This window comes from Actinosynnema sp. NPDC037264 (genome assembly GCF_055603705.1).
The window spans coordinates 1-49,718 of the sequence record NZ_JBVJVK010000058.1 but is presented as its reverse complement, the minus strand read 5'-3'; the positions used below and the strand labels follow the sequence as shown (position 1 = coordinate 49,718).

The window sequence follows — 49,718 nt, the reverse complement described above, 5'->3', positions numbered from 1 at the left end:
ACTACAACACCCGACGCGCCCACAGCGCCCTGGGCGGCCAGCCACCCATCACCCGACTGGCCCCCTAAGCATCAACAACGTCACGAATCAGTACAGCTAGAGCACGGACACCGTGACGAGCACCAGCACGGCCAGGACGAGCAGTCTCAACACGCGTGCGCTCGGCGTGAGCAGGGGCCACGTGGTGGCGAGCAGCGCCGCCACGCCGAGGGCCAGCAGGCCCAGCAGCAGCGCGCCCACCGTGCCCCGCAGCCACACGCCCGCCAGGAACAGCGCCAAGACCAGCAGGAACGCCGCCGGCGCGGGCACCCGCGAGAGCGGTCCGGCACCGGGGATCAGGGTCCGCTTCGAGTCACCAGCCACCGTGGCATCCTTGCACCGTGCTGCTCGTGTGCCGCTTCACCGTGGCGGAAACCGGGGTCGAGGCGTTCACCGGGCGCGTCGACCGGGCGTTGGCCCTGCTCACCGCCCAGCCCGGCTGCCGACGTGCCCAGCTGTCGCGGTCGACCGACGAGGCGGACCGCTTCGTGCTGACGGTCGAGTTCGACTCCGTGGTCGCCTACCGGCGGGCGTTGTCGCCGTTCGAGGTGCGCGAGCACGTCATCCCCCTGCTGTCGGAGGCGAGCACCGACGAGCCGGCCGCCTACGAACCGCTGCTGGTGGCCGCCGACGGCGCGGTCCGCCGCGAGGTGAGCCTGCTGGCGCACGACGCCGGCACCGTCCGCCTCGGCGAAGCCGCAGGTCCGACGACTCCACGCTGAGCGGGCCGGTCCCGCGACCCCGCCTCCGGACGCCGCCGTCACCGGAACGTGCGCGCACGGGTGCGGCCCGGTCGCCCGAGGGCTGCCCGACGGCAAGGACTACCCTGGCAAGCCCGTTTCCGTCCCTTTCTGCATCTCCCGATGGAGTGTCCGTGGCAGCCGATCGCATCGAGACCGTCGTCAGCCTGTGCAAGCGTCGCGGGTTCGTCTACCCGTGCGGCGAGATCTACGGCGGCACCAGGTCGGCCTGGGACTACGGTCCGCTCGGCGTCGAGCTGAAGGACAACATCAAGCGCCAGTGGTGGAACTTCATGGTGCGCGGCCGCGAGGACGTGGTCGGCCTCGACTCGTCGGTGATCCTGCCGCGCGAGGTGTGGGCGGCGTCCGGTCACGTGGAGGCGTTCGTCGACCCGCTGGTCGAGTGCAACTCGTGCCACAAGCGGTTCCGGCAGGACACGCTGGTCGAGGAGTACGCCGAGCGCACCGGCAAGCAGGTCGCGGAGGGCGACGTCTCCGACGTGCCGTGCCCGAACTGCGGCACCCGCGGCCAGTACACCGAGCCGAAGATGTTCAACGGCCTGCTCAAGACCCACCTCGGCCCGGTGGAGACCGAGGAGGGCCTGCACTACCTGCGCCCGGAGACCGCGCAGGGCATCTTCACGAACTTCCTCAACGTGCAGACCACGTCGCGCCGCAAGCCGCCGTTCGGCATCGGCCAGATCGGCAAGAGCTTCCGCAACGAGATCACGCCGGGCAACTTCATCTTCCGCACGCGCGAGTTCGAGCAGATGGAGATGGAGTTCTTCGTCGAGCCGGGCACGGACGAGGAATGGCACCAGTACTGGATCGACGAGCGCACGCGTTGGTACAACGAGCTGGGCATCTCCAAGGAGAACCTGCGGCACTACGAGCACCCCAAGGAGAAGCTGTCGCACTACTCGAAGCGCACCGTCGACATCGAGTACCGGTTCCGGTTCGGCGGCCAGGAGTGGGGTGAGCTGGAAGGCATCGCCAACCGCACCGACTTCGACCTGACCACGCACTCGGAGCACTCGGGCGTCGACCTGTCGTACTTCGACCAGGCCACCAACTCGCGCTACCGGCCGTTCGTGATCGAGCCCGCCGCGGGTGTCGGCCGGCCGATGATGGCGTTCCTGCTGGAGGCCTACACCGAGGACGAGGCGCCGAATGCCAAGGGCGGGGTGGACAAGCGGGTCGTGCTGCGCCTGGACCGCAGGCTGGCGCCGGTGAAGGCCGCCGTGCTGCCGCTGTCGCGCAACGCCGACCTGTCGCCGAAGGCCAAGGACCTGGCCAACGCGCTGCGCAAGCACTGGAACATCGAGTTCGACGACGCGGGCGCCATCGGCCGCCGCTACCGCAGGCAGGACGAGATCGGCACGCCGTTCTGCGTGACGGTCGACTTCGACACCCTCACCGACCACGCCGTGACGGTGCGGGAGCGCGACACCATGTCGCAGGAGCGGGTGTCGATGGACCAGCTGGAGGGCTACCTCGCCGCCCGCCTGATCGGCGCCTAGCGGCTCCGCTCACGCGCCCGCGCGGTGCTCGGAGGGGCTCACGCCGCGTTCCCTCTTGAACGCCGTGCTCAGCGCGAACGCCGTGCTGTAGCCGACCTGGCGGGCCACCGCGGCGACGGTGGCGGACGGTTCGCGCAGCAGGTCGGCGGCCAGGGTGAGGCGCCAGTCCGTCAGGTAGGCCATCGGCGGTTCGCCGACCAGTTCGGTGAACCGCCTGGCCAGCGCGGCCCGGGACACGCCGACGGCGTCGGCCAGCGTCGCCACCGTCCACGGACGCGCCGGGTCGCCGTGCAGCAGGCGCAGCGCGCGCCCCACCACGGGGTCGGCGTGCGCCGAGTACCAGGTCGGCGTTTCCGCCTCCGGACGGCAGAACCACGACCGCAGCACGGAGATCAGCAGCAGGTCGAGCAGGCGGTCCAGCACCGCCTCCTGGCCCGGCTCGTCCCGGGTGATCTCGTCGGCCAGCAGCGGCACCAGCGGCAGTTCCGCGCGCGGCACCACGAGGAACGGCGGCAGCACCGACAGCAGCCGTCGGCTCACCTCGCCGTCCAACTGGTACGTGCCGCTGAGCATCACCACCGACCCGTCGGGGTTCGCGCCCCACGTGCGCACGCCCAGGCCCCACTGCTCGCACAGCGCGGCGCCGTCCGGCGTGGTGGTGATCTCGCCGGGGTGGACCACCGCCTGCACGGGCGTGCCCGGGTCGTCGGCCAACGCGTACGGGTCGGGCCCGCGCAGCACGGCGACGTCACCGGCGCCCAGCGGCACGGGATCGCCGTCGTGCGGCAGCAACCACCCGCCGCCGCGCACCATCGCCACCACGGTCAACGGCGCGCGGTCCTCGATGCGCAGCGACCACGGCGGGTCCAGGACGGTGCGCATGAGGAACGCGCCACGGGCGCGCGGCCCGTCCAGCAGCCCGGCGAGAACGTCCACGGCCGCCAGCCTAAGACGCTCGCGTATGCGATCGAGGCGTCGAGCGATGGAAAGTCGAGGACCCGTCCACTTGACTGGGTCCATGTTCCCCACGGTGACGATCATCGCGGCCCTCGGCTGCGGGATGATGGCTGGAGTCTTCTTCGCGTTCTCCGCGATGGTCATGCCCGGGCTGCGGCGGGCCGAGCCGGCGGTCGGCGTCGCCGCCATGCGGGCGATCAACCTCGCCGTGGTGAACCCCGCGTTCATCGGCGTCTTCGTCGGCACGGCGGTGGTCGGTGTGGTCGCGGCGTTCGAGGGCGACCCCTGGGCGTGGGCGGGCGCGGCGCTCTACGTCCTCGGCGGGATCGTGCTCACGGGCGCGTTCCACATCCCGCGCAACAACGAGCTCGAACGGCTCGGCACGACCGAGTACTGGACCCGCTACCTCCGCGAGTGGGTGCCCATGAACCACGTCCGGGCGCTGCTCTCGGTCGCGGCTGCCGCCTCGTTCACCCTCGCAGCCCTCTCTTAGGCGTGGTTCACCGGCCTGGGCGGCCGCAGCACTTCTTGTACTTGGCGGCCGAACCGCACCAGCAGGGCGCGTTGCGGGCGAGTGGCCAGGCGACCGCGCCGCCCTCCTCGACGATCTCCGCCAGGCACGCCAGGCGGATCTGCTCGTCGGCGGGATCGCCACCCGTCCTGGCCGCGAAGTCCAAGAGCCGGTGGACGGTCAGCGGCACCATGGTGATCCGGGCGACGCCCGACTCGGACAGCTCGCGGTTGGCTGCCTCGCGGTCGGCGAGGACGGTCTCCTCGTCAGCGTGCTGCACCAGCCGCGGCCACGTCTCGTGCGCGCGGGAGATCTCGCCGCGAGGCCAGAACAGCACCCGCGCCTCCTTCGGCGACGCCCGCGGCGTCAGGGCGCGGGCGAACTCCTCCGCGTGGTCCTCCATGGACCGGACCGACTCGTCGAGCTCGTCCGGGGGCATCGCCAGGGCCTGGCGCACACGTCGCCGGCCGGCCAGGACGGTGTTGGCGTAGGAGGCGAACCCGAACTCGCCCGACCGCTGCGCCAGCTCCTCCTCGGTCAACCGGGACAGGGCCATGCCGTACCAGGTCAGCGCCTCGTCGAGGGAGCCGCGTTCCTCCAGCAGCTCGGCCGCCAGGTGGTACGGCGCCGGTGACGGCGGCCGTTCGCGCCGGAGGGTGTCGAGCTGGGCCTCGGCCTGCTCGACCCGGTCGAGGGGGAACAGCACGTCGGCCAGCGCCACGCGGGCCTCGTCGGCGTCCTCACCGCCCTCGGCGACGGCCTGCTCCAGCAGTGCGACGGCACGTTCGCCCTCGCCGGCCTGGCGCCACGTCTCGGCTGCCTCGATCAGGATCTGCGTCCGCTCGTCCGGGTACTGCTCCAGATCGGCTTGCAGTTGTGCGGCGATGTCCGCCGGCGTGCCAGTCTCCACCCCGCACAGGGTATTTCGATCACTCACAGTGATTGAAATACCCGGTAGATGATCTGCGTCACGAACCATCGAGTGAATATCGGGCGGAGTGGGCGTAGGCGGTTCCGGATTAACCGTCACGTCACCCGGATTTGTGACACTTGATCACAGGCGCGGCTCATCGGGGGGTGTCATGGCGCGTGTCGTCGTCGTCGCGATGGCCTTGGCGCTCGTCGCCGTGCTCGCACCCTCCCCGTTCGGCCACGTCGGCGTCGTGCGCGCCGTCCCGGTCGGGCACAGCGCGGCCGGCTCGGAGGAAGAACCCGCCCGCGAGTGCCGCCAGGGCCCCGAGCCGCGATCTTGGTCCACCCGATCGTGGCCGGCCAGACCGGCCGCGCGCTCTCACCGCGACGTTCCCGGCACGACCCGCCGCGCTACCGTGAGCACATCGCCGCCCGTAGGACGAGGCCGCGAAGAACACCTCCGTTCCTGGACCACGCCGTCGGCTTTACAGGTGTTCCGGAACTGATCGGCGCCCCACCGCCAGTAGATCGCATCGTCCGACCAACGACGAGTGGGGTAAACCGAATGGAATTCCGTCAACGGCTCCGGCCCGCCCGTGCGCATTCACCTCGCGTTTCCCGGAAAATGGGACGCGGGCCCGCCGGCGAGCCCGAACCCTTCACCCGCACGACATCACGCACCGTGAACGATCTGGGGGTCGGCGCGTGAGCACCCGGACCGAACGACCGGCGCCGCCGACCTTCTGGCCCGACGTCGGCGCCTCGCTGGTGGTCTTCCTGGTGGCGCTCCCGCTGTGCGTGGGCATCGCCGTCGCCTCCGGCGTGCCGGCGGAACTGGGCATCATCACCGGCGTGGTGGGCGGCCTCGTGGTCGGCCTGCTGCCCGGCAGCACCATGCAGGTCAGCGGCCCGGCGGCGGGCCTGACCGTGCTGGTCGCGGACACCGTCGCGGAGCACGGCCTGGCGGCGCTCGGCCTCATCGTGCTCGGCGCGGGCCTGCTCCAGATCTCCCTGGGCCTGCTGCGGCTGGGCCGCTGGTTCCGCGCCATCTCGCCGGCCGTGGTCCAGGGCATGCTCGCGGGCATCGGCCTGGTGCTCGTGCTCGGCCAGCTCTACCCGTTCGGCGGGCAGGACCAGCCCGCCACGACCGGCGAGAAGTTCGCGGGCCTGGCCGACCTCGCGCGGACCGCGGTGACGACGGCGGTCGGCTTGAGCGGCTTGGCCGTCGGCGTGCTGACGCTGGTCGTGGCGTGGCTGTGGAAGCGCACGCCGTGGCGCGCCGTGCCGGGGATGCTGGTGGCCGTCGTGGTCGCCTCGGCGGTGGGCGCGCTGCTCCCGCTGCCGCGCATCTCGGTCGGCCCGCTGACCGACGTGGTGTCCCTGGTCGACTTCTCCCCGCTGGACGCGGGCGTGCTGGGCGCGATGCTGACGTTCGCCCTGGTGGCGTCGGCGGAGAGCCTGTTCAGCGCGGCGGCCGTGGACCGCATGCACAGCGGGCCGCGCACGCGGTACAACCGGGAGCTGGTGGCGCAGGGCGTCGGCAACGCGGTGTGCGGTGTGCTCGGCGCGTTGCCGATGACCGCCGTGATCGTGCGCAGCGCGACCAATGTGGACGCAGGCGCCCGCACCCGGCTGTCCCGCGTGCTGCACGGCGTGTGGCTGCTGGTGTTCGTCGTGCTGCTGCCGGGCGTGCTGTCCTACGTGCCGCTGGCGGTCCTGGCCGCGCTGCTGGTGCAGGCGGGGTGGAAGCTCCTGGCGCTCGGACAGGTCCTGGCCCTCGCCCGCGCGCACCGGGCGGAAGCCGCCGTCCTGGTGCTCACCGCGGGCCTGATCGTGGTGACGGACCTGCTCACCGGCACCCTGGCGGGCCTGCTCGCGGCGGTGGTCAAGACGGCCTGGGACATGTCCCGCCTGACCGTCACGGTGACCGCGCACGGCGAGGACCACCACCACGTGGCGGTGCGCGGCAACGCGACGTTCCTCAAGTTGCCGGGCCTGCTGGAGACCCTGGAGGCCGTGCCGGACAGCAAGCACGTCCGCGTCGACCTGACCGGCGTCCGCCACCTCGACCAGGCGTGCGGACAGGCGATCGACCACTGGGCCGCGAGACGCGGCAGCGTGGAGCTGATCCACCCGGTGTCCGACTGAGCCGGGCCCCCGGCGCGGCGATCCCGCGCCGGGGGCCTCAGGACCCGGTCCGCCGGGCGTGGTTGGCGTGCTTGCGCGCCGCGAACGCGTGCGCCTCGGCGAGCAGCGGCCGGACGGCGTCGAGCGTCGCCTCGTCCGGCGACACCACGCAGACCCAGTGCTGCGACGCGTAGACCGGGTGCGGCATCACGCGATCCCGTTCCGCGTAGTCGAACCCGGTCTCCAGCACGCCCTCCTCGTCGCGCTCGGTCGGCACGGCGCCGAACATCGCGGTGTAAGTCGCTTTGGTGAGCCCGATGTTGAGCCGGTAGGCCCCCGGCTCGCTCAACCGGGACACCCGCTCGTAGTTGTCGCCGGTCACGATCGTCGCGAACGGCAGCCGGCGCTCCGGCGGGAGATCGCCGTCGGGGTCGTAGAGGAAGAACGTGTCGCCGTACGCCTCCATCACGCGGGTACCGGCATAGGACTTGAGGTGCTCCGTCATCTCCTCGGCATTCACACCTTCAAGCGTATCTTTGAACTCCTATTTGAAGCTTGCGCGGAGAATCTCCTGGAAGCTGGGGAAAAACCTTCAACTCTTGGTTACGCCGAGGCATGGACTTCCGGCCTGGCTGTACGAGACCCGAACGGCGTCTCGGGCGCGAGTCGCGGCAACGAACAGCAGACAGCGCTCTCTGAGCACGTCGTGCCCATGAGCGACGGTGTCCTCGGTTTCCGGTGTGATGGCGACGCGGAGAGGTACGACCTCCTGTTCGACACCGACCAACGCCACGCAGCGGAACCCTCGCCGGAGGCGGACCCGTTCACGCCGGAGTGGTTGGTCTACTCGTGGGAGGACACGCCGGTCCGCACGATCCGGGAAGTGGTGACCATCCCGCCGCCCGGCGACCCGGGGCTGCTCGCGTGGAATCACACCGATAAATGCCGTTGTTCGCCGCCGCCTCGAATGATCAATGCGAGCCGATCTGGAATAACTCAAAGATGTTGTCAGGTGTCGCTGTGCGCTGCTAGCTTCGCGGTCGTGCAGGGGAGGCACATTGCTGGACGGGGGTCCTGCGTGATTTGAGCGCGGTAACGCGCTGGGGGGATTTACTGTTCGCTGCCTCTCAAGCCGTTGTTCTCACGACAACGAAGGCGAGCGATGAAAAATCATTCAACGCGTTCACGCGGGTGGATTCGTGTCCTGCTGGCGGGACTGATCGCATCGGTCACGGTGGCGGGTGGTGCACTGCCGGCTTCGGCTGCCCCCGATTCCATTCCGCCCGATCTGCTGTCGAAGGGCACGGTGGTGTCCTCGGAGCTGAAGTTCTACCCGGCGAACGAAGTCGGGGCGACCGGTGACACGGGGGCGCGCACCGGTCCGCGGCCCACCCTGGAGCAACTGCGCCAGGAGGACCGCGACGCCAAGGCGACCTACCGGTCGGACTACGGCCCGCCGCAGCTCACCGCGCAGGGCTGGTCACCACCGCCGTTCGAGTACGACTACATCACCGGCCCGGACGAGTGCCACGAGCACGCGGACGTCGCCGGCTCGGACGACGGGTGGATCAAGAACCACTACGCCTTCTGCCGCATCATGAAGGGCGAGAAGGGCGACCGGATCTGCGTGCTCAACCAGTGCGTCACCGTGAAGTCGACCTTCCGCGTCACGATCCTGGGCTTCGGGTCGGAGCGCGACCGGGCGGTCCGGTTCGTCACGTTCGTCGACGACATCGTCTCGAACACCCCGGCGCTCAAGGAAGCGACGTTCCTCAAGCTCGACCTGGAGTGCGTCGCGCTGCTGAACGGCGACGAGTGCACCGAGGACCCACGACAGCCGACGGACCTGGAGAAGTCGCTCGCGGAGTGGGAGCGCGTGCCGGCCTACGCCACGCGCTTCACGTCCACGGCGCCTGCGCTGACGCCGGAGAACCCCAACCGGCTCGGCTACATGGACTTCTGGTCCCGCGCGACGGCGAGGGTGGTCGGGCTGCCCGGCTCGCAGCCCCAGACGAAGGACAGCCCGCCGCAGAAGGTCCGGTACGACACCGTCAACTACCTGAACCTCAACGGCAACAACGCCGCGATCTTCAGCAGGGTCAAGGCCGTCATGCACATCCCGGTGAGCCGGCCGGAATTCGCGGCGATGACCGAGTCGGCGGCGCACTACCGGCTCGCCCAGCAGTCACCGCAGCTCACCATCCCGCGCATAGACGGCAAGACGATCCCCGGTGCGGTGAATGGCGAATCGCTCACCCGCTGGTACTTCAACAACACGAACCAGAACCGCGCGGAGGCGGTGAAGGCGTGCGTCGCCGAATGGGGCTCCGGTTACGCCGAGGGCGGGAAGTACCAGTGTGACGAGTACCCGTTCAACACCACCCACCAGGGAGCGGCCCGCGGGGATGGGAGATTCTCGGTGAGCCGCATCTCCGGCCCGGACAACGAGGCCGCCGGCACCTGGCTGGGAGCGTGGTACTCCTACGACCGCATCCTGGACAGCGACGCGTTCCACGTCGACCCGACGCCGTGACGGTGGGCGGGACGGGCGGTCGACCCGTCCGTCCCGCCGCTCACCGGGGCCAGAACTGCATGACCCAGTGCTCGACGACCTCTTCCGTGTAAGGCAGGGAACCCACTTCGGCGGCGGCTTCGCGGCCGCGGCAGTGCACCCGCATCGCGTGGACACCGGGACCGCTCAGCCGCAGGGTCCCCTCCGGCGCCCAGGTCGTCACGGTGACCAGTCGCAGCACCCCGGAGGTGAGGGGGATCTCGTCCTCCCACACCACGTCCCACCGCCCCTCGGGCGAGTCCGCCGGCCCGTCCCACGACTCCAGCCGCACGGCCGCCAGGTGCATGGCACCGCCACTGCGGAAGACGGCGCCGTTCTTGCCGGTCAGCATCGTCTCCGGTGAGCCCAGCGCGGACCAGCCCGGCTCGCCGGGCTCCACCCGGTCGTCGTCGATGAGGCCGAACTTGCCCCACTCGACGGTGACGTGCTCGTCCAACGCGGCCAGCAGCCTCGCCATCCCCGCCCCCTCTGGGAGTTCGCGGTCCGTGGTGTACCAGCATGCCCGTCCCCGTCACCACCGCGAGCGGGTGCCGGACGGCCGCGTCCGCGTACGGGGCGGGCACGACGATCTATCGTCCTGCCGGTGACCTCGCACAGCGACCCCGAGCGGACCCGGTCACGCATCGCCGAGCTGGACCGGTACATGAGTGTCCACGTGCTGGGTGACGGCGGGTTCACGTGTGACAAGGAGACCGTCTGTCGGGCGTCGGCGTTGCGACGCCAGGGCACGTCGTTCTGGCGCGGCCGGCTGTCGCACGTCGGCCACCACTACGACATCGTGGAGGACGGCCGACCGTGGCGCGTCCTCGTGCTGGGCATGGAGACCGGCAGGGAACGCGAGCACGTCACGCTGGCGGAGCGGCGGGCCGAGCAGCAGCCGGTGATCGACGGCGACCCGCGCAGCCGGAAGCCGCACATGAAGGGCACCGCGAGCGCGTTGCGACTGGCGTTCGGCCGCGAACCGGGGCCGGACCGGCGTGGCGAGCTGCTCGACCTGGCGAACACCCCGAGCCCCGTGCACGTCATGGACGCCTACGCGCTGGTCAACGTCCGGCTGTGCTCGGCGGTCGCCACCGGGACCACCACCTCGCGGGGGACGCCGGTGATGACCGCGAACTGCCTGCCGCACCTGGCGGCCACGGTGCGGGTGCTGGAGCCGGCGCTGTGCGTCCTGCAGAGCCGGCCCGCCCGCGCCGGGATCGACTCCATCGTGACGCGGGCGCGCACCCTCGCGCCGAACCTCGAACACGTCCACCTGGCCGGCGTACCCGTCTACCTGGCGTCGTTCGGCCACCCGCACCAGATGGGGCCGCACTCGTCGCTGAACTGGGGCAGGTCGTTCTCGACGCCCTACCTCGACGGCGTCGTGGCCCCGGCCATCCGAACGGCCCGCGAGCTGTATCAGAGGGCCTGACCCGAGTCGTCGGCCCGCGTGTCGCTCAGGGGCCTCCGCAGGCGGAACATGGAGAGGTCGAAGCCGTTGGCGCTGCCGGTGATCGGCTCGCCGTCCTCGGTGGCGTACCGGAGTGACTTGAGGTGGTCCTCGGACAGGAACGCGGCCCGAGGCCAGGTGCTTCGCCCGCTTGGAGCCATGAGCGCGCTGATCGTCCACGTGGACGACGACGTCTGCGGTCAGGTGCGCCCCGTCCTCCGGCGTCGTCCCACCTCCGCGCGGTCCGTTTCACAACCGCCTGACGTCGAGCGATTCCTCCTGTGCGGTTCCTGAAGATTCGTCACGTCGCACCACGTACGCACCGCCGGTGCGCCGTTCGGACACCGCCTCCACGAGCTCGGCGCCGTGGTAGACGAGCCCGGCGCCGTCGTCGGTGCAGTGCGTCTCCGGCAGCACGCCCGCCGCCACCGCCGCGTGGATCGTCGGCCGCCGCGCCGCCTCGCTGTCGTAGTGGACCCCGTTGCCGTACGGCAGGAAACCCAGGCCGTTCGTGATCACGCGCAGCTCCGGGCCGAACGAGTCCGTCGGGCCGCCGAGGAACCAGCAGATCGACCCGGCGGACACGCCACCGAGCACGACGCCGTCCTGCCACGCGCCGCGCAGCGCCGACCCGAGGTCGTGCACCGCCCACACCGCCAGCAGGTTCGCCACCGAACCACCGCCGACCCACACGACGTCGTGCGAACCGAGGAAGCCCGCGACGTCGGTCGTCGGCGGCATGGTGAACAGGTTCAGGTGCGACACCTCCCACCCCGCCAGCTGCCCGGCTTCGGAGATGTCCGCGTTGAACCACCGCTGGTCGCCCAACGCGGTGCCGATGTGGCACACCCGCGGTGTCCGGCCGTGCACGCCGGACAGCTCGACGGCGTGGTGCGCGAGTCGGTGGAACTCCAGGTTGGTGCGTCGCCCGGCGCGGAAACCACCTGAGGTGGCCACGATCGTCGGCTGGTCTGCTGCCATGTCGGCGATCCTGGCAGCCCTCACGCCCGCGCGGGTGTGGGATCATCCCCGGCGTGACGTTCCTGCCGAGACTCCGCAGGCTGGCCACGCGCGTCGTCCTCGGCGGCCTCGTGATCGGGCTCCTCGTCGTCGGCGGCACGGCGTTCCGCGTGTGGCAGGTGGCCCGCGAGGACGACCGGGCCCACGCCGACATGGCCGTGGTCCTCGGTGCGGCCCAGTTCAACGGCGTGCCCTCCGACGTCCTGGAGGCACGGCTGGAGCACGCGCGCCGGCTGTACGAGCAGGGCGTGGTCAACTACATCGCCACCACCGGCGGCAGGCAGCCCGGCGACAACTTCACCGAGGGCGAGGCCGGCCGGATGTGGTTGGAGGCGCACGACGTGCCCACCGACCGGATCCTCGAAGTCGGCGAGGGCACCGACACCCTGGGCAGCATCCGGGCGCTCGCCGCCGCCGCCCGCGAGAAGTCGCTCACCACGGCCGTGATCGTCAGCGACCCGTGGCACTCGCTGCGGGCGCGCACGATGGCCGAGGACGAGGGCCTGTCCGCGTGGACCTCGCCGACCCGCAGCGGGCCGAACGTGCAGACCCGCCAGACCCAGCTGTTCTACATCCGCCGCGAGACCGGCGCGCTGCTCTACTACCACCTGATGAAGGCGCCGGCTGGCGCGTTCGACGGCATCCTGCTGTAGGTCGCCGCTTACCCTGAGCGGATGAGCCAGGGCTACACCGGACACGACTCCGCGCGGCTGCTCCCCGAGCCGCCCAAGGGAGCGGTGCTGCCCGGAGCGCGCACCGAGAGCCGCTCGCCGTTCTCCCGGGACCGGGCCCGCGTGCTGCACTCGGCGGCGCTGCGCCGGCTCGCGGGCAAGACCCAGGTCGTCGGCCCCGGCGAGGGCGCGGAGGTGACCGGCGTGCCCCGCACCCGGCTCACCCACTCGCTGGAGGTCGCCCAGATCGGCCGCGGCATCGGCGAGGAGCTCGGCTGCGACCCGGACGTGGTCGACACCGCCGGCCTCGCGCACGACATCGGGCACCCGCCGTTCGGCCACAACGGTGAACGCGCGCTCGACGAGCTGGCCGGTCCGTGCGGCGGCTTCGAGGGCAACGCCCAGACCCTGCGCATCCTGACCCGGCTCGAACCCAAGACCGCCAAGGGCCTCAACCTGACCCGGGCGTGCCTCGACGCGGCCACCAAGTACCCGTGGACCCGCCGTCCCGGGATGGTGAAGTTCGGCGCCTACGACGACGACCTCGACGTGTTCACGTGGGTCCGCGAAGGCGCGCCCGATCGACGGCGGTGCCTGGAAGCGCAGGTCATGGACTGGGCCGACGACGTCGCCTACTCCGTGCACGACGTGGAGGACGGCGTGCTGGCGCACCGGATCAGCCTGGCCGCCCTCGGCGACCCGGCCGAGCGCGCCGCCATCGCGGGCCTCGCCGCCAAGCACTTCTCCGACGAGCCGACCTCCGCGCTCGAAGCCGCCGCCACCGAGCTGCTCGCCCTGCCGGTGATCGCCGAACTGGCCGAGTACGACGGCTCGCTGCGCGCGCAGGTCGCGTTGAAGCGGCTCACCAGCGAGCTGGTCGGCCGGTTCGCCTCCGCCGCGGTCGGCGCGACCCGCGAGGTGCACGGCGACGGCCCGCTGAGCCGCTACCGTGCCGACCTGGTCGTGCCGCCCCTGGTCGCGGCCGAGGTGGCGCTGCTCAAGGCGGTCGCGGTCCGGTACGTGATGAGCGACCCGTCCCGGCTGGCCATGCAGGCCCGGCAACGCGAGCTGGTCGCCGAACTGGTCCACCTCCTGCTGATGCGCGCCCCGGACACGCTCGACCCCGCGTTCCACCCCTCCTGGGCCGCCGCCGGCACCGACGCCGAACGGCTGCGCGTCGTGGTCGACCAGGTCGCCTCGCTCACCGACGCCCAGGCCGTGGCGTGGCGGCGGGCGCTCGCCGGTCCCGCCCCCGAACCCCTGTGACCGGTGGCACACTCGACCCCATGGCCGATGAGTCCACCAGACCGCCAGGCCGTCCTTGGCCGTGGCGCAGACCGACCCGCGACCCGGTGCACGTCGGCGCCGAGCTCCCGTACGACGGGTGGGACGACGAGCCCGGCGACGACGGCTCCGCCGGGGTGCGCGAACCACGCCACCCCCGGCCGCTCGGACCCACGAGCGGCGCGGGCGAACGTCCGATCCCGGACGACCCCATAGCGGTTAAGGAGACCCAGTGCCTGATCGAGCGCACCTGACGTTCGCCCTCACCCTCCACGACGCCGTCGCGCCCGACCGCACGCGCAACGCCTGCTGGTCGCCGTACTCGGTGGCCAGCGCGCTCGGCATGACGGCGCAGGCGGCGCGCGGCGAGACGGAGGCCGAACTGGTCGCGCTGCTCGGCGCGGACCACGCCAAGGTGCTCAAGGGCGCGGTGGTGGGCGACGACGCCGAGTTCGCCGTCGCCAACACGCTGTGGGCGTGGGACGAACTGCCGCTCAACGAAAGTTTCCTCACCGACCTGGCCGGGTGGCCGGGCGCGAAGGCCCGCTCCGCGCCGTTCGCCGGCGACCCGGAGGGCGCCCGCAAGCTCATCAACGCCGACGTGGCGGAGACGACCCGCGGGCTGGTCCCCGAGCTGCTCGCCGCCGGCGCGATCACGTCCGACACGGTCGCGACGCTGGTCAACGCGCTGTACCTGAAGTGCGCGTGGAGCGAGGAGTTCCCCGAGCACGACACGGCCGACCTGCCCTTCCGCGGCGCCGGGAACGTGCCCACCATGCGCCGCGAGGGCTCCATGCGGTACGCGCGACGGGACGGGTGGGAGGCCGTGGCGCTGGCCGCGCGCGGCGGCGTGGAGGCGGTCGTGCTGCTGCCCGAGGGCGACCTCGGCGGCACCGAAGGCGTGCCCGAGGTGCTGGAGGCGTTGGACCACGACCGGATCGAGCTGTTCCTGCCGAAGCTGGCGTTGTCGGTGAACGTCTCGCTCGCCGAGTCGTTGCAGCAGGTCGGCGTGCGCACCATGTTCGGCCGCGGTGCCGACCTCACGGGCCTGAGCCCCGACCCGCGGCTCTACGTGGACGACGTGGTGCACGAAGCCGTGCTGCGGCTCGACGAGCAGGGCTTCGAGGGCGCGGCGGCGACCGCCGTGATGATGCGCCTGACCTCGTTCATCCCGGCCGAACCGGCCCGCACGGTCCGCGTCGACCGGCCCTACCTGCTGCTCGTCCGGCACGCCGACACGGGCGCGATCTTCTTCCTCGCCCAGGTGGCCAAGCCCTGACCGTCACGTTCCGAGGCCCTTCCTCGTCCACCGGGTGAAGACCCGAAACGAGGAGGGGAACATGGCACCCAGGATCCCGGTCGTCACGACCAAGCAGGCCAACCCGCTGGTGCGCTTCGCCTACCGGTTCGCCAAGAAGCGGTTCGGGGCGGTGCCGGAGCCGTTCACGGTGACGGCGCACCACCGGCGGCTCTTCGTCGCGGGCGCGCGGCACGAGATGGCGGTGGAGAAGGCCGCCAAGACGCTGCCCGTGTCGTTGCGGGAGCTGGTCGTCTACCTCACCGCGGTGAAGCTCGGCTGCTCGTGGTGCGTCGACTTCGGCACCATGCTGATCAAGCACGAGGGCCTGGACGTCGACCGGCTCAAGGAGATCCACGACTACCGCACCTCGGACAAGTACACGGAGCTGGAGAAGCTGGCCCTCGCCTACGCCGACGCGATGACCGAGACCCCGACCGCCGTCACCGACGAGCAGGTCGCCGAACTCGACCGGCGGCTGGGCCACCAGGGGCTGGTCGAGCTGACCTACCTGATCGCGCTGGAGAACCAGCGCGGCCGGTTCAACTCGGCGTTCGGCATCACCGACCAGGGGTTCACCTCGGGTGATGCCTGCCGGGTGCCGATGCCGTAACCGGTCTCAGGAGGCCTCGGGGAACGGCACGTGGCCGAGCTTGTCCGGGTTCGACATGTCGTACACGCCGGCCACCTTGCCGTCCCGCACCACGACCGCCTCGACGCGCGGCGTGAGCTCGCCCTGGGCGCCGAACACCAGCCCGACGTCGCCGTTGACCAGCGCGGGCCGCCCCTCGACGTCGCCGTACCGGCGCAGCAGGCCGAGGATGAAGCGCGCCACCTTGTCCGCGCCGTCGATGACGCGGGCCGCGGTCTTGGCCTTGCCGCCGCCGTCCCCGACGAGCACCACGTCCGGGTGCAGCAGACCGATCACCGCGTCGACGTCGCCGGTGGCCAGGGCCCGGAGGAACCGCTCCAGCACCTCGCGCTGCTCCTCCAGCGCCACCCGCGGCGGAGGGTCGGCGTCGGCCGCCGCCTTGCGACCGCGCGAGGCGTGCTGACGGGCGGTCGCGACCGTGCAGCCCAACGCGTCGGCGATCTCCGCGAACGGCACGCTGAACGCGTCGTGCAGCACGAACGCCACCCGCTGCTCGGGCGTGAGGCGGTCGAGCACCACCAGCGCCGCCAGCCGCACGCCGTCGTCGCGCACCACCGCGTCCAACGGGTCGTCCTCGCCGGAGGTGACCAACGGCTCGGGCAGCCACTGCCCGACGTAGCGCTCCCGCCGCACCGCCGCCGACCGCAGCCGGTCCAGGCAGATCCGGCCCACCACGGTCGTCAGCCAGCCGCGCAGGTCCCTGATGTCCGCCCGGGCCTCCCGGCTCAGCCCGGTCAGCCGCAGCCACGCCTCCTGCACCGCGTCCTCGGCGTCCGCGACGCTGCCCGTGAGCCGGTAGGCCACGCCGACCAGGTGGGCGCGGTGCCCGGTGAAGGTCGAGGCCAGGGTCTGCTCGGACGCCAAGGTCTCCTCACCGGTGGTCACGGGCACCAGTCTGCCAGCACTAGACTCGCTCGACGTGGCAGGACGCATCCGGGAGAGCGACGTCGCACTGGTGCGTGACCGGAGCCGGATCGACGAGGTCGTGGGAGACCACGTCTCCCTGCGCGGTGCCGGCGCCGGCGCGTTGAAGGGCCTGTGCCCGTTCCACGACGAGAAGTCGCCGTCGTTCAACGTCCGCCCCTCGCACGGCACGTTCCACTGCTTCGGCTGCGGCGAGGGCGGCGACGTCATCGCGTTCGTGATGAAGATCGAGCACCTCGGGTTCGTCGAGGCCGTCGAGCGGCTGGCCGACCGGGCGGGCATCCAGCTCACCTACGAGGGCGGCGGCGCGACCGTCCAGCGCGACCGCGGCACCCGCAGCAGGCTCATCGAGGCGCACCGGGTCGCCGCCGAGTTCTACGCCGAGCAGTTGGCCACGCCGGACGCGTTGGCCGCACGGGAGTTCCTCGCCCAACGCGGTTTCGACGAGGCCGCGGCCCGGCAGTTCGGCTGCGGGTTCGCGCCGGGCGGCTGGGACAAGCTCACCAAGCACCTCCTCGGGCGCGGGTTCGAGCTCACCGAGCTGCTCAAGGCCCAGTTGACCAAGGAGGGCAGGCAGGGACCGATCGACCGGTTCCACCGCCGGCTGCTGTGGCCGATCCGGGACATGGGCGGCGACGTCGTCGGCTTCGGCGCCCGCCGGATCTTCGACGACGACCCGATCCAGGCCAAGTACCTCAACACCAGCGAGAGCCCGATCTACAAGAAGTCGCAGGTGCTGTTCGGGCTGGACCTGGCCAAGCGGGAGATCGCCAAGCGCAGGCAGGCCGTGGTCGTCGAGGGCTACACCGACGTGATGGCCATGCACCTGGCGGGCGTGCCGACGGCGGTCGCGTCCTGCGGCACGGCGTTCGGCGCGGACCACATGAACGTGCTGCGCCGGCTGCTCATCGACGACTCGATGAACGGCGAGGTCATCTTCACCTTCGACGGCGACGCGGCCGGGCAGAAGGCGGCGCTGAAGGCGTTCGAGGGCGAGCAGGCGTTCTCCGCGCAGACCTACATCGCGATCGCGCCCGACGGCATGGACCCGTGCGAGCTGCGGCAGGAGAAGGGCGACGTGGCCGTGCGCGACCTGGTGGCCCGCCGCACGCCGCTGTTCGAGTTCGCCATCAAGACGCGGCTGAAGGACTACGACCTCGACTCGGTGGACGGCCGGGTGGAGGCGCTGAAGGTCATGGTGCCGTTCGTGGCCCAGATCAAGGACCGGGCCAAGCGGGACGGCTACGCGACCCGGCTGGCGTGGTGGGTCGGCTGGGAGGACGAGTCGGCCGTCGTGCGCCGGGTGCGTGAGACGGCGACCGGCCGGGCGCCCGCGCCGTCACGTCGTGCCGCCGCGCCGGTCGACCCGAACCAGGGCGCGCTGGCCGTGGACGTCGACGGTCCGCCGCGCCCCGACCCGCGCGACCCGGCGCTGTGGGCGCAGCGGGAGGCGCTGAAGGCGGCGTTGCAGCTGCCCGAGATGGCCGGGCCGTACTACGACTCGCTGCCCGACGAGGCGTTCACGCACCCCGCGTACCTGGCGTTGCACCAGGCGATCCGGGAGGCGGGCGGCGCGTCGTCCGGGCTGTCGGGTCCGGCGTTCCTGGACGCGGTGTCGCAGGCGTGCCGGCACCAGGCCGTGCGGTCGGTGCTGACCGAGCTGTCCGTGGAGCAGCTCCGGGTCAAGGCGGACGACGAGTACCGGTACGTGCAGGGCGTGCTGGCGCGGTTGCAGCAGATCCTGGTGGCGGGGCAGATCACCGAGATCAAGTCCCGGCTGCGGCGCGTGTCGCCGGTGGAGGAGCCCGACGAGTACCGGGCCCTGTTCGGCGACCTCATCGCGCTGGAGGACTACCACAAGGCGTTGGGCCAACAAGCGGCGGGCGGGCTGTGATGGGGCTGTTCCGGAGGGTTTTCGGCTCGGGCGCGCCCGAGGGGTTCACCGGGGTGCTGGAGGCCGACGAGAACGTGCTCGCCGCGGCCGCCGTGGGCTCCGAGTGGCTCGTGGCGACGTCGTACGGGCTGTGGGTCCCCGGCCCCCGGAGGGTCGGGTGGCACCTGATCAGCAAGGCCACGTGGAGCGGGAACGCGTTGGCGGTGGTCGAGGCGGTCGAGGACGGCACCGCGGGCGCGGCCGTGGTGCTGCGCGACCTGCCGCCGCGGCGGTTCCCGCTGGAGTCGCCGGGCAAGGTGCCCGAGGTCGTGCACGAGCGGGTGACCGGGTCGATCAGGTCGCGGGAGCACAACGACACGGTCGGCGCGTGGTTCGTGCAGCGCAAGGTGACCGGGCAGGACGGCGTGGTGCTCCAGGTGCGGCCCGATCCTGGCGTGGACGTCGAGCGGGTCCGCGAGGTCGCGGCGTCGGTGGCGGCGAAGATCGCCAAGCTGCGCGGGTGAGCGTGGTCGGCGTACGGTAGCAGTACAGTCGTACTGTTACTGGGGGTGCACGCATGTGGGATCCGGGCAAGTACCTCGCGTTCGCCGACCACCGGTCGCGGCCGTTCCACGAGCTGGTGGCGCGGGTCGGGGCCACCTCGCCGCGCCGGGTGGTCGACCTCGGCTGCGGTCCGGGGAACCTGACCGCCTCGCTGGCCGAGCGGTGGCCGTCGGCCGTGGTGGAGGCGCTGGACTCGTCACCGGAGATGGTCTCGGCCGCGCGAGCCCGCGGGGTCGACGCGCGGGTCGGCGACGTGGCGTCGTGGGAGCCCGAGCCGGACACCGACGTGGTGGTGACCAACGCGGTGCTGCAGTGGGTGCCCGGGCACGAGGACCTGCTGCGGCAGTGGGTGCGGGCGCTGCCGTCCGGCGCGTGGCTGGCGATGCAGGTGCCGGGCAACTTCTCCGGGCCGTCGCACGAGCTGGTGCGGTCGCTGGTCGACGCGTCGTGGCCCGCGTTGCGCGGCCTGCTGCGGCCGTCGCCGGTGCTCGACCCCGTGGGGTACGCCGAGGTGCTCGACGGCTGCGCGGTGGACGCGTGGGAGACGACGTACCTGCAGCGGCTGGAAGGGGAGGACGCCGTGCTGGAGTGGATCACCGGGACGGCGCTGCGGCCGATCCGGGCGGCGCTGGACGACGGCGAGTGGGCCGCGTTCCGCGGTCGGTTGGCGCCGCTGCTGCGCGAGGCGTACCCGAGGCGGGCGGACGGCACGACGTGGTTCCCGTTCCGCCGGGTCTTCGCCGTGGCCCGGGTGCCGTAGCCGCACCGAGGCCGCCCCCGGTGCGAGGGCGGCCTCGGCGTTGCTCAGTTGGCGCGCGGGATGACGGGGTCGCGGCGGTGGCCGTTGGCGTTGGGCTGGTGCCGGCCGAACCCGGTCTTCTCGCCCACCTTGGCGCGCACGATGCCCGCAGCGCCCTGGACGGCCGGGTGGTCGGCCAAGGAGCGGTAGGCGCGCACGATCTGGTCGTAGCGCTGGCGTCCGGCGCGCGCCCCTAGGACGTAGCCGACGGCGGCGCCGAGCAGGATGCCCTTCATGAGGTGGTCCTCTCCTGGAGATCGTGCCTGGTCACACCCCTTCCTACCGCACGAGGAGGGGGGTGTGCGCGAGCACTGTTCCGGATGCGCTAGAGTTGTCGCTGTCGGGCCGCGAGGCCCGGCCCACAACAGAACATTCCCCCTTAGCTCAATGGCAGAGCATTCGACTGTTAATCGAAGGGTTACTGGTTCGAATCCAGTAGGGGGAGCGCGATGGCAGCCCCAGGTCCACCGGCCTGGGGTTTTGTCGTGTCATGGGGTCCGAGTACCCCCGAGTCACCCGATTGTCACCCCGCTCGGGTGGTTTCTTGAGGCAGGCTGATCCGCATGGCCGACCGCTTCGCCAACCGTCGCCGGATCACCTCGCTGGACCCGGAGCGGGACCACGTCGAGATCATGCGCATCTCGTCCGGGTACGAGTTCCCGTGGGACTACGTGCGGTCGCTGGAGTTCGCCCTGTTCCGGACCTACTGCGTGCCGTCGATCTCGGCGCTGCTGGCCAAGACCGGCGAGTTCGAGCGCCGGCCGCAGCAGCGGTACGACGACACGGCGCTGCTGATGGCCGAGCTGGTGGAGCACGGGTACGACTCGCCGCGCGGGCGTGAGGCGTTGCGGGTGGTGAACCGGCTGCACGGGCGGTACGACATCTCGAACGACGACATGCGGTACGTGCTGTCGACGTTCGTCTTCGACCCGATCGAGTGGATCACCCGGTACGGCTGGCGGCCCCTGACCGACCACGAGCGGCTGGCCGCGTTCCACTTCTACCGCGCCGTGGGCGCCCGGATGGGCGTCAAGGACGTGCCGCCGACCTACTCCGCCTACGCGGCGTTCAAGCGCGCGTACGAGGAGGAGCACTTCACCTACAGCGACACGAACCGCGTGATCGGCCAGTACACGCTGGACCTGTTCTGCTCCTGGTACCCGGTGCCACCTGCGCTGACGTCCCGCGCGGTGCTGGCGATGCTCGACGAGCCGATGCTGACCGCCTTCGGCTTCCCCGCGCAGCCGGGCTGGCTCGTCAAAGCCGCCAAGACGGCCCTGCGGGTGCGCGCGACCACCGTCCTCCTCCTCCCGCCACGGAGGACGCCACGCCTGACCAACAACCCGAAGAACCGGACTTACCCGGGCTACCCGACGGGCTACCGGCCGACCGACCTCGGAGCCCCGTAGTCCGCCAGTGCACAGCTTGGTCACGCCGCCCGGGTTGTCGAGACGCGGGGGAACCTCCCTCTGTACCCTCCGGAACCGCACGTCAGCGGGGCGGTAGCTCAGCCGGTCAGAGCAGCGGACTCATAATCCGTCAGGTCGTGGGTTCGAACCCCACCCGCCCCACTGTTGGTGCTGGTCAGGCAGGGTGGCGTTGATGCAGAGCGTGATCAACGCCACCCTTTTACCCCACTTTATGAGCGGAACCCCTTAACCGCGTCCAGCGCGTCGGCCGCCTTGCGGCTGGTCACCTTGCGTGCCATGTAGACATCCTGGGTCGTGCTGACCTTGGAGTGTCCGAGCTGGTCAGCGATCTGCCGAGCCGTCAATCCGGCCTCGTCGAGGATGGTCGCGACCGACCGCCGGAAGGTCCGGAAGGTCACCCATCGGTAGCCGGCTCGTTCCCGGAACTCACGCCAGCGGGCGAGCGTGTTGTGCTTGTCGCGGAGCCCGCCCAGCGAGTTCGGGAACACCGGACCGGCCAGTTCGCCCTCGGCGACGCCGAAGCGTTCGGCGAGCGTCGAGCGGCGCTCCCGGAGCACGTCGACCAGCCACCCGGACAGCGGCAGCGCACGTTCCGAGACGTCCGTCTTGCCGTGGTTGATCCGCTGGCCCTGGCCCTTGACGCGAATCAGGCTGCCGCCCCAGTCGACCGTTCCGGCTTCCAGGTCGAGCTGGTGCCAGTGCACCGCCAGGCCCTCTCCGGTCCGTTCCCCGGTGCCCGCGTACCAGCGCGCCAGGTCCGGCAGGTCATGACGGACGGCCGCTTCGTCGGTGTCAAGCTTGGCCAGCAGATCGGCCAGCTCATCGAGGGACAACGCCCGAGCCCGCACCTTCCGGCCCTCCAGGCGTGCCACGTCCCGCACCGGGTTGGTCGGAAGCGCACCGTGCCGGACGGCCAGGCCGCAGACGCCGGACAGGATGGTGCGGACCGTCTTGGCGGTGGACGAGCTGTGCAGGTCCTGCGCCGCAGCCACCACCCGACCCAGCCGAGGCACCGTCAGCTCGCGCACCCGCAGATCGCCGATCGCGGGCAGCACCAGGCCGTAGAGCCTGTTCTCGTACGTCTCCTTCGACGTCGGCGACCGCTTGCCCGCGTCAATGGCCCGCTGGAACTCCTTCAGCCACAACTCGGCGGCGTCGCGGAACCGCATGTCCGGCGTGACGCCCTCGGAGTCGACCGGTGTCGTGCGCTCCGCGAGCGCCTTCTTCAACGTCCGGATCGCCGCCGCTTGTGTCTTGCCCCGGCGTTCTACCGGCCGGGTGACTCCGTCGAAGTCGCGGAAGTTCGTTCTCGCCCGCCAGCCTGCCGAGTCCTGGTAGGTGCGGATCTTGCCGTAGGTGCCGAGTGGCAGCGGTTGACGTGCCATCACGCGATCCCGTCCGGCAGCGAGTCGACCCAGGCCTTGACCTGGTCGGGGACGAAGCGGACGTACTTGCCGATGCGCTTGCCGGGCGGGCCGTAGTTGCGGCTGCGCCACTGGTACAGCGTGTTGACCGGGACGCCCAGGAAGTCGGCGACCTCCTTCATCCCCCAGAGCTTGCTCATGCTGCTACCTCCTGTTCGTACCGTTGTTTGCGCTGCTCACGTGTTCGTTCCGCGATGGCCAGGGCCAGTTCGCGTTCGGCATCGCTGTCGTAGCCGGTGCCGGTGTAGGTCCAGTCGTTGACCAGCAGCACCGAGACCGGGTCGTGGCCGAGCTGGTCGAGCATCTCGGCGGTGCGGAACGCGCGGCGTTCCTCGCGGATGGCCTTGAAGGTCGTCGAGTAGGCGCGGGACTTGCTCAGGAAGTGGCCCCGGAAGGCGAGCATGTGCGCCCAGCGCCGCAGGTTGAGCTTGGCCAGGTGCTCCAGGTCCCCGAGGTCCCACGCGGTCTGGATGATCCGGCGGTGGTGCGCGTGGCCCCGCAGGTGGTCGATGTCGAGTTGGGAGCGGATCGGGCGGTCGGCGGCCTCGCTCTTGCCGGTGCCCTTGGTGGCGTACTTGGCGACGTAGCCCGCCAAACGGGTCTCGCTGATCTCGCCGTCTTCTTCGACCTCGTGGGCGCTGGTCGGCCGGATGCGGCGGACGTCGACCTGCGAGCCCCATCGCAGCCTGGTGACGGTGCCGTCCGGCAGCGCCTGGTCCAGGGCGACGGCGCGAGCGGCGCCGGTGATGGCCGCTTCCAGCAGCTCCGCAGAGGCCCACGACGGAGTCGGGTCGGCGGGTCCGTCCGGGCCGTCCAGGCGCACGACGGCGTGGAAGTGGACCAGGCCGCGCCGCTGGTACTCGGCGACCTTGGCGTACGAGAGCCGGGCGTGGTCCTTGAAGTCCCGGACCGGCAGGCCGGTCGCCTTCATCAGCTCGCGCTTCAGTGCGGTGACGAACCGGTGCCACAGCTCCCCGGCGTTGGCCTGCCACAGCACCGAGCCGACGTAGTCGTAGGTGTCAGGGTCGAGCGGCGTGCCGATCGCCGGGTCGTCCGGGTGGTGCCAGGAGCCGCACGCGCACGGCAGGACCTTTCCGCGGTTGGTGGTGCGCCGGTTGTGCACCGGCCCGAACGACGGCGCGGTCAGCGTGGCGAACACGCGCGGCTTCTCCGTCACCGACGTCGGCACACCCTTGGAGCCGCCGGCCAGGCCCGCGTGCATCAGGTGGTATGCGTCGGCCGCGTACCGGTCCGAGCACGAGGGGCACACGGACTCGCGGCGGTTGCCGCAGGGGATGAACACGTCGCCGCCGTGCCAGTCCAGCAGCGCCCCGGTGGCCTGGTCCTGGACCTGCCAGCCGCCCGTCATGCGGATCGGTTGGGCGCACCCGCCGATGCCGGTGACCTTGTCGCGCCAGTCGCGATAGTCAGCCCGTCGGAGCCGGTGGGCGATGCGGTCTTCGAGCGTGGAGACCACGCGGCACCTCCGTTCGGTCAGGTGAGGTCGCCCCACAGCGCGAGCTGTGCGGGCGCGGTGGTCGGGCGGTCGTGAAGGACGTGCAGCCTGCGCAGGAGCCGCTGTCGGTAGCCGGTGGCGTAGGTCAGGCAGTTGGCGCAGTTGCGGTGTCCGGTGCAGCCCGGCAGAGCGGGGGCCCGGCGGGCTTGGAAGCTCCAGGCCAGGGAGTCGGCGGAGGCCAGGTGCGGGCCGTAGAGGTCGAGTCCTTTGGTCTTGACGCCGAAGCCGTGCAGCCGCAGTCCGGCCGAGGACAGTTCGCGCACCAGCCCGGCGATCTCGTCGGTGGACTGGCGTCGGCACACCGAACCGAGGCCGACGAGCGTCTCTTTCGTCAGGTCGACACCGGCTTGCCGATAGAGATCGACGCACTGCAGGTAGGACGTGGGGGTGTCGCCCTGGACCACGTACTTGAACGGCAGGTGCGGAGCCAGGGAGCGCAGTTCCAGGCCGTTGGCGACGGTGCGTTCCTGGTGTTCGCGCACGCTCAGGCCGGTGCGTTCGATCATGAACGGTTCGCACATCCAGTCCTGTGGTGCGGCCCAGTCCAGGTTGCCGATCACCTCGCTGTAGAGGGCGACCTGTTCGACGTAGGCGGCCGGGGACAGCGTCCACTTGCCGTGCATGGCCAGTTCGGTGAAGCCGCCGGAGTCCAGCGCCCACCGGCAGGTGGCGCGGCGCAGGCCCTTGACCGAGCGGCGTTGCAGGGTTCGGCGGCTGACGAACAGCGGGAACGGCACCTGCCACAGCCAGTGCGGTTGGTGGGTGCCGAGGTAGAACAGCGGTAAGGAGGGGTCGGCGGACGCGGGAGCGTCCAGCACAGCGGTAGCGCTCATGGGGGTTGCTCCTTCGTTCGCGCAGGACGAGGAGCGGGGCACGACCAGGGGAGTGGCCGTGCCCCGCTCATGTGGGCAGGTAGGGGGTTCCTGCCGTGGATCAGGTGAAGGCGTGCCCGTTGTGGGCCTGGACCTCGGCGACGATGCGGTCGGCGAGATCGGCCGGGACGCGTACCGCTTGGCGGATGTCGTCGGCGGTCAGCGTGCGGCCCTCGGCGGCGGCCTGGTCGACCGTGGCCTTGACCGCGTCGCGGATCGGGTCCGGCAGCTTGAGCCGGGTGCCGGTGACCAGCGCCGCCTGAACGGGCCGTGGAGCCGCCGCAGTGGGCGCCGGGGCGGGTGGCGCGGTGGTGGTGTTGGCGGCGCGGTAGGCGTCGGTGATGGCCTGGTTCATGCGTTGCTGGATCACCGGCATGACCTCGGCGACGCCGAACACCACCACCGGCACCATGACGTGAATGGCGAGGTTGCCGACCTCGAACCGCTCACCGGCGCGCACCGCGATCGTGGGGTAGACGTTCATGAACAGGGTGGAGGTCAACAGGATCCGCTTGAGCCAGTCCACCCACTTGGAGTCCACCGGCACGCCCCGGTGCAGCACCTCGGACTCGAACACCAACAACATGATCAGGATCCCGGCCAACATCGGTTCGGCCAGCCACGCCGCCCACCACAGCGGGTCGGAGACCGGCCGGTGACCGGCGAGGAAGTCCTGGACCCCGGCGGTGGTGAAGCCGAGGCCCAGGGCGAGGAAGAACCACATGCCGCGCGTGATCAACCGGCGTTGCGACTCGATCCGCACCGCCACCATGTCCGGGTCGTCGACCAAGCCGCGGAGCTGAGCGGACTCGGCTTTCTTGCGGCGCAGGCCCACGACCCGTTTCGTGACCCCCGCCTGAACGTCGATCCCGTCGGAGTCGTCGGCCCGCACCGGTGTCACCCCTTCGGGTCGAGCCGTGCGAACAGCTCGCGTCCGGCAGGCGTGATCTCCATGTGGTCGGCGTTGAACGGCTCACCGGACTCGTCCTTCAACACGAGAGTCCGCCCCGGGACCAGACAGCCGTGCTCCTCCAACAGCGCGACCACCTCCGACTCGTCGTAGCTCGCCTGTCGCGCCTGTGCCGCGTGGTCGTAGAACCATGCCCACGGCCCGCTTGGGCTGCCCGGATTGGTGTAGAGGCGGTCGGCGATGGCCATGCGCAGCATCTTGACCACGTCGTCCTTCATCCAGTCCGGTGGATCGTTCTTCTTCCAGTTCGGCATCGGCGGCATGTTCCCGTTCTCGGGCATCGGATGTTCCTTCGTCTCGGCTTCAAGGACAGTCGGTTGTCAGTGCCCGGCCAGTCGCACGTGCAGCTCGCGGCCGGACGGGGTCAGGACGACTCCGTCGGCGTCGACCTGGTCGCCGGACTCGTCCACCAGCAGCGCGTTCCAGGCTTCGACCAGAAAGCCGCGTTCCAGCAGGACCGCCGCCGCCGTGGCCGCGTCGCCGTGCAGCAATCGGGCGGACTCGTATTCGGCGTCGGTCCACGGGGTGACGTTCGTTCGTCCCGCCACGTACAGCCGATGCTCGGCAGCCAGCGCCAGCACCGACAGCACCACGGGAGCCAGGTCGGCCGGCGGCCACAGCGATCCGTCCGGATCGGTCACAGCCGTGTTCACAGCGGCCTGCCTTCCCGGTGTTCCGTCGACAACCTGCGGTAGTGCTCCGCCTCCCACGTCAACTCGACGTGGATCTTGTGGGCGAGTTCGGCGGCCTCGACCGCCTTGGCGTCGGGCAGCACGCCGTTGTCGTCGGCGTGGCGGCGCACCAGGTCGTCGTACTCGGCGGCCCACCTGACGATCAGCCGCAGGTTCGGCAGCTCGGCCAGCGTCGCGGCGGCCGTCCGCATGGCGGGCTGCTTGAGGTCGAAGGTGAAGCGGTTGGCGTGGCTCATCGTGTGCCCCGTAGGTGGAACCAGCGGGTGCGGATCTTGTGCCCGGAGTTGGTCAGCTTGACCAGGTAGACGTTCTTGCGAACCACGCCGTGCAGTTGGGTTGTGAACTCGCCCTGTGCCGCGTACCGCTGGGTGATCAGGGACTCGACCACGTCGGCGACGTCGTCGGCGGCGTGGCGGCAGTGCCCGTCACCGTCGAGTGCCACGACGCGGCCGGACGGGTCGAACTGCCCGATCAGCCCGTCCTGGATCTGGTCGAGCACGGTGACGACCAGATCTGGCGTGCCACCGTAGCCGGCAGGCTTGCCCCGCTCGACCGGCGTAGCAGGCGCTGCGGGCTGGTCGGCGGAGTCGGCGAACAGGTCGATCTGTCCGGGGTCGACTCGGCGTGCCATCACAACCGCCCGCGTCGGTGCTCGATCTCGCGGCGGACGAAGTCGCGCAGGATGTAGAACACCGCCACCACACCGGCCAGGGCCAGCACGAGCGTCCACACGAAGAACGCGCCGGTGCCGTCGACCTGGTAGACGACGAACAGCACCCCGCCCGCGACGGCGAGGAACAGCGCGAACCGCCACGCCGCCCACAGCCGGATACCCAGGTTCCACATGATTGTTCCTCCACTTCGGAATGAGTGATGTGCTTGCGCGGCAACAACTTCGGGCCGCAGAACCTGTGAAAAGTCAGGCGACCGCGTGCAGGCGCGGACGGCCCGAGGTGACGAACGCGACCAGGTCGCGGATGTCCTGGTCGGCCTGGAACGAGGCACGCACGCGCAGCGGGTTGCGGGAGCCCTGCTCCACCACGAACCCGATACCGGCGTGCGCCGGGTCCAGCGGGATCTCGTCGGCCAGCGCACCGCGAAGCCGCATCCCGTCGCCCAGGACCATGTCCACCTGGCTCTGCGACGTCACCGACAGACAGACACGGGCGGTGAACAGCTCCCGGACCGGGACCGTGTCCTTGGTCGGCTCCTGCACGTAGCCGCAGACCCCGAAGCCCGCCGCCCGACCCTGTGTCATGATCTCCGAGAGCAGCTTGAGCACCCCACGCACCTCGGACGCCGGACCGTAGCTGGTCATCATGCCCAGCTCGTCGATCTGCAACAGCCGCAACGGCGTCTCCACCGACGGCGTGAACTTCCGCTTCCCCTGCTCCCGCAGCACCGCCTGCCGCGCCTTCAACTCGTCACGGAACGACTCGACCACCGACACCGCGTCGCCCCACTCGATCGCCCGGCGGTGGAACAACGGAGCACCGATCTCGGTCTCCATCCCCTCCTTCAGGTCGATCACGTCCGGCAGCACGATCCGGTCCCGCAGCAGCGGTGCCATGCCCCGCAACGGCGACCACAACAACGAGCCCTTGCCCGACCCCGTGGCCCCCGCCGTGAACAGGTGCTGGCCCAGGAACGACTGGGTCCACGGCGTGCCGTACTCGGTGTCACCCAGCTCGATCGCGCCCAGGTCCACCTCGTCGACGTCGTGCGGCAGGTCGATCGCCGGGATCGGGTCGGCACCGAACGGGTTCTCCCGCTCGACCACCAGGCCGATCACCTGCGGCTTGATCTTCACCACCGCCACCCGCTGCGCCAGCAAGGCATGCGCCAGGGCGTCGGCACGCTCCTCGAACAGCGACGGCGTCTGACCCCGGTTGAGCCGCACGTGGATCGTGTCGATCGACGGCGACGCCGACCGCACCCGCAGGATGCGCGGCACGACCATCGCGTCAGTGCGCCGGTTGACCGTGACCAGATCGCAGTCCATCAGGATGTCCGCCCAGCGCCGACCCACGTAGGTCAGCCAGCGGCGACGGAAAGCCCGCAGCCACGGCGCGGCCACCTGGTCGAACGACGCCGGATGCCCCCGATACCAGCCCGCCACCCCGACCAGCGCGCCACCGACGATCCCGCCCGTGGTCGGCAACCCCCACTCCATCGCGCCCTTGGCCATCGCCGTGGCGAGTCCGGCCGGAACCGTCACCATGCCCGGGTGCCGGACACCCCACTTGATCGCGCGGACCTCCAACCCCTGACTACGAGTCGGTTTCGGCATGACAAGCCGCCCCTCTCATCGAATCGTGACCTCTTGGAAACCAGAGGCCCGACCAGCCTCATTCGGCGTGATCGGGCCCCTGGCAGTAAATGCGCCGCTACCGGCGGTCTAGACGTCCTTCAAATACGGCTTCACGTCCGCCATCGCGACCGTCAAATCCGCGACCGCCCGCGCCACCGCCTTGTGCTTGCCGGTGAAGCGGAACCGCGCGAACGGCATCCCCTCCACCGCCTCCTTGAGCTGGTTCATGGCCTGGTCGACCGCGTCGACCGCCTGGTCCGCGCCGTAACGAGCAGCCATGGTCAGACCCTCCAGTTCCGGGAGACCAGCTCCGCCTCGTACTTCTTCGCGTCCTTCGTGAACTCTTCGATCTCACGAACCGCCTTGTCGCACAACGACTTCAGCTCGTCCGCCGTCGGCACGGCCCACGCGTCCGCCGGGATGTCTGCGTCCTCCGCCTTCGCGATGAACCCCCGGACGTGCTCGTCCACGGTCTCCTGCAACAACACGATCGCGGCCCGGAACGACGCGTAGTTCTCCTGCGCCGCCTTGTTCACGATCTCCACCACACCACCTCATTTCCGTAAAAAACGGGAGACACAAAGCCCCCGGCACCGGACGCCACACGGCCCGGGGGCAACGAATCTCCCGGCACCGAACTCTCGGGTGCCGGAAAAAGGCATGGACGTATCCACTGTGGAATTCTCAAGGAACAAACGGGCACCCTGATTGGCGGCAACACGGCCTACCCCGACACGGCGGAGCGGTTCACGTGGCCACAGGAGCCCGATTCTCGAAACGGACCGGGAACACGCAGGGCGGATCAGCCCAGCGGCTTGAGACCCATCGCGCGCCAGGCCAGACCGGACACGGTCTCACCCTTGCCGTTCTTGAAGCTGTAGGGCGACACCGTCGCGCCCACCAGCTCCACCAGCGTGCCGTCCTCGAAGCCCGGACCGGGGTCCGTCCCGAGCGTCACGCGGATCTCTTCGCCCTTCTCGCCCTTGGCCTTGGCGAACACCGACACGACGAACTGCGACGCGCCATCGCGGTCCGTCACCACCTCCGGTGCGCCGTCCACCTCGCGCATCTTCAACTGCGGCTCTTCCGTCACCATCAGCCGCCAACCCGTGAGCAGGACCGGGATGTTGCGCATTGCTGCCTCCTTCGTTGTTGACCTATGTCAGCATATATCGACCTAGGTCAGTTGTGCTGGTCTGATCGGGTGATATATGTCGGTGTGGGTCAGTAGGTCCTAGACTTGGAACGTGGACTCGAAGCCCGGCTTGGCGGCCTACCAGCGTGTCGTAGAGGCGATCAAGACCGACATCGCCGGTGGAACCCTCGCACCTGGCGATCAGCTACTCGGGAACCGAGCCCTTGCTGATCAACACGGTGTTGCGTTGGCGACCCTCCAGAAGGCGCTCAAGATCCTCCAGGATGAGGGCTGGCTTGTCTCAACGCCGGCTGTTGGTGTCTTTGTGAGCGAGCACCCGCCCAGTGGGCGCGAGGAGCCGGTCAGTCTGGACACGATCAGTCGTCAGCTCGACAGGCTGCAAAAGACTGTGTCGTCGTTGAACGACCGGGTGAAAGAACTCGAAGAGAGTCAGGGGTGGCCGTACCGCGCTGCTCCAGGGACCTGACTCGACTTTCGATAGCTTTCACCAGGTTCTGGATCGAATGAAGCCGTTGGCTGACTTCCCGCAGGTCGTTGGCTGTCGTCTCCATGCCTCAAGTGTCGTCCGTCACGGTCCTTCACCACAGTGTCACGCAGGTGTCGTCGGTGGTGACACGGTGACGAGGACGCATCACCAGCGCAGCACCTGACGTCACCTCACACCCGGTGACACACTCGTGGAGGCGACGACTACGCCTGGGAGGTAGGCCAACGATGAGCGGTGACGTCCCAAGCTGGGCCCGGCGCATCAGGGCGCTTCGCGAAGCCCGCGGCTGGTCCCAGTCTGAAGCGGCCGAGCAGATGCGGCGGCACACGGACGAAGCTCTTCCGGATCCGGACCACTTGGTACGTCGTTGGAAGGCGTGGGAGCGAGGGGAGAACAAGCCCAGTCCTCACTACGCCCCGATCATCGCCGCAGCCCTCCACACCGTAACCACAGCCCTCTTCCCGCCCGACAACCGCACCGAGTCGGGACTAGAGATCGTGAACGCCACAGGCATGGACACGATGGAGATCGTGTCGAGGCTGCAAGCGTCTTCGGTCAACGAGGCCACGTTGCAGGCCCTGCGGATCACGGTTGACCGCTTGTGCTCCGAGTACGCCCACAGTCGTCCCGAGGAGCTGGTGATGGAAGGGCGCCGGTGGCTCCGTCGGATTGTGGAGATGCAAGAGCAGCGGTTGAGCTTCGGACAACGTCGAGACACGCTGGAACTCGCCGGTTGGCTGGCTTTGCTCGTTGGGTGCCTTGAGTACGACATGGGTGACCGACGAGCGGCCGAGGCGACCCGTCAGTCGGCACTCAACCTCGGCCAGGAGGTCGGAAGCGCTGGCATCCTCGGTTGGGCACACGAGATGAAGGCGTGGTTCGCCCTCACCGCTGGTGACTACCGGGGCGTCATCGCAGCAGCGCAAGCCGGACAAGCTGCGTCTGGTTCCCATTCGGTTGGTGTGCAGCTCATCGCCCAGGAGGCCAAGGCGTGGGCACGCATGGGACGGCAGTCTGAGATGGAAGATGCGCTTGAGCGAGGCCGGGTCCTGCTGGATTCGATGCCATACCCCGAGAATATCGACAACCACTTCGTAGTCGACCCACTGAAGTTCGACTTCTACGCAATGGACTGCTATCGGCATGTTGGTGACGACCGCCTTGCAAGCACCCTGGCCGATGAGGTGATTCGTGGTGCCACAGACTTCAACGGGTTTGAGCGCGCGCCCATGCGGATCGCGGAAGCAAGAATCACACTCGGAGTCGCAGCGGCACGAGAAGGTGACCTTGAAGGGGCGGTGACGTTTGGCCGCCAAGCACTATCGGGTGGGAGGAAGTCGCTCCCGTCCCTTTCGATGGTCTCTCAGGACCTGGCCGCCGTTCTTGCCAGCCGGTTTCCTGGAGAGACCGAGGCAGAGGCATATCTAGAGCAGTTGCGAGAAATCCGACGTGGCTACTGAGGTTCGTGTGTCCATGCCTTCCGTTCTGATCCCTGACGAGCACCGGGTCGACGTCGTGACGTTGTGGGACTACCACGACATGAAGCACCAGGTGCCTTCCGCCGACATCGCGATCGGCCTAGGTAGCCACGACATCGGCGTGGCCGTGCGAGCTGTAGAGCTGTACCAGGCCGGGACCGTTCCGCGGCTCCTCTTCACTGGCGCGAACGCACCCACCACCGTCAAGCGGTTCCCACGCGGCGAAGCCGTCCACTACCGCGAGTACGCCCTAGAGCACGGCGTGCCCGACGACGCCATCCTCATCGAGACCGAAGCCGGCAACACGGCCGAGAACTTCACCCTCAGCCGGAAAGTGTTGCAGTGCAACGACTTGCAGGTGTCGTCGGCCATCCTGATCTCCCGTCCGTACCAGGAACGCCGTTCCTACGCGACGTGCAAGAAGCTGTGGCCTGAGCTCGACATCGTGTGCACGTCTCATCGGCCACCGATCGACGAGTACGTAGCCGCGATCGGCGATGCAGACTTCGTGATCAGCATGCTGGTTGGCGACACTCAACGGATCACGGCATTCGCCGAAGCCGGGTACGCCATCCCACAAGACGTGCCTGCCGAGGTCTACGCCGCCTATGACCGCCTGGTCGGAGCGGGCTACACAAGCCGACTCATCCGCTGACCACCGCCAGCCATGGCCCGCACCCTCGTGTTCAGAGTTTCTTTTCTTCATCAAGGCGGCCCCTGCCGGGGCCGCTCGCGCCGCTGAGCCTTGGCCGCTCGGCAAGGGCCAGGGGCCCGGCTCCGCCACCCTGGCCCGCCGGCGGCCGGAGACGCGACCGACCCCGGCAAGCGCTGCAAGCCCGGGCATTCTGCCACTAGGGAACAGCCCTGGATCATGACATGTGACTCGTCAACCAGTACTTTAGGGTGATGGCCGCCGCACTGCTTGCTCAAGCTGCACAACCCTCGCTGCCTTTTTGGTTTCAAGTGGTCAGCATTTCGCTAGCGCCGATTTTCGGTTTTACAGGCGTCGCCGTAGGAGCTGTACTTAAAGACAGATCCGATCGAAGGATTGCCCTCAATCGGGACCGGCAGACGCTTTATGCAGATTTTCTGCGGACGCTTGCGGAGTTTAATCAGAGCTATGGAACCTACGGTACGACAGCGTTTCGTACCCAGAATCAGGAGAAAATTTCCAACTTTCTCGACAAAACCAAAGAAGAGCAGGTTAAGATCCGCGCTATGCTCGCTCACATCGACCTTTTGGGCTCCCCTGAAGTGGTCGAAGCCGCGCGCAAGCAAATTCTCTTCTTAGCTGCGACGTCCGCTCTGCAGATCAAGTCAATGCGACGCGGTTGGGATCGGGACGAGTGGGGAAATGGAATAGCGCTCGGTGAGTTGCTTGCTTCTGAGTTCCGAGACGCGGCAATCAACCACCTTGGTGTTCCTAAGAAGGATCGAAAAAGACCCGGTACGGTGACTGATGGTCAAGCGCTCTTGCGATGGGCGCATGATCTCGCCGGAACCGCCCTTCGGTCTGTGAAGGAAATGGACGTAAAGTCTCGCGCTACTCCTGAGAAAGAACCGGAAGTCGATGGCGAGCGGTAGTTTTCTTAATGTCCTCGCCGGACGGGCAGGTCTCCAGGATGGCGGGGGAGCGTCGTCGGCCGCCGGTCCGTTCGGTGCCGGAGCGTCATCCCATCGACCTCCCGAAGGGCTATCACGCTGCCGCCAGGGGGCAAGCTCTCGCGGTACCCTCGCGTCCTGCGGCAGGTTGCCCCCTGGCGGCAGCGTGATCGGGCTACGCCAGGTCGACGGGATGGCGCTAGGGCACCTCAACTTGGTGATCCAAGGCAAGATCAACGCCACACTTTTGCCCCACGAAACGATGACAGACGACCGCGAAGCACGGTCCACGGTGGTCGTTTCCGAACGCTAAGCGCGCTGGCAGTGGTGGGTGCTGGCAGGGGGCGGCAGACGACGGGGGAGACGGCCAACAATCCGTCAGGTCGTGGGTTCGAACCCCACCCGCCCCACCGTTTCGCCCGGTGAAGTGTGGTGACGATGATGTCTCTCGTGATCGTCACCACACTAAACCCCCACCTTATGAGCGGAACCCCTTAACCGCCTCCAGCGCGTCGGCGGCTTTTCGGCTGGTGACCTTGCGCGCCATGTAGACGTCCTCGTGGGTTCGAAGTCGGCGCTGTTGATGCTGGTCAGGTGGTGCGGTTGACTGGGCACGGTCAACGTTGCCCCTTGCCCGGCTGAGCGCGCGCCGCGTGCGGGCGGGCTTGAGGTGGTCGACCCGCCTGCCACGCGGAGGTCCTTGGCCTGCCTCCGAGAGTCCGGCCCGGCCCGGCGCGGACGACACCGAAGGACGAATGGATGACCCTGCCTTCCATCAACCCGGCACTGGGCATGGACCTGGTCACGCGGAGAACACTTGAACGTCGGGTCGCGTCGATCAGCGTGGTGATCCCGGCGCACAACGAGGAAGCCACGATCGACGAGGTCGTGTCCGAGTCGTCACGTGGGCTTTCCCTGCTCGGCACGAGTGGCGAAGTGATCGTCAGCGCCAGCGGCTGCACGGATCGGACGGCCGACGTGGCGCGGGAGGCCGGTGCGACGGTGGTCGACGCGGAACTCGGCAAAGGGGCGGCGATCGCACGAGGTGTGTCGGCGAGCAAGGGGGACATCGTCTGCCTCGTGGACGGCGACCTGCGCTACTTCGGCGACCCTCCCTTGGTGGCGCTGCTCGTCGAGCCGATCCTGAACGGCACCGCGGACGCCACGGTGTCGGATCTCTACTGGCGTCCGCTCTACCCGCAGCTCTGGCTGCACGGGTTCTTCGCGCCCCTCGCGGGCACCTTGTTCCCCGAGCTGCTGCCGAAGGTCGGTTCGACGCCGTGGTCCGGCCAACGCGCCGCCGTGCGCGAACTCTGGCCTCAATCGCTGCCGCACGGGTTCACGGCGGACCTCGCGCTGCTGCTCCACTGGAACGCCAACGCGGTGCGCATGCGGCCCGTGCTCGCGGACGACTGGACGAACCCGCAGCGGCCGAAGCCGGAGTTGATGGAAGAGGAGTTCGGACTCCTGGTCGAGAGCGCGGTCGCCCGTGGCCGGATCGAACGGCAAACGGTTGCCCGGCTGCGCGGGTGGTTCGAGCAGACCTACGCCCTCATGGCCGAGTACGACCCGGAACGGCACGATCCCCAGCAGTTCGAGGCTCGGATCCTCGACCGGTCCCTCGCGGAACTCCGCGCCCGGCTCCACGCGGCCTAGCTGCCGGCCGGTTCGGCTTCGAAAGGGGAAACCGAAGGCGCGAGGACCGACCAGTTCCCGGCTCCGGCGGTGTCCACCCATCCGAGAGCGCGTTCCGGCCACCGGCGCACGGCAGACCTGCCGCACCGAACGCGGGTGGGCGGTGGTCACGGCAGAGGAGGAGTCACGCATGCGAGGGACGGCCAAGGCAAGCGGCGCCACGGAACTGCTCGCGTTGGCGCGCGGCGGTGACGGTGAGGCGTTCCGCGGGCTCGTGGAGCCGTACCGACGGGAGCTCCAGGTCCACTGCTACCGCATCCTCGGCTCGGTGCAGGACGCGGAGGACCTCGTGCAGGAGACGCTGCTGGCGGCGTGGCGCGGCATCGGCGGGTACGAGGAGCGGGCTTCGGTGCGGACCTGGCTCTACCGGATCGCCACCAACCGCTGCCTCAACGCGCTGCGGGCCGGCGCCCGTCGTCCGAACGACCAGGCGGCCTACCGATCGGAGGCCGGGTTGCCCGAGCCGTCCCACCGCCCCGCGGAGCCCAGCTGGCTGGAGCCCTACCCCGACTCGCTGCTGGACGGGATCGCCGACCACGCGCCGGGGCCGGAGGCGCGCTACGAGATCAGGGAATCGGTGTCGCTGGCGTTCCTGACCGCCCTGCAACAACTGCCGCCGAAGCAGCGGGCCGTGCTGGTCCTGCGGGACGTGCTCGGCTTCCGCGCGGCCGAGGCCGCGACCATCCTCGACACCTCCGAGAACGCGGTCACCAGCGCGTTGAAGCGGGCCCGCGGCGCGCTGGACCTCGACCGGGAGAGCGCACCGCTGCCGAACTCGCCGCTGGAGCGCCGGATCGTGGACGACTTCGCCCGCGCGTTCCAGGACGGTGACGTGGACGCGGTCGTGGCCCTGCTGACCAACGACGCGCGGCTCTCCATGCCGCCGATGCCGCTGGAGTACCGGGGCCCGGCCCACATCGGGCACTTCCTGACGACGGTGGCGCTGCGCGACGGGTTGCGGTACGCGTTGATCCCGACCCGCGCGAACGGCCAACCGGCCTTCGGCTGCTACGTGCGCGACCCCCGCACGCCGATCCTGCACGCGCACGGCGTGCTGGTGCTGTCGCTGACCGGCGACCGGATCACCGCCCTCACCCGGTTCCACGACAACTGCTTCCTGCCCCGCTTCGGACTACCGCGATCGCTGCGCGCCTCCATCGGCAGCGCCTGACCACGAGCCCGAGTCGCGAACGAACCGGAGGAGAACGGTGAGCACCGCAGTGGAGCGGATGACGTCAAAGCAGGCGTGGACCTTGGGTCTCGCCTCGCTGGCCTCGTTCATGATGGCCCTGGACAGCATGGTCGTGACCACCGCGCTGAGCACGATCCGCGCGGATCTCACGGCGTCGGTCGAACAACTGGAATGGGTCGTCAACGCCTACAACCTGACGTTCGCGGTCCTGCTGCTCACCGGCGCGGCGCTCGGCGACCGGATCGGCCGGCGCAAGGTGTTCAACGCGGGCCTGGCGTTGTTCACCGTCGCGTCGGTGGCGTGCGCGCTGGCGCCGGACGTCGTCTTCCTGATCGTCTCCCGGGCGTTGCAGGGCGCGGGCGCCGCGATGGTGCTGCCGCTGTCGCTCACGCTGATCACCGCGGTCTTCCCGCCGCGGACGCGCGGCAAGGCGATGGGCCTCTACCTGGGCCTCACCGGGCTGGCCACGTTGAGCGGCCCGTTCATCGGCGGCGCGATCGCCCAGGGCCTGGCCTGGCAGTGGATCTTCTGGCTGAACCTGCCGATCGGCGTCGTCGCGATCCTGCTCACCACGCGGCAGGTGGACGAGAGCACCGGCCCGAACGACAAGCTCGACCTCGGCGGTCTGGGCCTGGTGACGCTGGGCGCGTTCGGCGTCATCTGGGCGTTGGTGCGCGGCAACGCGGCGGGCTGGGGCAGCGCGGAGGTCGTCGCCTCGTTCGCGGTCGGCGTGGCGCTGGTGGTCGCGTTCGTGCTCTACGAGAAGCGCACGCCGCGACCGATGGTCCCGATGACCTTCTTCAAGCTGCGGGCGTTCGCCACCGCCAACCCGGCGAACTTCCTGGTGTTCGCCTCGCTGTATGGCACGATGTTCTTCCTCGCGCAGTACTTCCAGGTCGTCAAGGGCCACGGTCCGCTCGTCACCGGCCTCATGCTGATGCCGTGGACCGGCACGCTCATGGTGTGCGCGCCGATCGCCGGTCGCCTGGTCGACAAGGTCGGCGAGCGGAGGTTCGTCGTCGGCGGCCTGTTCCTGCAGGCGGTCGGCATGGGGTGGATCGCCTTCGCGGTCGACACCGACACGTCCTACCTGGAGGTCCTGCCCGCGCTGGTCCTCGGTTCGGCCGGCATCACGGCGGCGATGCCCGCCGCGCAGAAGGCGGTAGTGGGCGCGGTGGAGCCGCAGCGGATCGGCCAGGCGTCCGGCGTCTTCATGATGCTGCGCATGTTCGGCGGCGTGTTCGGCACCACGGTGGCGGTCGCCGTCTTCGGCGCCGTCGGCGGCTACGCGACGGCCGCGGAGTTCAGCGACGGCTTCTCGGCCTCGATGGTCGCGGTCGCCGTGCTGGCCTCCCTCGGCGTGCTGGTGGGGCTCGCCATGCCGAGTTCCTACCGGGTAGCACCGGAGGTAGCATCGAAGGTATGAAAATCAGTGTGAGCCTCCCCGAGGAGGACGTAGAGTTCGTTGATCACTACCTGCGGCAACACCGGAGCGCTTCTCGATCGTCGGTGATCCACCAGGCGATCACGCTCCTGCGCGAGGCGGGTCTGGAGAACGCCTACGCGAGCGCGTGGGAAGAGTGGGAAGCCGGAGGGGACGCCGACATGTGGGACGTGACCGCGCCAGACGGTGTCCACGATGCGGCGAGGTGACATCTACTGGGTGGACCTGGAGCCGGCGCAGGGCGCCGAGGCCAACAAGATCCGCCCGGCCGTGGTCGTCAGCAACGACGCGGCGAACCGGGCCGCCGGACGGGGCGGCCGGGGTGTGGTGACCGTGGTCCCGATCACCTCGAACACCGCCAAGGTGTACCCGTTCCAGGTGCTGCTGCCCGCCAAGGACTGCGGGCTCGGCGCGGACTCGAAGGCCCAGGCCGAGCAGGTGCGCACGGTCGCCGCGGCCCGGCTCCGCGCCAGGATCGGCGGCCTGCCGCCCGCGGTGCTCAAGCAGCTCGACGACGCCCTGCGCGTGCACCTGTCGCTCTGAGCCGCCGCGCACCGCCGGGACCGCCCGGAGGCGGCCCCGGCAGCCCACGTCACTCCACGATGCGGATGGCGCCGGCCGGGCAGAGGTGCGCCGCTTCCCGCGCCGCCTTCTCGTGCTCGCCCGTCGGGGACGGCTGGAGCAGCACGACCGTCCCGTCCACCTCGTCCTGGTCGAACACCGCGGAGTCGGTCAACGCGCACATCCCGGCCCCCGCGCACACGTCCGGATCGACTTCCACCTTCACGAGAACTCCACTGGCAGCTCGTGCACACCGTAGATCGCCATGTCGGTGCGCATCCTGACATCCTCGGCGGGCACCCCGAGCCGCAGGTCCGGGAACTCCCGGAACAGCGCGGCGAAGCCGACCCTCATCTCGATGCGGGCCAGCTGCTGCCCGAGGCACTGGTGCACGCCGTGGCCGAACGCGAGGTGCCCGGCCGCGGACCGGCGGACGTCGAACTCGTCCGGCCGCTCGAACCGCGCCGGGTCCCGGTTGGCGGCGGCCACCGAGATCGAGACCGACTCGCCGGCCCGGACCACCACGCCGCCGATCTCCACGTCCTCCAACGCCGTGCGCAGCGTGCCGAACTGGATGATCGTCAGGTACCGCATCAGCTCCTCGACCGCGTTGTCCACCAACGAAGGGTCGGCTTGCAGCGCGGCCAGCTGCTCGGGGTGCTGCAACAGCAACAACGTGCCGAGGCCGAGCATGTTCGCCGTGGTCTCGTGACCGGCGACGAGCAGCAGCAGCCCCATGTTGGCCACTTCTTCGTCGGTCAGCTCGCCGGTGGCGATCAACCCGGTCAGCATGTCGTCGCCCGGCTCGACGTGCTTGCGCTTGGCCAGCTGGAGCACGAAGTCCTCCAGCCGCTCGAACGCCTCCATGATCTCCTCGAACGAGGAGTCGAGCCGCAGCGCCTTGGCGGTGTCCTCCTGGAACTTCGCCCGGTCCTCGTAGGGCACGCCGAGCAGCTCGCAGATCACCATCGACGGCACCGGCAGCGCGAACTCCGCCACCAGGTCCGCCGACGTGCCGGACGCGCGCATCGCGGCCAGGTGGTCGGCCACGATCTGCTCGATGCGCGGCATCAGCTGGTTCATCCGCCGCACGGTGAACTGCCCGGTCAGCAGCTTGCGGTAGCGGGTGTGGTCGGGCGCGTCCATCCCGATGAACATGCCCGGCTTGGCCGCCGGCCGCTTCGGCACCGGCTTGCCCGCCACCGTGCGCGGTGAGTGCTGGAGCTCGGCCCGGCTGCTGAACCGGCGGTCCGCGTGCACCTCGCGAGCCAGCTCGTAGCTGGTCACGAGCCACCCCAGGTGCCCGTCGGGGAACTTCATCCGGGTGATCGGGGCCCGTTCGCGGAGCAACCCCAACTCCGCGGGCGGGTCGAACGCCGTCGTGCGTCGGCTCGGCAGCTCGGAGTACAGCGTTTCGGTCATCTCGCACACCTCCCAGTGCGTAAAGGGACCTACTTCGCAACGTACAGAAGTTTCACGAAGCCGTGAAGTAAATAAGCCGTAAGGGAACAGCAGTAGTACGGGTGATAGCAGGTGTGCTACAAAATGCCCGAGAACTCCGACAAGGGGGAGGTGAGGGGTCCTTGGTCATCGAGGTGCGCGATCTGCGGATGCGCTACGGCACGACGGACGTGCTGCACGGGGTCGACTTCACCGCGGGCCCGGGTGAGGTGCTGGCCCTGCTCGGGCCGAACGGCGCGGGCAAGACCACGACGATCGAGATCCTGGAGGGCTTCCGGCTGCCCTCCGACGGCCACGTCCGCGTGCTGGGCGTCGACCCGGCCGTCGGCGACGAGGCCTGGCGCGCCCGGCTCGGCGTGGTGCTCCAGTCGTGGCGCGACCACGGCCGCTGGAGGGTGCGCGAGCTGCTGCACCACCTGGGCCGCTACTACGCGCCCTACGCCACGCCGCACCAGCCGCGGCCGTTCGACACCGACGAGCTGATCGAGACCGTCGGCCTGGCCGAGCACGCGCACAAGAAGATCAGCAGCCTCTCCGGTGGCCAGCGGCGGCGGCTGGACGTGGCGATCGGCATCGTCGGCAAGCCGGACCTGCTGTTCCTGGACGAGCCGACGGCCGGGTTCGACCCGCACGCGCGCCGGGACTTCCACGACCTGGTGCACCGGCTGTCCGACCTGGAGGGCATGACGATCCTGCTGACCACGCACGACCTGGCCGAGGCGGAGAAGCTGGCCGACCGGATCCTGGTGCTCGCGGGCGGGCGGATCATCGCCGACGGCGCCCGGACCAGCTCAGCCGCGAGGTGGCGGGCAAGTCCGAGGTCCGCTGGACGCACGACGGCCTGCGGCACGTGCACACCGCGGAGGACGCGACGGCGTTCGTGCGCGACCTGTTCCGCCAGCACGCGACGGGCATCTCCGAGCTGGAGGTGCGCCGCAGCACGTTGGAGGACACCTACATGGCACTCGTGCAGCGGCACGAGAGCGGCCAGGCGACGGACGAGGAGGTGGCGATCCGGTGAACACCAAGGCACAGGCCATCCGGCTCGGCGTGGACCGCGGGGTGCGCGAGTTCCGCCACTCCATGGGCAGCTCCGACCAGGCCTACAACGTCTTCACCGGGCTCGCCGCGCTGACCGTGCTGTGGTTCCAGCGCGACTCGTCCGTCGAGGGCTCCGGCCTCTCGCTCGCCGCGCTCACCCTGCCCGGCCTGCTCGGCATGGGGATGGTGTTCGGCTCCCTGGTCGGGCCCGCGGGCCAGCTCTCGATGAACCGGGAGGACGGCACGCTGCTGCGCGCCAAGGCGGTGCCGCACGGGATGGTCGGCTACCTGGTCGGCCGGACGGTGCAGACGTCGCTGGACTCCCTGACCGGTCTGCTGATCGTGCTGGTGCCGGGCCTGTTCCTGGTGAACGTGCTGGCGGACGCGGGTGTGGGCGGCGTGCTGGGCCTGCTCGCCGTGCTGGCGCTCGGCATGGTGTCGATGCTGCCCTGGGGCGCGGTCGCCGGGTCGGTCACCAAGAGCCCCGGCGGCGCGATGGGCATCACCATGCTGCCGATGATGGGCCTGATCGCCATCTCGGGCATCTTCTACCCGATCACCGCGATGCCCGGCTGGCTGCAGGGCGTGGCCCAGGTGTTCCCGGTGTACTGGGCGGGGCACGGCGCCAGGGCGGCGCTGCTGCCGGACGCGGCGGCGGTCGCGGAGATCGGCGGCACCTGGCGGATCCTGGAGATGACGGGCGTGCTCGGCGTGTGGGCGGTGGTCGGCTTCCTGCTTGCGCCTACGATCCTGCGTCGGATGGCTCGCCGTGAGTCCGGAGCGGAGATGGAGCAACGCCGACAGGCGGCGTTGCAGAGGGTGCGATGAGCGAAAGCGTCTACAACCGGATCGCGATGCTGCGCGCGGAACGGGGAGTGTCACGCCGGCAGCTCTCCGAGGCGTTGGGCATCCACTACCAGACCGTGGGCTACCTGGAGCGGGGCGAGTACAGCCCCAGCCTGTACCTGGCGCTGCGCATCGCGCAGTACTTCGAGGTGCCGGTGGAGGTCGTGTTCTCGACCGACCCGTTCCCCAGGTTGGGCAGCTCGGAGCGATCCGCGTAGACGGGGAGGGGGCGGCGTAGAAGGCGCCGCCCCCTCTGAGCTACTCCAACTCCGCCTCGATCACGTCGGCCGCCGCGGCCGTGCCGCCCGCCGCCCGGGTCTCGGCCTTGAGCACGGCCAGCCGCCGGGCCACCTCCGGGTCGTCCGCCAGCTCCAGCACGGCGGACCGCAGCCCTTCGGCGGTGACCTCCTCGCGCGGGATGTGCCTGCCGACGCCCAGGTCGACCAGGCGCATCGCGTTCATGGCCTGCTCGCCGAGCATGGGCAGGCCCACCATCGGCACGCCGTGGTAGAGCCCTTCCATCGTGCCGCCCATGCCGCAGTGCGTGATGAACACCTTGGCGTGCGAGAGGATCTCCAGCTGCGGCACCCACCGGTGCAGCTCCACGTTCGACGGCGGCTCGCCGAGCGAGGCCGGGTCGACGTGCTTGCCGACGGCCATCACCACGTGCCAGTCGAGGTCGCCGAACGCCTCGAAGCACCGCCGGTAGATCCCCGGCTCGTTGGTGTAGGCCGACCCGAGCGAGATCAGCAGCACCGGGCGGTCGTCCGCGGGCCGTTCCCACGTGCCCTGGAACGCCGACCGGTCGCTCAGGCACGGTCCCACGAACGTGTACTTCGGGTGCACCGACTCGTGGTTCGGCTGGAACGACCGCGCGATGCTCACCACCGCGCGGTCCGGGTCGCCGACGTACGCCGGGCCGGGCAGCGCCACGCCCTCGGCGACCAGCCACTGCTCCAGCTCGGCGTAGAACTCGGTCACCTCGGGCTGGTCGACCATGTCGCCCAGCTCCTCCTCCCAGCCCTCGTACGTGACGAAGGTGGGGGAGAACTGGACGGCGGGCACGCCCCAGCGCCCCGCCAGCAGGCGCGCCGTCCACGCGCCGATGTCGTACACGACGACGTCCGGCCGGTCGGCCGCGAAGGCCGCCTCCAGCACCGGCAGCACCGACTTGGCCTCGGCCAGGAACAGGCGCATGGCCGGCGCCGCTTCGGTCGGCCACTCCTGGTCTTCGGTGGGCAGGGTCGTGGGGTGCACGACCGGCGTCGCGCCGGCCCGCTCGACGACGTCCGCGAATCCGGGGTCGACCGCGTAGCTGACCCGGTGGCCCCGGTTCACCAGCTCGGTGACGACGGGCAGCGTCGGGTTGACGTGGCCGTGGCCGGGGATGTTGAGAAAAGCGATGTGCGACATGAGGGACTCTCCGCCTGGGATGGGGGTTGGCTCGAAGACCCCGTCACGCGTGGCGCGTGGGGGTGGACGGCAGCCCCGAACTCAGAGGTAGAAGATCCCGAAGGCCCACATGCGATTGACGATAGCGCCGGGCGCCACTCATTTCCCGAGCACGCCGCGCAGCGCCGCGCGGATCGCCGCGGCCAGTTCGGCGCGGCTCTCCGGGGTCCCGGGTGGAGGCGCCGCGAGCGTGCCCGGGCCGGCCAGCCGGTCGAACACGAGGCCGTCGAGGAACGCCACCAGGTCCCGGCCCTGGCGCTCCGGGTCCTCCGCGCCCAACGCCGCCAGCAGCTGCCGCATCCGTGCGCGCGGCCGTTCGCCGTGGGCCAGGATGCCGCGCAGCTCGGGGTGGTGGGTGGCCTCCAGCAGGCACGCGTACCGGGCCAGCGTGCGTTCGCGGGCCGTGGTCATCCACTGGTCGAACACGTGCGCGACGCCCTCGGCCAGCAGGTCGAGGTCCCGGGTGACGTCCGTGCTCACGTCGACCACCTCGGCGTTGTCCAGTTCGGCGAGCCGCTGCACGACGCCTTCGACGAGCGCTTTCCGGGTGCGGAAGTAGGCCGAGGTCGAGCCGGTGGGCACGCCCGCCTGCCTGTCCACCGCGCGGTGGGTCAGCCCCCGCATGCCTTTCGTGGCCACCACGTGGATCGCCGCGTCGGCGAGGGCGGCCATGCGCTCGGTCACGTTGCATCCTCCTTCTACAGCTGTAGAGTACGGGCATCTACAGCTGTAGAAGGAGCGGGCATGAGAGCGGTCGTGGTGGGCGGTGGCCTCGGCGGTGTCACGGCGGCGGTGGCGTTGCGGCGGGTCGGGTGGGAGGTCGCGGTGCTGGAGCGCGCGGCGGAGTTCGGCGAGGTCGGCGCGGGCGTCGGCGTGATGCCGAACGCCATGCGGGCGCTGGCGGCGCTGGGGCTGGCCGACGACGTGCGGCGGATCGGCACGCCCCGCGTGCCGGGCGGCATCCGCGACCGGAAGGGGCGGACGCTGGCGCACGTCGAGACGCCGCACCAGGACCACGTGGTCGCCGTGCACCGGGCGGACCTGCACCGGGTGCTGCGGTCGGCGTTGCCGCCGGAGTGCCTGGTCACGGACACCGAAGTGCACGACCTGGACGACCTGGACGCGGACCTGGTGGTCGCGGCGGACGGCATCCGCAGCCGCGCCCGGCAGGCGCTGTTCCCCACATTGCCCCAGCCGGTGTACGCGGGCACCACGGCGTGGCGCAGCGTGACGACCGCTCGGTTCCCGCGCGACCTCGGTGTCAGCCAGACCCTCGGTCCCGGCACCGAGTTCGGCGTCCTCCCACTGGGTGACGGCCGGGTCTGCTGGTACGCGGCCACCGTCGCGCCGGCCGGTGGCCGCTCGGCCGACGAGCTGGGCGAGGTGCGCCGCCTCGTCGCCGGCTGGCACGACCCCATCCCGGACCTGCTGGACGCCACGCCGCCCGACACCGTGCTGCGGCACGACATCCACGAACTCGCCACGCCGCTGCCGACCTTCGTGCGCGGCCGGGTGGCGCTGCTCGGCGACGCCGCCCACGCGATGACGCCCTACCTGGGGCAAGGCGCGTGCATGGCGATCGAGGACGCGGTGGTGCTGGCCGCCGCGTGCGCCCGCGCCGAGGACGTGCCGACCGCGCTCGCCGACTACGACCGCCAACGCCGGCCGCGCACGCAGCGGATGGCGAAGGCGTCGCGGGTGCTCGGGCGGGTGGGGCACAAGTTGCGCAACCCGGTGGCCGTGACGATGCGCGACGCCGCGATGCGCGCGGTCCCGGCGTCGGTGGGTTCGGCGAGGGCGACGAAGTTCCTGGCGTGGACACCGCCGTCGTTGTCACCCGATAGGGGACAACGAGGCTGTGATGTAAATCACAGGTAACCGCCGTGATTCGAGCGGATAACGATCGAATATCACTCGTTTTCCCAGGATGTGTCACACTTCTGCGCGATCAAGCACTCACTCTGTGGCATCAACGGTCCGTTGTCGCACCCCCTCGGTGCCCGGCACGGCGGTGCGACAACCACGAAAGGGCAACTACGGTGTCCCGCCATGGCCCCCGTCCCCTCGTGTCCGGCTGAAGCCATTCCCCTGCACGACGCCACCGCCTTCACCGTCGACCTCGCCGAGGCCGACGAGTTCATCCGACTGCACCACGCGGAGCACCCCGAGCTCGGCCCGGTCGAGCACCGCCTCGCCGAGGTGCACGCCGAGGTCGCCGCCACCGGCACGTACCGCCACACCCCCGACGAGCTGACGTTCGGCGCACGGGTGGCGTGGCGCAACAGCGCGCGCTGCATCGGCCGCCTGTACTGGCGCAGCCTCAAGGTCCGCGACCTGCGGGAGCTGCGCGACCCCAAGGAGATCGCGGACGAGTGCGTCGAGCACCTCAAGCTCGCCGCCAACGGCGGCAAGGTCCGCCCGGTGATCACCGTGTTCGCGCCGGACGACCCCGGTCAACCCGCGCCGAGGATCCGCAACGAGCAGCTGGTCCGCTACGCGGGCTACGTCGGCTCGGACGGCGGCGTCCTGGGTGACCGGCGCAACGCCGAGCTGACCGAGCAGGCGATCGGCATGGGCTGGCGCCCGCCCACCCGGCGGGGGCCGTTCGACGTGCTGCCGCTGATCGTGGAACGGGAGGACGCCGAGCCGGCCCTGGTCGAACTGCCGCCCGACGCGGTGCTCGAGGTGCCGATCGGGCACCCCGAGCTGCCGTGGCTGGCCGACCTGGGGCTGCGCTGGCACGCCGTGCCCGCGATCAGCAACATGCGGTTGCGCATCGGCGGGATCGACTACCCGGCCGCGCCGTTCAACGGCTGGTACATGGGCACCGAGATCGGCGCGCGCAACTTCGCCGACGCCGACCGGTACGACCTGCTGCCGTACCTGGGCAAGCGGATGGGCCTGGACACCTCGTCGGTGCGGACGCTGTGGCAGGACCGGGTGCTGGTCGAGCTGAACCGCGCGGTGCTGCACTCGTTCGCGGCGGCGGGGGTGACCATCACCGACCACCACACCGAGTCGGACCGGTTCCTCACGCACATCAAGAAGGAGGAAGAGGCGGGCCGCTCGTGCCCGGCGGACTGGACGTGGATCGTGCCGCCGATGTCGAGCGGGATCACCAGCGTCTTCCACCGGTACTACGACAAGCGCGAGCTGGTGCCGAACTTCTTCCCCGGCGACACCAAGGGCGTCTGCCCGGTGATCCACTGAGAGCGGCCGGAAGTCTCAGCAAGACGTATGTACGGTTAACGTTGAAGTTCACCTGTGGCGTAGATCACCAACACCGGTCTAGGGTGACTCTCCGTGAGAGTGGGCATACCCGTCGAGGCGCGGCCCGCCGAGCGCCGCGTAGCCGGTCTACCGGAAACGGTGACCACGCTGATCGGTGCCGGACTCACGGTGGACGTGCAAGCCGGAGCGGGCAGACACGCCCACGCCTCGGACGCCGCCTACCGCGCAGCCGGTGCGAACGTCATCGCCGACCACCCGGCCGGGCAGTCAGACGTGATCGTCTCCGTCCAACCGCCGACACCAGAGCAGGCCGCCGCCCTCCGCGAGGGCGACATCACGATCAGCTTCCTGCAGCCCAACAGCGAGCCAGAGCTGATCGAGGTGCTCAAGGCCAACAAGGTCACCGCGTTCAGCCTCGACCTGCTACCCCGCGTGACCAGGGCGCAGTCCGCCGACGCCCTGTCGTCGCAGGCCCTGGTCGCGGGCTACCGCGCGGTGATGGAGGCCGCCAACCGGCTGCCCAGGTTCCTGCCCATGTTCACCACGGCGGCGGGCACCATCCCGCCCGCCAAGGTGCTCGTCCTGGGCGCGGGCGTGGCCGGGTTGCAGGCCATCGCCACCGCACGGCGCCTCGGCGCCGTGGTCGAGGCCTACGACGTGCGCGCGGCGGCCAAGGACGAGGTCAAGAGCCTCGGCGCGCGGTTCCTCGAACTGGACCTCGAAACGCAGCAGGGCGTCTACGCCGAGGCGCAGTCGGAGACGTTCCTGGAACGCCAGCGCGAGCTGATCGCGGAACGGGTCGCCGCCTCCGACGTGGTGATCTCCACCGCTGCCATCCCCGGCCGCAAGGCGCCCGTGCTGGTCACCAACGACATGCTCAAGGCGATGGCGCCCGGCTCGGTGGTGGTCGACCTGGCCGCCGAGTCCGGCGGCAACGTCACCGCCAGCAGCCCGGGTGAGGAGACCTGGGTCGGCGAGGTGCTGGTCTACGGCGCGAGGAACATGCCCAGCGGCATGCCAGTGCACGCCAGCAGGCTCTACGCGCGCAACGTGGCCAACCTGCTGCTGATGATGACCAAGGACGGCCAGGTCGTGCCGGACCTCACCGACGAGGTGCTGGCCGGCTGCTGCCTCACGCACGCGGGCGAGCTGAGGAGGGAGCTGCCGTGATCGACCTGTTGACGATCTTCGTGCTGGCCGTGTTCGTCGGCTTCGAGGTCGTGTCGAAGGTGTCCACGATCCTGCACACGCCGCTGATGTCGGGCGCGAACGCGATCCACGGCGTGATCCTCGTCGGCGCGATCCTGATCACCGGCCGCGCCGAGCACGCGCTGGAGATCACGCTCGGCCTGGCCGCGGTGTTCCTGGCCACGGTCAACGTGGTCGGCGGCTTCGTGGTGACCGACCGGATGCTGGAGATGTTCAAGGGCCACAAGGCGGACAGGCCGGTCAAGAGCGCGGCCAACGGCCACAAGGAGGTGGGCGGGTGAGCCCCACCTGGGTCCAGCTCGCGTACCTGGTCGCCGCGCTGTGCTTCGTGCTGGCGCTCAAGGGCCTGAGCACGCCGAAGTACGCCCGCGCGGGCAACCTCGTCGGCGCGGCGGGCATGGCGCTGGCCGTGGTCACGGCGTACGCGCACGGCGCGGTGCACAACGGGCTGCTGATCGTGATCGCCGTGGTCGCGGGCGTCGTGGTGGGCATCCCGGCGGCGCGGTCGGTGAAGATGACCGCCATCCCGCAGATGGTGGCGCTGTTCAACGGCGTAGGCGGCGCGGCGGCGGCACTGGTGGCGCTGACGGAGTTCCTGGCCGTGCCGCACGGCTCGGTGCTGTTCCAGGTCTTCACCGTGCTCACCGTGCTGATCGGCTCGGTCAGCTTCTCCGGCAGCGTGGTCACGTTCCTCAAGCTCCAGGAGATCATGACCACCCGGCCCGTGCTGCTGCCCGCGGGTCAGCTGCTCGGCATCGGCGCGGCGGCGGTGAGCGCGCTGCTCGCGCTGTCGGTCGTGCTGACCGGGAACGGCCTGCTGCTGGTGCTGCTGGCGCTGGCGGGTCTCGCGCTCGGCGTGCTGTTCGTGCTGCCGGTGGGCGGCGCGGACGTGCCGATCGCGATCTCGCTGCTCAACGCGTTCACCGGCCTGGCCGTCGCCGCGTCCGGCTACGTGCTCGCCAACACCCTGCTGATCGTCGCGGGCACCCTCGTCGGCGCGTCCGGCACGATCCTGACCCGGCTGATGGCCCAGGCCATGGGCAGGCCGCTGACCAACATCCTGTTCGGCGCCTTCAAGCCGACCTCGACGGCGGCGGCGACGGACGAGCAGCGCACCGTGCGCTCCGGCACGGTGGACGACGTGGCCATCATGCTCGGCTACGCGCACTCGGTGCTGGTGGTCCCCGGTTACGGCCTGGCCGTGGCGCAGGGCCAGCACGCGGCGCGGGAGCTGGCGCAGGTGCTGGAGCAGCGCGGCGTCACCGTGCACTACGGCATCCACCCGGTCGCGGGCCGGATGCCGGGCCACATGAACGTGCTGCTCGCCGAGGCGGACGTGCCGTACGAGCACCTCAAGGAGCTCGACGACGTCAACCCCGGCATCGGCAGCGTCGACGTGGTGCTGGTGGTCGGCGCGAACGACGTGGTCAACCCCGGCGCGCGGGACGAGCCGAGCAGCCCGATCTACGGCATGCCGATCTTCGACGTGGACCGGGCGAAGGCCGTGGTGTTCATGAAGCGCTCGATGCGGCCCGGCTTCGCGGGCGTGGACAACAGCCTGCTGTACAACCCGAAGACCACCATGCTGTTCGGCGACGCCAAGGAGTCGCTGACCAAGCTGCTGGCCGCGGTGAAGCACGTCTAGCGCCTGTTTCACAAGTCCGTGTTCGCGATAGTCGGGCCTGAGGCGGCTCCCGGGGGCACGGCCGAATGGGCCACATACAACAGCGGTATGCGGCCCATTCGGCCGCACC

The 49,718-nt window shown here is 70.1% G+C and carries 59 protein-coding genes, 3 tRNA genes and 1 pseudogene; 36 read left to right on the top strand and 27 right to left on the bottom strand.

The window, feature by feature from the left end:
- Window positions 1–96 precede the first annotated feature (96 nt).
- Complete coding sequence (locus ACZ7GX_RS37390; RefSeq protein ID WP_498784037.1) at window positions 97–363, bottom strand: DUF6703 family protein; 267 nt, start codon at window positions 361–363, stop codon at window positions 97–99.
- 17 nt (window positions 364–380) lie between these two features.
- On the opposite strand from ACZ7GX_RS37390, the gene ACZ7GX_RS37385 reads away from it, so the two are divergent.
- Window positions 381–761, top strand: a complete 381-nt coding sequence (locus tag ACZ7GX_RS37385) for an antibiotic biosynthesis monooxygenase family protein (RefSeq protein ID WP_498720217.1) — start codon at window positions 381–383, stop codon at window positions 759–761.
- 152 nt (window positions 762–913) lie between these two features.
- Window positions 914–2,299: a glycine--tRNA ligase gene (locus ACZ7GX_RS37380; protein WP_498784035.1), complete on the top strand. Its 1,386-nt coding sequence runs from the start codon at window positions 914–916 to the stop codon at window positions 2,297–2,299.
- Between the two features lie 9 nt (window positions 2,300–2,308).
- On the opposite strand, the gene ACZ7GX_RS37375 is transcribed toward ACZ7GX_RS37380, so the two are convergent.
- The gene (locus tag ACZ7GX_RS37375) at window positions 2,309–3,235 is read right to left on the bottom strand and encodes an AraC family transcriptional regulator (RefSeq protein WP_498784033.1); all 927 of its coding nucleotides are present in this window, start codon (window positions 3,233–3,235) and stop codon (window positions 2,309–2,311) included.
- Window positions 3,236–3,317: 82 nt separating this feature from the next.
- Here ACZ7GX_RS37375 and ACZ7GX_RS37370 point away from each other — a divergent pair, with 82 nt between their 5' ends.
- On the top strand, window positions 3,318–3,749 hold the full coding sequence (locus tag ACZ7GX_RS37370) for an anthrone oxygenase family protein (RefSeq protein WP_498784031.1): 432 nt from the start codon (window positions 3,318–3,320) through the stop codon (window positions 3,747–3,749).
- Window positions 3,750–3,756: 7 nt separating this feature from the next.
- On the opposite strand, the gene ACZ7GX_RS37365 is transcribed toward ACZ7GX_RS37370, so the two are convergent.
- On the bottom strand, window positions 3,757–4,677 hold the full coding sequence (locus tag ACZ7GX_RS37365) for an SEC-C metal-binding domain-containing protein (RefSeq protein WP_498784029.1): 921 nt from the start codon (window positions 4,675–4,677) through the stop codon (window positions 3,757–3,759).
- A 707-nt stretch (window positions 4,678–5,384) separates the two neighbouring features.
- Here ACZ7GX_RS37365 and ACZ7GX_RS37360 point away from each other — a divergent pair.
- The gene (locus ACZ7GX_RS37360) at window positions 5,385–6,827 is read left to right on the top strand and encodes a SulP family inorganic anion transporter (protein ID WP_498784027.1); all 1,443 of its coding nucleotides are present in this window, start codon (window positions 5,385–5,387) and stop codon (window positions 6,825–6,827) included.
- Window positions 6,828–6,864: 37 nt separating this feature from the next.
- Here ACZ7GX_RS37360 and ACZ7GX_RS37355 read toward each other — a convergent pair whose 3' ends face one another.
- A complete protein-coding gene (locus tag ACZ7GX_RS37355; RefSeq protein ID WP_498784024.1) occupies window positions 6,865–7,311 on the bottom strand; it encodes a DUF6194 family protein in 447 nt (148 codons plus the stop codon).
- Here ACZ7GX_RS37355 and ACZ7GX_RS37350 point away from each other — a divergent pair.
- The gene (locus ACZ7GX_RS37350) at window positions 7,300–7,893 is read left to right on the top strand and encodes a hypothetical protein (protein ID WP_498784023.1); all 594 of its coding nucleotides are present in this window, start codon (window positions 7,300–7,302) and stop codon (window positions 7,891–7,893) included. The genes ACZ7GX_RS37355 and ACZ7GX_RS37350 overlap by 12 nt on opposite strands.
- A 222-nt stretch (window positions 7,894–8,115) precedes the next feature.
- A complete protein-coding gene (locus ACZ7GX_RS37345) occupies window positions 8,116–9,339 on the top strand; it encodes a NucA/NucB deoxyribonuclease domain-containing protein (RefSeq protein ID WP_498784020.1) in 1,224 nt (407 codons plus the stop codon).
- Between the two features lie 40 nt (window positions 9,340–9,379).
- Here ACZ7GX_RS37345 and ACZ7GX_RS37340 read toward each other — a convergent pair whose 3' ends face one another.
- A complete protein-coding gene (locus tag ACZ7GX_RS37340; protein ID WP_498784018.1) occupies window positions 9,380–9,835 on the bottom strand; it encodes a hypothetical protein in 456 nt (151 codons plus the stop codon).
- 126 nt (window positions 9,836–9,961) lie between these two features.
- Between ACZ7GX_RS37340 and ACZ7GX_RS37335 the strand changes: the two genes are divergently transcribed.
- On the top strand, window positions 9,962–10,792 hold the full coding sequence (locus ACZ7GX_RS37335) for a hypothetical protein (RefSeq protein WP_498784016.1): 831 nt from the start codon (window positions 9,962–9,964) through the stop codon (window positions 10,790–10,792).
- Here the strand turns inward: ACZ7GX_RS37335 and ACZ7GX_RS37330 are convergent.
- Both ACZ7GX_RS37330 and ACZ7GX_RS37325 read right to left on the bottom strand, forming a co-directional pair.
- Entirely contained in the window at window positions 10,780–10,971 is a 192-nt protein-coding gene (locus ACZ7GX_RS37330; RefSeq protein WP_498784014.1) for a hypothetical protein, read from the bottom strand. The two genes, ACZ7GX_RS37335 and ACZ7GX_RS37330, sit on opposite strands and share 13 nt — an antisense overlap.
- Window positions 10,972–11,059: 88 nt before the next feature.
- On the bottom strand, window positions 11,060–11,791 hold the full coding sequence (locus ACZ7GX_RS37325) for a Type 1 glutamine amidotransferase-like domain-containing protein (RefSeq protein WP_498784012.1): 732 nt from the start codon (window positions 11,789–11,791) through the stop codon (window positions 11,060–11,062).
- Window positions 11,792–11,844: 53 nt separating this feature from the next.
- Between ACZ7GX_RS37325 and ACZ7GX_RS37320 the strand changes: the two genes are divergently transcribed.
- The 5 genes from ACZ7GX_RS37320 to ACZ7GX_RS37300 all read left to right on the top strand — a co-directional run bounded on the left by ACZ7GX_RS37320 (window position 11,845) and on the right by ACZ7GX_RS37300 (window position 15,695).
- Window positions 11,845–12,483, top strand: a complete 639-nt coding sequence (locus ACZ7GX_RS37320; RefSeq protein WP_498784010.1) for a YdcF family protein — start codon at window positions 11,845–11,847, stop codon at window positions 12,481–12,483.
- 21 nt (window positions 12,484–12,504) lie between these two features.
- Window positions 12,505–13,767: a deoxyguanosinetriphosphate triphosphohydrolase gene (locus ACZ7GX_RS37315; protein ID WP_498784008.1), complete on the top strand. Its 1,263-nt coding sequence runs from the start codon at window positions 12,505–12,507 to the stop codon at window positions 13,765–13,767.
- A 20-nt stretch (window positions 13,768–13,787) separates the two neighbouring features.
- A complete protein-coding gene (locus tag ACZ7GX_RS37310; RefSeq protein ID WP_498784006.1) occupies window positions 13,788–14,039 on the top strand; it encodes a hypothetical protein in 252 nt (83 codons plus the stop codon).
- Window positions 14,018–15,064: a serpin family protein gene (locus ACZ7GX_RS37305; protein ID WP_498784004.1), complete on the top strand. Its 1,047-nt coding sequence runs from the start codon at window positions 14,018–14,020 to the stop codon at window positions 15,062–15,064. Before ACZ7GX_RS37310 ends, ACZ7GX_RS37305 begins: the two co-directional genes overlap by 22 nt.
- Window positions 15,065–15,125: 61 nt before the next feature.
- A complete protein-coding gene (locus tag ACZ7GX_RS37300) occupies window positions 15,126–15,695 on the top strand; it encodes a carboxymuconolactone decarboxylase family protein (RefSeq protein WP_498784002.1) in 570 nt (189 codons plus the stop codon).
- 6 nt (window positions 15,696–15,701) lie between these two features.
- Here ACZ7GX_RS37300 and ACZ7GX_RS37295 read toward each other — a convergent pair whose 3' ends face one another.
- Entirely contained in the window at window positions 15,702–16,628 is a 927-nt protein-coding gene (locus ACZ7GX_RS37295) for a sigma-70 family RNA polymerase sigma factor (RefSeq protein ID WP_498784040.1), read from the bottom strand.
- Window positions 16,629–16,653: 25 nt separating this feature from the next.
- On the opposite strand from ACZ7GX_RS37295, the gene dnaG reads away from it, so the two are divergent.
- The 3 genes from dnaG to ACZ7GX_RS37280 are packed head-to-tail and all read left to right on the top strand — an operon-like array spanning window position 16,654 to window position 19,855.
- Window positions 16,654–18,552 carry a DNA primase gene (gene dnaG, locus ACZ7GX_RS37290; RefSeq protein ID WP_498784000.1) on the top strand — a complete coding sequence of 633 codons (1,899 nt, stop codon included), beginning with the start codon at window positions 16,654–16,656 and terminating at the stop codon, window positions 18,550–18,552.
- The gene (locus ACZ7GX_RS37285) at window positions 18,552–19,055 is read left to right on the top strand and encodes a hypothetical protein (RefSeq protein WP_498783998.1); all 504 of its coding nucleotides are present in this window, start codon (window positions 18,552–18,554) and stop codon (window positions 19,053–19,055) included. Before dnaG ends, ACZ7GX_RS37285 begins: the two co-directional genes overlap by 1 nt.
- A gap of 53 nt (window positions 19,056–19,108) precedes the next feature.
- Complete coding sequence (locus ACZ7GX_RS37280) at window positions 19,109–19,855, top strand: trans-aconitate 2-methyltransferase (RefSeq protein WP_498783996.1); 747 nt, start codon at window positions 19,109–19,111, stop codon at window positions 19,853–19,855.
- Between the two features lie 44 nt (window positions 19,856–19,899).
- Here ACZ7GX_RS37280 and ACZ7GX_RS37275 read toward each other — a convergent pair whose 3' ends face one another.
- Window positions 19,900–20,130: a hypothetical protein gene (locus ACZ7GX_RS37275; RefSeq protein ID WP_073889848.1), complete on the bottom strand. Its 231-nt coding sequence runs from the start codon at window positions 20,128–20,130 to the stop codon at window positions 19,900–19,902.
- Window positions 20,131–20,267: 137 nt separating this feature from the next.
- Between ACZ7GX_RS37275 and ACZ7GX_RS37270 the strand changes: the two genes are divergently transcribed.
- The 3 genes from ACZ7GX_RS37270 to ACZ7GX_RS37260 all read left to right on the top strand — a co-directional run bounded on the left by ACZ7GX_RS37270 (window position 20,268) and on the right by ACZ7GX_RS37260 (window position 21,465).
- Window positions 20,268–20,339: transfer RNA gene (locus ACZ7GX_RS37270), tRNA-Asn, on the top strand.
- Between the two features lie 118 nt (window positions 20,340–20,457).
- Window positions 20,458–21,303 carry an oxygenase MpaB family protein gene (locus tag ACZ7GX_RS37265; RefSeq protein WP_498783994.1) on the top strand — a complete coding sequence of 282 codons (846 nt, stop codon included), beginning with the start codon at window positions 20,458–20,460 and terminating at the stop codon, window positions 21,301–21,303.
- A gap of 87 nt (window positions 21,304–21,390) precedes the next feature.
- Window positions 21,391–21,465: transfer RNA gene (locus ACZ7GX_RS37260), tRNA-Ile, on the top strand.
- Window positions 21,466–21,533: 68 nt separating this feature from the next.
- Here ACZ7GX_RS37260 and ACZ7GX_RS37255 read toward each other — a convergent pair.
- From ACZ7GX_RS37255 to ACZ7GX_RS37190, 14 genes are all read right to left on the bottom strand, one after another.
- A complete protein-coding gene (locus ACZ7GX_RS37255; protein ID WP_498783992.1) occupies window positions 21,534–22,709 on the bottom strand; it encodes a site-specific integrase in 1,176 nt (391 codons plus the stop codon).
- Window positions 22,709–22,888, bottom strand: a complete 180-nt coding sequence (locus ACZ7GX_RS37250) for a helix-turn-helix transcriptional regulator (protein WP_498783990.1) — start codon at window positions 22,886–22,888, stop codon at window positions 22,709–22,711. Before ACZ7GX_RS37250 ends, ACZ7GX_RS37255 begins: the two co-directional genes overlap by 1 nt.
- Entirely contained in the window at window positions 22,885–24,225 is a 1,341-nt protein-coding gene (locus tag ACZ7GX_RS37245) for a replication initiator (RefSeq protein ID WP_498783988.1), read from the bottom strand. The genes ACZ7GX_RS37250 and ACZ7GX_RS37245 overlap by 4 nt, the downstream gene beginning before the upstream one ends.
- A gap of 17 nt (window positions 24,226–24,242) precedes the next feature.
- Window positions 24,243–25,097 (bottom strand): deazapurine DNA modification protein DpdA family protein, encoded by an 855-nt coding sequence (locus ACZ7GX_RS37240; protein WP_498783985.1) that lies wholly within the window; start codon window positions 25,095–25,097, stop codon window positions 24,243–24,245.
- Between the two features lie 100 nt (window positions 25,098–25,197).
- The gene (locus tag ACZ7GX_RS37235) at window positions 25,198–26,028 is read right to left on the bottom strand and encodes a hypothetical protein (RefSeq protein ID WP_498783983.1); all 831 of its coding nucleotides are present in this window, start codon (window positions 26,026–26,028) and stop codon (window positions 25,198–25,200) included.
- Window positions 26,029–26,033: 5 nt separating this feature from the next.
- Window positions 26,034–26,387 carry a hypothetical protein gene (locus tag ACZ7GX_RS37230; protein ID WP_498783981.1) on the bottom strand — a complete coding sequence of 118 codons (354 nt, stop codon included), beginning with the start codon at window positions 26,385–26,387 and terminating at the stop codon, window positions 26,034–26,036.
- Window positions 26,388–26,426: 39 nt separating this feature from the next.
- Window positions 26,427–26,759 carry a hypothetical protein gene (locus tag ACZ7GX_RS37225; RefSeq protein WP_498783979.1) on the bottom strand — a complete coding sequence of 111 codons (333 nt, stop codon included), beginning with the start codon at window positions 26,757–26,759 and terminating at the stop codon, window positions 26,427–26,429.
- Window positions 26,756–27,034 (bottom strand): hypothetical protein, encoded by a 279-nt coding sequence (locus ACZ7GX_RS37220; protein ID WP_498783977.1) that lies wholly within the window; start codon window positions 27,032–27,034, stop codon window positions 26,756–26,758. The genes ACZ7GX_RS37225 and ACZ7GX_RS37220 overlap by 4 nt, the downstream gene beginning before the upstream one ends.
- The gene (locus ACZ7GX_RS37215; protein WP_498783975.1) at window positions 27,031–27,429 is read right to left on the bottom strand and encodes a hypothetical protein; all 399 of its coding nucleotides are present in this window, start codon (window positions 27,427–27,429) and stop codon (window positions 27,031–27,033) included. The genes ACZ7GX_RS37220 and ACZ7GX_RS37215 overlap by 4 nt, the downstream gene beginning before the upstream one ends.
- The gene (locus ACZ7GX_RS37210; RefSeq protein ID WP_141978475.1) at window positions 27,429–27,644 is read right to left on the bottom strand and encodes a hypothetical protein; all 216 of its coding nucleotides are present in this window, start codon (window positions 27,642–27,644) and stop codon (window positions 27,429–27,431) included. Before ACZ7GX_RS37210 ends, ACZ7GX_RS37215 begins: the two co-directional genes overlap by 1 nt.
- A gap of 73 nt (window positions 27,645–27,717) precedes the next feature.
- Complete coding sequence (locus ACZ7GX_RS37205) at window positions 27,718–29,088, bottom strand: FtsK/SpoIIIE domain-containing protein (RefSeq protein WP_498783972.1); 1,371 nt, start codon at window positions 29,086–29,088, stop codon at window positions 27,718–27,720.
- A 108-nt stretch (window positions 29,089–29,196) separates the two neighbouring features.
- Window positions 29,197–29,388, bottom strand: coding sequence for a hypothetical protein (locus ACZ7GX_RS37200; protein WP_498783970.1), 192 nt, complete (start codon window positions 29,386–29,388; stop codon window positions 29,197–29,199).
- Window positions 29,389–29,390: 2 nt separating this feature from the next.
- On the bottom strand, window positions 29,391–29,654 hold the full coding sequence (locus ACZ7GX_RS37195; RefSeq protein WP_498783968.1) for a hypothetical protein: 264 nt from the start codon (window positions 29,652–29,654) through the stop codon (window positions 29,391–29,393).
- A 257-nt stretch (window positions 29,655–29,911) separates the two neighbouring features.
- Window positions 29,912–30,244, bottom strand: coding sequence for a hypothetical protein (locus tag ACZ7GX_RS37190; RefSeq protein WP_498783967.1), 333 nt, complete (start codon window positions 30,242–30,244; stop codon window positions 29,912–29,914).
- A 112-nt stretch (window positions 30,245–30,356) separates the two neighbouring features.
- On the opposite strand from ACZ7GX_RS37190, the gene ACZ7GX_RS37185 reads away from it, so the two are divergent.
- The 10 genes from ACZ7GX_RS37185 (at window position 30,357) to ACZ7GX_RS37140 (ending at window position 38,706) form a co-directional block, all read left to right on the top strand.
- The gene (locus tag ACZ7GX_RS37185; RefSeq protein WP_498783965.1) at window positions 30,357–30,731 is read left to right on the top strand and encodes a GntR family transcriptional regulator; all 375 of its coding nucleotides are present in this window, start codon (window positions 30,357–30,359) and stop codon (window positions 30,729–30,731) included.
- Between the two features lie 248 nt (window positions 30,732–30,979).
- A complete protein-coding gene (locus ACZ7GX_RS37180; protein WP_498783963.1) occupies window positions 30,980–32,212 on the top strand; it encodes a helix-turn-helix domain-containing protein in 1,233 nt (410 codons plus the stop codon).
- Window positions 32,213–32,225: 13 nt separating this feature from the next.
- On the top strand, window positions 32,226–32,885 hold the full coding sequence (locus ACZ7GX_RS37175; protein ID WP_498783961.1) for a YdcF family protein: 660 nt from the start codon (window positions 32,226–32,228) through the stop codon (window positions 32,883–32,885).
- A 251-nt stretch (window positions 32,886–33,136) separates the two neighbouring features.
- Window positions 33,137–33,814, top strand: coding sequence for a hypothetical protein (locus ACZ7GX_RS37170; protein ID WP_498783959.1), 678 nt, complete (start codon window positions 33,137–33,139; stop codon window positions 33,812–33,814).
- 359 nt (window positions 33,815–34,173) lie between these two features.
- Window positions 34,174–34,242: transfer RNA gene (locus ACZ7GX_RS37165), tRNA-OTHER, on the top strand.
- Between the two features lie 349 nt (window positions 34,243–34,591).
- On the top strand, window positions 34,592–35,488 hold the full coding sequence (locus ACZ7GX_RS37160) for a glycosyltransferase (RefSeq protein ID WP_498783957.1): 897 nt from the start codon (window positions 34,592–34,594) through the stop codon (window positions 35,486–35,488).
- Window positions 35,489–35,657: 169 nt separating this feature from the next.
- Window positions 35,658–36,698 (top strand): sigma-70 family RNA polymerase sigma factor, encoded by a 1,041-nt coding sequence (locus ACZ7GX_RS37155; protein WP_498783954.1) that lies wholly within the window; start codon window positions 35,658–35,660, stop codon window positions 36,696–36,698.
- Window positions 36,699–36,735: 37 nt separating this feature from the next.
- On the top strand, window positions 36,736–38,145 hold the full coding sequence (locus ACZ7GX_RS37150) for an MFS transporter (protein WP_498783952.1): 1,410 nt from the start codon (window positions 36,736–36,738) through the stop codon (window positions 38,143–38,145).
- Window positions 38,142–38,372 (top strand): ribbon-helix-helix domain-containing protein, encoded by a 231-nt coding sequence (locus ACZ7GX_RS37145; protein ID WP_498783950.1) that lies wholly within the window; start codon window positions 38,142–38,144, stop codon window positions 38,370–38,372. Before ACZ7GX_RS37150 ends, ACZ7GX_RS37145 begins: the two co-directional genes overlap by 4 nt.
- Window positions 38,359–38,706 carry a type II toxin-antitoxin system PemK/MazF family toxin gene (locus ACZ7GX_RS37140; protein ID WP_498783948.1) on the top strand — a complete coding sequence of 116 codons (348 nt, stop codon included), beginning with the start codon at window positions 38,359–38,361 and terminating at the stop codon, window positions 38,704–38,706. Before ACZ7GX_RS37145 ends, ACZ7GX_RS37140 begins: the two co-directional genes overlap by 14 nt.
- Before the next feature lie 49 nt (window positions 38,707–38,755).
- On the opposite strand, the gene ACZ7GX_RS37135 is transcribed toward ACZ7GX_RS37140, so the two are convergent.
- Window positions 38,756–38,950 carry a ferredoxin gene (locus ACZ7GX_RS37135; RefSeq protein WP_230566834.1) on the bottom strand — a complete coding sequence of 65 codons (195 nt, stop codon included), beginning with the start codon at window positions 38,948–38,950 and terminating at the stop codon, window positions 38,756–38,758.
- Window positions 38,947–40,146 carry a cytochrome P450 gene (locus ACZ7GX_RS37130; protein WP_498783946.1) on the bottom strand — a complete coding sequence of 400 codons (1,200 nt, stop codon included), beginning with the start codon at window positions 40,144–40,146 and terminating at the stop codon, window positions 38,947–38,949. The genes ACZ7GX_RS37135 and ACZ7GX_RS37130 overlap by 4 nt, the downstream gene beginning before the upstream one ends.
- A 188-nt stretch (window positions 40,147–40,334) precedes the next feature.
- Here ACZ7GX_RS37130 and ACZ7GX_RS37125 point away from each other — a divergent pair.
- The 3 genes and pseudogenes from ACZ7GX_RS37125 to ACZ7GX_RS37115 all read left to right on the top strand — a co-directional run bounded on the left by ACZ7GX_RS37125 (window position 40,335) and on the right by ACZ7GX_RS37115 (window position 42,290).
- Window positions 40,335–41,206, top strand: a pseudogene (locus tag ACZ7GX_RS37125) (ABC transporter ATP-binding protein).
- Complete coding sequence (locus tag ACZ7GX_RS37120; protein ID WP_498783944.1) at window positions 41,203–42,054, top strand: ABC transporter permease; 852 nt, start codon at window positions 41,203–41,205, stop codon at window positions 42,052–42,054. The pseudogene ACZ7GX_RS37125 and the gene ACZ7GX_RS37120 overlap by 4 nt, the downstream one beginning before the upstream one ends.
- Window positions 42,051–42,290 carry a helix-turn-helix transcriptional regulator gene (locus ACZ7GX_RS37115; protein WP_033437276.1) on the top strand — a complete coding sequence of 80 codons (240 nt, stop codon included), beginning with the start codon at window positions 42,051–42,053 and terminating at the stop codon, window positions 42,288–42,290. Before ACZ7GX_RS37120 ends, ACZ7GX_RS37115 begins: the two co-directional genes overlap by 4 nt.
- Window positions 42,291–42,330: 40 nt before the next feature.
- Here ACZ7GX_RS37115 and ACZ7GX_RS37110 read toward each other — a convergent pair whose 3' ends face one another.
- The gene (locus ACZ7GX_RS37110; protein WP_498783942.1) at window positions 42,331–43,485 is read right to left on the bottom strand and encodes a macrolide family glycosyltransferase; all 1,155 of its coding nucleotides are present in this window, start codon (window positions 43,483–43,485) and stop codon (window positions 42,331–42,333) included.
- A gap of 138 nt (window positions 43,486–43,623) precedes the next feature.
- Window positions 43,624–44,208: a TetR/AcrR family transcriptional regulator gene (locus ACZ7GX_RS37105; RefSeq protein WP_498783940.1), complete on the bottom strand. Its 585-nt coding sequence runs from the start codon at window positions 44,206–44,208 to the stop codon at window positions 43,624–43,626.
- 60 nt (window positions 44,209–44,268) lie between these two features.
- Between ACZ7GX_RS37105 and ACZ7GX_RS37100 the strand changes: the two genes are divergently transcribed.
- The 5 genes from ACZ7GX_RS37100 to ACZ7GX_RS37080 all read left to right on the top strand — a co-directional run bounded on the left by ACZ7GX_RS37100 (window position 44,269) and on the right by ACZ7GX_RS37080 (window position 49,609).
- Entirely contained in the window at window positions 44,269–45,402 is a 1,134-nt protein-coding gene (locus tag ACZ7GX_RS37100; RefSeq protein ID WP_498783938.1) for an FAD-dependent monooxygenase, read from the top strand.
- Between the two features lie 171 nt (window positions 45,403–45,573).
- Window positions 45,574–46,734: a nitric oxide synthase oxygenase gene (locus tag ACZ7GX_RS37095; protein WP_498783936.1), complete on the top strand. Its 1,161-nt coding sequence runs from the start codon at window positions 45,574–45,576 to the stop codon at window positions 46,732–46,734.
- 93 nt (window positions 46,735–46,827) lie between these two features.
- Window positions 46,828–47,925: a Re/Si-specific NAD(P)(+) transhydrogenase subunit alpha gene (locus ACZ7GX_RS37090; protein ID WP_498783934.1), complete on the top strand. Its 1,098-nt coding sequence runs from the start codon at window positions 46,828–46,830 to the stop codon at window positions 47,923–47,925.
- Window positions 47,922–48,245, top strand: a complete 324-nt coding sequence (locus tag ACZ7GX_RS37085; protein ID WP_498783932.1) for an NAD(P) transhydrogenase subunit alpha part 2 — start codon at window positions 47,922–47,924, stop codon at window positions 48,243–48,245. The genes ACZ7GX_RS37090 and ACZ7GX_RS37085 overlap by 4 nt, the downstream gene beginning before the upstream one ends.
- Window positions 48,242–49,609, top strand: coding sequence for an NAD(P)(+) transhydrogenase (Re/Si-specific) subunit beta (locus ACZ7GX_RS37080; protein WP_498783930.1), 1,368 nt, complete (start codon window positions 48,242–48,244; stop codon window positions 49,607–49,609). Before ACZ7GX_RS37085 ends, ACZ7GX_RS37080 begins: the two co-directional genes overlap by 4 nt.
- The last annotated feature ends 109 nt before the right edge of the window (window positions 49,610–49,718 follow it).

What these genes read in the sequence shown, in the direction of transcription:
- ACZ7GX_RS37370 (WP_498784031.1), top strand. Translation starts at nt 3,318, where the DNA reads ATGTTCCCCACGGTGACGATCATCGCGGCCCTCGGCTGCGGGATGATG.
- ACZ7GX_RS37355 (WP_498784024.1), bottom strand. Translation starts at nt 7,311, where the DNA reads ATGACGGAGCACCTCAAGTCCTATGCCGGTACCCGCGTGATGGAGGCG.
- ACZ7GX_RS37340 (WP_498784018.1), bottom strand. Translation starts at nt 9,835, where the DNA reads ATGGCGAGGCTGCTGGCCGCGTTGGACGAGCACGTCACCGTCGAGTGG.
- ACZ7GX_RS37330 (WP_498784014.1), bottom strand. Translation starts at nt 10,971, where the DNA reads ATGGCTCCAAGCGGGCGAAGCACCTGGCCTCGGGCCGCGTTCCTGTCC.
- ACZ7GX_RS37325 (WP_498784012.1), bottom strand. Translation starts at nt 11,791, where the DNA reads ATGGCAGCAGACCAGCCGACGATCGTGGCCACCTCAGGTGGTTTCCGC.
- ACZ7GX_RS37315 (WP_498784008.1), top strand. Translation starts at nt 12,505, where the DNA reads ATGAGCCAGGGCTACACCGGACACGACTCCGCGCGGCTGCTCCCCGAG.
- ACZ7GX_RS37310 (WP_498784006.1), top strand. Translation starts at nt 13,788, where the DNA reads ATGGCCGATGAGTCCACCAGACCGCCAGGCCGTCCTTGGCCGTGGCGC.
- ACZ7GX_RS37300 (WP_498784002.1), top strand. Translation starts at nt 15,126, where the DNA reads ATGGCACCCAGGATCCCGGTCGTCACGACCAAGCAGGCCAACCCGCTG.
- ACZ7GX_RS37285 (WP_498783998.1), top strand. Translation starts at nt 18,552, where the DNA reads ATGGGGCTGTTCCGGAGGGTTTTCGGCTCGGGCGCGCCCGAGGGGTTC.
- ACZ7GX_RS37280 (WP_498783996.1), top strand. Translation starts at nt 19,109, where the DNA reads ATGTGGGATCCGGGCAAGTACCTCGCGTTCGCCGACCACCGGTCGCGG.
- ACZ7GX_RS37275 (WP_073889848.1), bottom strand. Translation starts at nt 20,130, where the DNA reads ATGAAGGGCATCCTGCTCGGCGCCGCCGTCGGCTACGTCCTAGGGGCG.
- ACZ7GX_RS37265 (WP_498783994.1), top strand. Translation starts at nt 20,458, where the DNA reads ATGGCCGACCGCTTCGCCAACCGTCGCCGGATCACCTCGCTGGACCCG.
- ACZ7GX_RS37255 (WP_498783992.1), bottom strand. Translation starts at nt 22,709, where the DNA reads ATGGCACGTCAACCGCTGCCACTCGGCACCTACGGCAAGATCCGCACC.
- ACZ7GX_RS37250 (WP_498783990.1), bottom strand. Translation starts at nt 22,888, where the DNA reads ATGAGCAAGCTCTGGGGGATGAAGGAGGTCGCCGACTTCCTGGGCGTC.
- ACZ7GX_RS37240 (WP_498783985.1), bottom strand. Translation starts at nt 25,097, where the DNA reads ATGAGCGCTACCGCTGTGCTGGACGCTCCCGCGTCCGCCGACCCCTCC.
- ACZ7GX_RS37230 (WP_498783981.1), bottom strand. Translation starts at nt 26,387, where the DNA reads ATGCCCGAGAACGGGAACATGCCGCCGATGCCGAACTGGAAGAAGAAC.
- ACZ7GX_RS37220 (WP_498783977.1), bottom strand. Translation starts at nt 27,034, where the DNA reads ATGAGCCACGCCAACCGCTTCACCTTCGACCTCAAGCAGCCCGCCATG.
- ACZ7GX_RS37215 (WP_498783975.1), bottom strand. Translation starts at nt 27,429, where the DNA reads ATGGCACGCCGAGTCGACCCCGGACAGATCGACCTGTTCGCCGACTCC.
- ACZ7GX_RS37210 (WP_141978475.1), bottom strand. Translation starts at nt 27,644, where the DNA reads ATGTGGAACCTGGGTATCCGGCTGTGGGCGGCGTGGCGGTTCGCGCTG.
- ACZ7GX_RS37205 (WP_498783972.1), bottom strand. Translation starts at nt 29,088, where the DNA reads ATGCCGAAACCGACTCGTAGTCAGGGGTTGGAGGTCCGCGCGATCAAG.
- ACZ7GX_RS37200 (WP_498783970.1), bottom strand. Translation starts at nt 29,388, where the DNA reads ATGGCTGCTCGTTACGGCGCGGACCAGGCGGTCGACGCGGTCGACCAG.
- ACZ7GX_RS37190 (WP_498783967.1), bottom strand. Translation starts at nt 30,244, where the DNA reads ATGCGCAACATCCCGGTCCTGCTCACGGGTTGGCGGCTGATGGTGACG.
- ACZ7GX_RS37180 (WP_498783963.1), top strand. Translation starts at nt 30,980, where the DNA reads ATGAGCGGTGACGTCCCAAGCTGGGCCCGGCGCATCAGGGCGCTTCGC.
- ACZ7GX_RS37175 (WP_498783961.1), top strand. Translation starts at nt 32,226, where the DNA reads ATGCCTTCCGTTCTGATCCCTGACGAGCACCGGGTCGACGTCGTGACG.
- ACZ7GX_RS37170 (WP_498783959.1), top strand. Translation starts at nt 33,137, where the DNA reads ATGGCCGCCGCACTGCTTGCTCAAGCTGCACAACCCTCGCTGCCTTTT.
- ACZ7GX_RS37160 (WP_498783957.1), top strand. Translation starts at nt 34,592, where the DNA reads ATGACCCTGCCTTCCATCAACCCGGCACTGGGCATGGACCTGGTCACG.
- ACZ7GX_RS37155 (WP_498783954.1), top strand. Translation starts at nt 35,658, where the DNA reads ATGCGAGGGACGGCCAAGGCAAGCGGCGCCACGGAACTGCTCGCGTTG.
- ACZ7GX_RS37145 (WP_498783950.1), top strand. Translation starts at nt 38,142, where the DNA reads ATGAAAATCAGTGTGAGCCTCCCCGAGGAGGACGTAGAGTTCGTTGAT.
- ACZ7GX_RS37140 (WP_498783948.1), top strand. Translation starts at nt 38,359, where the DNA reads ATGCGGCGAGGTGACATCTACTGGGTGGACCTGGAGCCGGCGCAGGGC.
- ACZ7GX_RS37130 (WP_498783946.1), bottom strand. Translation starts at nt 40,146, where the DNA reads ATGACCGAAACGCTGTACTCCGAGCTGCCGAGCCGACGCACGACGGCG.
- ACZ7GX_RS37115 (WP_033437276.1), top strand. Translation starts at nt 42,051, where the DNA reads ATGAGCGAAAGCGTCTACAACCGGATCGCGATGCTGCGCGCGGAACGG.
- ACZ7GX_RS37110 (WP_498783942.1), bottom strand. Translation starts at nt 43,485, where the DNA reads ATGTCGCACATCGCTTTTCTCAACATCCCCGGCCACGGCCACGTCAAC.
- ACZ7GX_RS37100 (WP_498783938.1), top strand. Translation starts at nt 44,269, where the DNA reads ATGAGAGCGGTCGTGGTGGGCGGTGGCCTCGGCGGTGTCACGGCGGCG.
- ACZ7GX_RS37095 (WP_498783936.1), top strand. Translation starts at nt 45,574, where the DNA reads ATGGCCCCCGTCCCCTCGTGTCCGGCTGAAGCCATTCCCCTGCACGAC.